The 57671-nt window shown below is 72.5% G+C and carries 49 protein-coding genes (1 of these 49 running past the window's edge); 23 read left to right on the forward strand and 26 right to left on the reverse strand.

The annotated features are described in order from the left end of the window. Positions 1-251: 251 nt before the first annotated feature. From ACPT94_RS37540 to ACPT94_RS37550, 3 genes are all read right to left on the reverse strand, one after another. Positions 252-1175: a MurR/RpiR family transcriptional regulator gene (locus ACPT94_RS37540; protein ID WP_360342700.1), complete on the reverse strand. Its 924-nt coding sequence runs from the start codon at positions 1173-1175 to the stop codon at positions 252-254. A 342-nt stretch (positions 1176-1517) separates the two neighbouring features. Further along, the gene (locus ACPT94_RS37545) at positions 1518-3434 is read right to left on the reverse strand and encodes a phosphatase PAP2 family protein (RefSeq protein WP_425247404.1); all 1917 of its coding nucleotides are present in this window, start codon (positions 3432-3434) and stop codon (positions 1518-1520) included. Between the two features lie 825 nt (positions 3435-4259). Then, the gene (locus ACPT94_RS37550; RefSeq protein WP_360342706.1) at positions 4260-5168 is read right to left on the reverse strand and encodes a BadF/BadG/BcrA/BcrD ATPase family protein; all 909 of its coding nucleotides are present in this window, start codon (positions 5166-5168) and stop codon (positions 4260-4262) included. Positions 5169-5587: 419 nt separating this feature from the next. Here ACPT94_RS37550 and ACPT94_RS37555 point away from each other — a divergent pair, with 419 nt between their 5' ends. The 6 genes from ACPT94_RS37555 (at position 5588) to ACPT94_RS37580 (ending at position 13891) form a co-directional block, all read left to right on the forward strand. Continuing rightward, positions 5588-6733, forward strand: a complete 1146-nt coding sequence (locus tag ACPT94_RS37555; RefSeq protein ID WP_425247403.1) for an ROK family transcriptional regulator — start codon at positions 5588-5590, stop codon at positions 6731-6733. Between the two features lie 276 nt (positions 6734-7009). Further along, complete coding sequence (locus ACPT94_RS37560) at positions 7010-8332, forward strand: extracellular solute-binding protein (protein WP_360342712.1); 1323 nt, start codon at positions 7010-7012, stop codon at positions 8330-8332. A gap of 124 nt (positions 8333-8456) precedes the next feature. After that, positions 8457-9368: a carbohydrate ABC transporter permease gene (locus ACPT94_RS37565; protein WP_360342715.1), complete on the forward strand. Its 912-nt coding sequence runs from the start codon at positions 8457-8459 to the stop codon at positions 9366-9368. Continuing rightward, on the forward strand, positions 9365-10267 hold the full coding sequence (locus ACPT94_RS37570) for a carbohydrate ABC transporter permease (RefSeq protein ID WP_360342717.1): 903 nt from the start codon (positions 9365-9367) through the stop codon (positions 10265-10267). Before ACPT94_RS37565 ends, ACPT94_RS37570 begins: the two co-directional genes overlap by 4 nt. A gap of 2 nt (positions 10268-10269) precedes the next feature. Next, positions 10270-11988, forward strand: coding sequence for a hypothetical protein (locus ACPT94_RS37575; protein WP_360342720.1), 1719 nt, complete (start codon positions 10270-10272; stop codon positions 11986-11988). A 76-nt stretch (positions 11989-12064) separates the two neighbouring features. Further along, positions 12065-13891 carry a hypothetical protein gene (locus tag ACPT94_RS37580; RefSeq protein WP_360342792.1) on the forward strand — a complete coding sequence of 609 codons (1827 nt, stop codon included), beginning with the start codon at positions 12065-12067 and terminating at the stop codon, positions 13889-13891. A 12-nt stretch (positions 13892-13903) separates the two neighbouring features. Here the strand turns inward: ACPT94_RS37580 and ACPT94_RS37585 are convergent, their stop codons facing one another. From ACPT94_RS37585 to ACPT94_RS37595, 3 genes are read right to left on the reverse strand one after another with little or no spacing between them, the layout of a single operon-like run. Further along, the gene (locus ACPT94_RS37585; protein WP_360342723.1) at positions 13904-14539 is read right to left on the reverse strand and encodes a DUF6461 domain-containing protein; all 636 of its coding nucleotides are present in this window, start codon (positions 14537-14539) and stop codon (positions 13904-13906) included. Positions 14540-14591: 52 nt separating this feature from the next. Beyond that, positions 14592-15188, reverse strand: a complete 597-nt coding sequence (locus ACPT94_RS37590) for a hypothetical protein (RefSeq protein ID WP_425247875.1) — start codon at positions 15186-15188, stop codon at positions 14592-14594. Beyond that, positions 15124-15834 (reverse strand): nucleoside/nucleotide kinase family protein, encoded by a 711-nt coding sequence (locus ACPT94_RS37595; protein WP_425247876.1) that lies wholly within the window; start codon positions 15832-15834, stop codon positions 15124-15126. Before ACPT94_RS37595 ends, ACPT94_RS37590 begins: the two co-directional genes overlap by 65 nt. A gap of 88 nt (positions 15835-15922) precedes the next feature. On the opposite strand from ACPT94_RS37595, the gene ACPT94_RS37600 reads away from it, so the two are divergent. The 7 genes from ACPT94_RS37600 to ACPT94_RS37630 all read left to right on the forward strand — a co-directional run bounded on the left by ACPT94_RS37600 (position 15923) and on the right by ACPT94_RS37630 (position 23837). Beyond that, a complete protein-coding gene (locus tag ACPT94_RS37600; RefSeq protein ID WP_360342732.1) occupies positions 15923-16318 on the forward strand; it encodes a nuclear transport factor 2 family protein in 396 nt (131 codons plus the stop codon). Between the two features lie 110 nt (positions 16319-16428). Beyond that, on the forward strand, positions 16429-17172 hold the full coding sequence (locus ACPT94_RS37605) for a beta-phosphoglucomutase family hydrolase (RefSeq protein ID WP_360342735.1): 744 nt from the start codon (positions 16429-16431) through the stop codon (positions 17170-17172). After that, the gene (locus tag ACPT94_RS37610) at positions 17169-19511 is read left to right on the forward strand and encodes a glycoside hydrolase family 65 protein (protein ID WP_425247877.1); all 2343 of its coding nucleotides are present in this window, start codon (positions 17169-17171) and stop codon (positions 19509-19511) included. The genes ACPT94_RS37605 and ACPT94_RS37610 overlap by 4 nt, the downstream gene beginning before the upstream one ends. A 139-nt stretch (positions 19512-19650) precedes the next feature. Next, entirely contained in the window at positions 19651-21147 is a 1497-nt protein-coding gene (locus ACPT94_RS37615; RefSeq protein ID WP_360342741.1) for a hypothetical protein, read from the forward strand. Then, positions 21144-22085 (forward strand): lysylphosphatidylglycerol synthase domain-containing protein, encoded by a 942-nt coding sequence (locus tag ACPT94_RS37620; protein WP_360342744.1) that lies wholly within the window; start codon positions 21144-21146, stop codon positions 22083-22085. The genes ACPT94_RS37615 and ACPT94_RS37620 overlap by 4 nt, the downstream gene beginning before the upstream one ends. Before the next feature lie 74 nt (positions 22086-22159). Continuing rightward, entirely contained in the window at positions 22160-23014 is an 855-nt protein-coding gene (gene prcB / locus ACPT94_RS37625; protein WP_360342747.1) for a proteasome subunit beta, read from the forward strand. Positions 23015-23132: 118 nt separating this feature from the next. Beyond that, positions 23133-23837, forward strand: a complete 705-nt coding sequence (locus ACPT94_RS37630; RefSeq protein WP_425247878.1) for a Clp protease N-terminal domain-containing protein — start codon at positions 23133-23135, stop codon at positions 23835-23837. Positions 23838-23849: 12 nt separating this feature from the next. Here ACPT94_RS37630 and ACPT94_RS37635 read toward each other — a convergent pair whose 3' ends face one another. Together ACPT94_RS37635 and ACPT94_RS37640 are read right to left on the reverse strand one after the other, a co-directional pair. Beyond that, a complete protein-coding gene (locus ACPT94_RS37635; protein WP_360342753.1) occupies positions 23850-24809 on the reverse strand; it encodes a hypothetical protein in 960 nt (319 codons plus the stop codon). Between the two features lie 12 nt (positions 24810-24821). Further along, positions 24822-26291, reverse strand: a complete 1470-nt coding sequence (locus ACPT94_RS37640; protein ID WP_360342756.1) for an APC family permease — start codon at positions 26289-26291, stop codon at positions 24822-24824. 339 nt (positions 26292-26630) lie between these two features. On the opposite strand from ACPT94_RS37640, the gene ACPT94_RS37645 reads away from it, so the two are divergent. Further along, positions 26631-27104 (forward strand): DUF5709 domain-containing protein, encoded by a 474-nt coding sequence (locus ACPT94_RS37645; RefSeq protein ID WP_360342759.1) that lies wholly within the window; start codon positions 26631-26633, stop codon positions 27102-27104. A gap of 83 nt (positions 27105-27187) precedes the next feature. Here the strand turns inward: ACPT94_RS37645 and sthA are convergent, their stop codons facing one another. Further along, positions 27188-28591 (reverse strand): Si-specific NAD(P)(+) transhydrogenase, encoded by a 1404-nt coding sequence (gene sthA, locus ACPT94_RS37650; RefSeq protein WP_360342762.1) that lies wholly within the window; start codon positions 28589-28591, stop codon positions 27188-27190. Positions 28592-28657: 66 nt separating this feature from the next. Then, on the reverse strand, positions 28658-28864 hold the full coding sequence (locus ACPT94_RS37655) for a hypothetical protein (protein ID WP_360342765.1): 207 nt from the start codon (positions 28862-28864) through the stop codon (positions 28658-28660). Between the two features lie 562 nt (positions 28865-29426). On the opposite strand from ACPT94_RS37655, the gene ACPT94_RS37660 reads away from it, so the two are divergent. The 3 genes from ACPT94_RS37660 to ACPT94_RS37670 all read left to right on the forward strand — a co-directional run bounded on the left by ACPT94_RS37660 (position 29427) and on the right by ACPT94_RS37670 (position 31071). After that, complete coding sequence (locus tag ACPT94_RS37660; RefSeq protein ID WP_425247879.1) at positions 29427-30314, forward strand: GNAT family N-acetyltransferase; 888 nt, start codon at positions 29427-29429, stop codon at positions 30312-30314. Between the two features lie 56 nt (positions 30315-30370). Beyond that, positions 30371-30700, forward strand: a complete 330-nt coding sequence (locus tag ACPT94_RS37665) for a hypothetical protein (protein ID WP_425247880.1) — start codon at positions 30371-30373, stop codon at positions 30698-30700. An 80-nt stretch (positions 30701-30780) separates the two neighbouring features. After that, positions 30781-31071 (forward strand): GlsB/YeaQ/YmgE family stress response membrane protein, encoded by a 291-nt coding sequence (locus ACPT94_RS37670; RefSeq protein WP_425247883.1) that lies wholly within the window; start codon positions 30781-30783, stop codon positions 31069-31071. A 21-nt stretch (positions 31072-31092) separates the two neighbouring features. Here ACPT94_RS37670 and ACPT94_RS37675 read toward each other — a convergent pair whose 3' ends face one another. The 4 genes from ACPT94_RS37675 to ACPT94_RS37690 form a co-directional block, all read right to left on the reverse strand. Continuing rightward, entirely contained in the window at positions 31093-31977 is an 885-nt protein-coding gene (locus ACPT94_RS37675) for a Gfo/Idh/MocA family protein (protein ID WP_360342774.1), read from the reverse strand. 107 nt (positions 31978-32084) lie between these two features. Then, positions 32085-32288: a hypothetical protein gene (locus tag ACPT94_RS37680; RefSeq protein ID WP_360351301.1), complete on the reverse strand. Its 204-nt coding sequence runs from the start codon at positions 32286-32288 to the stop codon at positions 32085-32087. A gap of 69 nt (positions 32289-32357) precedes the next feature. Further along, complete coding sequence (locus ACPT94_RS37685) at positions 32358-33713, reverse strand: type III PLP-dependent enzyme domain-containing protein (protein ID WP_425247233.1); 1356 nt, start codon at positions 33711-33713, stop codon at positions 32358-32360. Positions 33714-33833: 120 nt separating this feature from the next. Continuing rightward, entirely contained in the window at positions 33834-35471 is a 1638-nt protein-coding gene (locus ACPT94_RS37690) for a PucR family transcriptional regulator (protein WP_425247881.1), read from the reverse strand. A 554-nt stretch (positions 35472-36025) separates the two neighbouring features. On the opposite strand from ACPT94_RS37690, the gene ACPT94_RS37695 reads away from it, so the two are divergent. After that, positions 36026-37795 carry an ABC transporter ATP-binding protein gene (locus ACPT94_RS37695; RefSeq protein WP_425247236.1) on the forward strand — a complete coding sequence of 590 codons (1770 nt, stop codon included), beginning with the start codon at positions 36026-36028 and terminating at the stop codon, positions 37793-37795. 120 nt (positions 37796-37915) lie between these two features. Further along, positions 37916-38206, forward strand: coding sequence for a DUF5133 domain-containing protein (locus ACPT94_RS37700; RefSeq protein ID WP_360351290.1), 291 nt, complete (start codon positions 37916-37918; stop codon positions 38204-38206). 19 nt (positions 38207-38225) lie between these two features. Here ACPT94_RS37700 and tgmB read toward each other — a convergent pair whose 3' ends face one another. The 6 genes from tgmB to ACPT94_RS37730 form a co-directional block, all read right to left on the reverse strand. Further along, positions 38226-39212: an ATP-grasp ribosomal peptide maturase gene (gene tgmB / locus ACPT94_RS37705; RefSeq protein ID WP_360351288.1), complete on the reverse strand. Its 987-nt coding sequence runs from the start codon at positions 39210-39212 to the stop codon at positions 38226-38228. A 16-nt stretch (positions 39213-39228) separates the two neighbouring features. Beyond that, entirely contained in the window at positions 39229-39420 is a 192-nt protein-coding gene (tgmA, locus tag ACPT94_RS37710) for a putative ATP-grasp-modified RiPP (protein WP_189936157.1), read from the reverse strand. A gap of 223 nt (positions 39421-39643) precedes the next feature. After that, on the reverse strand, positions 39644-39940 hold the full coding sequence (locus tag ACPT94_RS37715; RefSeq protein ID WP_360351285.1) for a DUF1232 domain-containing protein: 297 nt from the start codon (positions 39938-39940) through the stop codon (positions 39644-39646). Between the two features lie 247 nt (positions 39941-40187). Then, complete coding sequence (locus ACPT94_RS37720; protein ID WP_360351282.1) at positions 40188-42290, reverse strand: xanthine dehydrogenase family protein molybdopterin-binding subunit; 2103 nt, start codon at positions 42288-42290, stop codon at positions 40188-40190. Next, positions 42287-43282, reverse strand: a complete 996-nt coding sequence (locus ACPT94_RS37725; protein WP_360351279.1) for an FAD binding domain-containing protein — start codon at positions 43280-43282, stop codon at positions 42287-42289. Before ACPT94_RS37725 ends, ACPT94_RS37720 begins: the two co-directional genes overlap by 4 nt. After that, positions 43279-43839, reverse strand: a complete 561-nt coding sequence (locus ACPT94_RS37730; protein ID WP_360351277.1) for a (2Fe-2S)-binding protein — start codon at positions 43837-43839, stop codon at positions 43279-43281. Before ACPT94_RS37730 ends, ACPT94_RS37725 begins: the two co-directional genes overlap by 4 nt. Before the next feature lie 217 nt (positions 43840-44056). Between ACPT94_RS37730 and ACPT94_RS37735 the strand changes: the two genes are divergently transcribed. Continuing rightward, positions 44057-44743, forward strand: coding sequence for a maleylpyruvate isomerase N-terminal domain-containing protein (locus ACPT94_RS37735; protein ID WP_360351274.1), 687 nt, complete (start codon positions 44057-44059; stop codon positions 44741-44743). Positions 44744-44823: 80 nt separating this feature from the next. On the opposite strand, the gene ACPT94_RS37740 is transcribed toward ACPT94_RS37735, so the two are convergent. Then, entirely contained in the window at positions 44824-46008 is a 1185-nt protein-coding gene (locus tag ACPT94_RS37740) for a hypothetical protein (protein WP_360351272.1), read from the reverse strand. A 637-nt stretch (positions 46009-46645) separates the two neighbouring features. Next, positions 46646-46894 carry a DUF3072 domain-containing protein gene (locus ACPT94_RS37745; RefSeq protein WP_425247237.1) on the reverse strand — a complete coding sequence of 83 codons (249 nt, stop codon included), beginning with the start codon at positions 46892-46894 and terminating at the stop codon, positions 46646-46648. 293 nt (positions 46895-47187) lie between these two features. Here ACPT94_RS37745 and ACPT94_RS37750 point away from each other — a divergent pair, with 293 nt between their 5' ends. Continuing rightward, positions 47188-49305 (forward strand): SpoIIE family protein phosphatase, encoded by a 2118-nt coding sequence (locus ACPT94_RS37750; RefSeq protein ID WP_425247238.1) that lies wholly within the window; start codon positions 47188-47190, stop codon positions 49303-49305. A gap of 119 nt (positions 49306-49424) precedes the next feature. Continuing rightward, on the forward strand, positions 49425-50282 hold the full coding sequence (locus ACPT94_RS37755; protein WP_425247239.1) for an MBL fold metallo-hydrolase: 858 nt from the start codon (positions 49425-49427) through the stop codon (positions 50280-50282). Between the two features lie 88 nt (positions 50283-50370). Here the strand turns inward: ACPT94_RS37755 and ACPT94_RS37760 are convergent, their stop codons facing one another. From ACPT94_RS37760 to ACPT94_RS37775, 4 genes are read right to left on the reverse strand one after another with little or no spacing between them, the layout of a single operon-like run. Next, positions 50371-52410: a beta-galactosidase gene (locus ACPT94_RS37760; RefSeq protein ID WP_360351261.1), complete on the reverse strand. Its 2040-nt coding sequence runs from the start codon at positions 52408-52410 to the stop codon at positions 50371-50373. A gap of 56 nt (positions 52411-52466) precedes the next feature. Continuing rightward, positions 52467-53351: a carbohydrate ABC transporter permease gene (locus tag ACPT94_RS37765; RefSeq protein ID WP_360351259.1), complete on the reverse strand. Its 885-nt coding sequence runs from the start codon at positions 53349-53351 to the stop codon at positions 52467-52469. Then, on the reverse strand, positions 53348-54325 hold the full coding sequence (locus tag ACPT94_RS37770; RefSeq protein ID WP_425247240.1) for a carbohydrate ABC transporter permease: 978 nt from the start codon (positions 54323-54325) through the stop codon (positions 53348-53350). The genes ACPT94_RS37765 and ACPT94_RS37770 overlap by 4 nt, the downstream gene beginning before the upstream one ends. 20 nt (positions 54326-54345) lie before the next feature. Continuing rightward, positions 54346-55659 (reverse strand): ABC transporter substrate-binding protein, encoded by a 1314-nt coding sequence (locus ACPT94_RS37775; protein WP_425247286.1) that lies wholly within the window; start codon positions 55657-55659, stop codon positions 54346-54348. Positions 55660-56483: 824 nt separating this feature from the next. Here ACPT94_RS37775 and ACPT94_RS37780 point away from each other — a divergent pair. Continuing rightward, positions 56484-57671, forward strand: the 5' portion of a protein-coding gene (locus ACPT94_RS37780) for a hypothetical protein (RefSeq protein WP_360336880.1). Its footprint extends 1110 nt past the window's final position; only the first 1188 of its 2298 coding nucleotides appear in the window; its start codon is at positions 56484-56486; the stop codon falls past the right edge of the window.

Raw genomic sequence — 57671 nt, forward strand, 5'->3', positions numbered from 1 at the left:
CCGGGGCCGCCACGGGCCCTCGCGCCGGCGAGGCCCCGGACACCCTGGGCGCCGACGTGGGTAGGGAACGGCGGCTTCGGGTGCCCGTACTCGAGCCCTTGGTGGGCGGGTGCGGCCGTGAGCAGTATTTATATATGCCGACGCCTTTGCAAGACGTATGAAAACATTCATGCGTGAAATGCCGAGAATAGTCCGTCTGTGCGTTTTTGTGACGGGGGGTGCGGGGAGCGGTGCCGGGCTCGGCTCGGGAGCTACTCCCGCAGAAAGAACTGATGCTGCTCTGCTATCTGTTCGTACTCCTCCAGGCGGGCCTGGGTGCGCTCCGGGCCGGCGTCCGTCATGGCCTGGAGCAGCGCGGCGGCCATCACTCCGGGGGCGGCGTAGGAGTCGAAGACCAGACGGGAGCCGGTGCCGGTGGCGAAGGTGACGTCGGCCTCGTCGGCCATCGGGCCCAGCGCCAGATCCGTCACCAGCGCCACCCGGAGACCGGCACTGCGCGCGACCCGCACCGCGGTGAGCGTCTCCTGCGCGTGCCGGGGCATCGAGAAGGCCAGCACCCATGTCCCGCCCGCCTCCCGGGACTGCAGCAGCGCGTCGTACGCGACGCTGCCGCCTCGCGTCACCAGCCGGACGTCCGGGTGGATGCGGCGCGCGGCGTAGGCGAAGTACTCGGCCAGCGAGGCCGAGATGCGCAGGCCCAGGATGGTCAGCGGGGTCGAGGCCGACAGCTGCCGGCCGATGTCGATGACCTGGTCGGGGTCGGCGAAGTCCCGGCGCAGGTTCTCCAGGTTCTCGATCTCCGCGTCGACCGCCGCCTGGAGCTCGTTGCTCCGGTTCACCTCGGCCGGTGCCGGCCCGCCGGCCAGCGTGCCGAGCGTGATCGACTGGAGCTTCTCCCGCAGCGCCGGGTAACCGCTGAACCCCACCGCGGCCGCGAACCGGGTCACCGAGGGCTGGCTCACGCCGACGCGGTCGGCGAGATCGGTGATCGACAGGAACGCGGCCTCGGTGATGTGCTCGATCAGGTACTGGGCGATCCGCCGCTGCCCCGGCGACAGGTGGGGCCCGTCGAAGAGCGCCCGGAGCCGGGTGGTCGGGGACACCTCCGCCTCCGGAGCGGTCTTGCCCGAGGTGATCGTGGTCGCCTGTGCGCGTGCCTGTTGAGGCGATGGCACCGGTCCTCCTCCTTTGTCTCCCACGAAACTCAACATAGCCCACGGACCGTGCCGGACCCGGTGCCCCGAGAGCGCGTACCTGCGCCTACCGCCGGTACGGGGGTGACGTCAGGAACGGTGTGGGGGCACCGAGGAGGGGGCGTGGGACAGCGAGGGGCACGCGTGCGGCACCGGGGAGCGCGCGTGGGGCACCGAGGAGGGACGGCGCCCATGAGGCCGTGGGCCGGGGAGAAGGTGCTCGTCATCGTCCGCCCCGCGATGACACCGCCGGGGCGGTCGCGGGAGCCGGCGGCGGAACAGGCCTCTGAGCCCGCTCCGCCGTCGGCTCCCGCCCCGAGGGCGTTACCGCTTCAGGAGTCGTACCGACAGACCGTCTGCCGTGTAGACGGGTACGGCCCGCAGCGTGTCGGAGTTCAGCTCGACGCGGTCGAACTGGCCGCGCAGGGCCGGGGCGCCGATCACGCGGACAACGCTCCCGGCGGCCGGGGGCTTCTCGTCGTCGAGGCGCAGCGACAGCACGCTGCCCCTGCCCAGCACGACCCGGCGCGTCACGGTCAGGACCGCCTTGTGCCGGCCCGCGCGCAGCGTCGGCTCCAGCGTGCCGGCCTCCTGCGCGAACACGCCGTGCACCTGCACCGGTTCGTCGATCCGCACGGTCCCGCCCAGGACCCGTACGTCACCGTGGCCCAGCGCGTGGGCCGAGGCCGACACCAGGACGCCGTCCTCCACCGCGGTCCCGCCCGTGTACCGGTTGTGCCCGGTCAGCGTGAGCGTGCCGGTGCCCTTCTTCGTCAGACCGCCCCGCCCGTCGATGTCGTTGCGCCAGGCGTCTGCCGCGTGGAAGCCGCCGGCCGCCGCGTCCAGCGTGACCGTCACGTCGGAGTCGAAGGAGCCGTAGCCGTCCGCCGCCGCGAACAGGTTGAGGCGGCCCCACTGCTCGAAGCCGTCCAGCAGCACGTACCCGGCGGGCAGCGCCGTCGTGCGCAGCACCTCCCGGCGCTGGGCCGCGTCCAGGTACGGCAGCCGGGTCTCCAGCAGCACCTCCGCGCCCTTGGGCACGGTCAGCGGCTGGTTGCGGCCCTCCCGGGTGAGCACGTAGGTGAGACGCGGCTCGACGGCACGGGCGTTGGCGCGCCGGTCGGCGTACGGATCGCCCGCGGCGGGGTGGGCGTACGAGAACAGGGTGTCGGCCGTCGTGCCGGTCTGCCCCGTGAAGTACGCCAGGGCCTGCGCCCGCGCCGCCTTCTTGAGCTCGGCGTTGGCCGGGTCGGCGAGCGTGGCCGCGGCGAGCGCGGTGGCCATGATGCGGCCGCCCATGACGTCGACCGTGGAGTGCATGCCGGAGACGATCCGGGTGTGGCTGAGCTCGAACGCGCGAGTCACCAGCTCCTGGAACCGCTCGGGCACCGCGTAAGCGAACGCCAGGGCCGCCAGGTGGAAGGCGTTGGTGTGCCCGCTGGGGAAGCCGCCGTCGTCGACGGGGGAGGTGCTGCGCTGACGCAGCAACTGCGTGACGACGACCACCTTGGAGTCGTACACCGGATAGCCGAGCGCGTCGGTCCTGCCGGTGTCGACGACCTCGCTGTCCTCGTTCATGCGCCACGGGCGCGGGTACTGGAAGGCGTACTTGCCGGGGTTGCCGGAGGCGAACGGGCCACGCACGGTGTCGACCAGCTTGGCGACCTGGCCGAGGTCAGAGGTGTACGAGCCCGCGCCGATCGCGGAACCGGCCGGGGCGCCGGCGGGCACGGCGTCGCTGATCGTCGTCGGTGGCGTGGTGTCCGGGGCGCTGGTGATCGAGGTGACCGCCTTGGCGCCCGCCTTGTAGAGGTCGGCGAGCGGGCCCAGGGCGGCGATCATCGCGTAGCTCTGATGCTGGCGGTCGTAGACGAAGGCCTCCTTGGCCTGCGCCTCCGTGCGGGCGGAGGTGACGCGGGCGCAGTAGCGCATGTTGGCGCGCAGGACGTCGGGCCTCAGCGGCGTCCCGGTGTTCCAGGCGGAGCCCGTCTTCCAGACCTCGGCCATGCCGCCGAGGATCCGCACCACGGCGTTGGTCTCGGGCGTGAGGTTCGTCAGGACGTTCGTCTTGTAGTCGTCGACGAACGCGGCGGCGGCCGTGGCGGCCTTCGCGTCGGCGGCGCCCAGCCAGGAGACGAGGGTCGGCGCGGCGACCAGTGCGGCGGAACCGCCCAGGGAGGCCTTCAGGAAGCCCCTCCTGTTCACGGCCGAGTGAGTGCGGTGCCCGGCGGGTGACGGCATGGATGTGCCTCTCTTGAGTTCTTCGGCCGTGCGGCCACGGGGGGACGTGCGATGTGGTGCGAGGTGCGACTCTGACGGTTTCTGACGAGCAGTGAGCCGAACGGTGCGTACGAGCGAAGATCTACGGCCGAGTCGTGTCCCATCGGCGAGGACTCGGCGACCGTGACGTGTCTCGAGGGTGAACGGGGGCCCGCGGCCTGTGGGTGATCGCGAACGCTTCCCGAGTGCGCCTGCCGCGGGTGGGACCGTCGGGGTCGTACCGGCGCGGCGAGCCCGTCGTCAGTCGGGCGCAGTGCTGCCTGTCGGTGAGAGTGGAACTCGGCTGTGCAGTCCTGAGCGACGGGCTGCGCAGCACCACCACGACCCACTCGCGTGGTACGGCGGCTGCTGGAGCGTCGGGCCGGCCGGAGGGGCGCCGGTGTGCGAGAAGGCCGTCGCCTTCAGGCGCGTGACGGAGGCCGTGGCCAGAGGCGGGCGACCGGGACCCGCGCCGCGGGGTGACCAGGGGTCCGCGGCCCCCGGAATCCGTCTCGGCGGCGCTCGTGCGAGGGCCACCGCCCCGGCCGACGGCGGAAGGTGCCTGGGCCATGCCTGCGTGCCTCGCGGGGTGTCGGCTGGAGCGTGGCGTCCGTGGCGTGCCCGACGGCTGCCTCACGGGTATGCCGCCCCCGGAATCCGTCTCGGCGGCGCTCGTGCGAGGGCCACCGCCCCGGCCACCGGCAGACGGTGCCTCGGCTGTGTCTTCGTGCCCGGTGGGGTGCCGGCGAGGGCTCGGCGGGCGTAAGGCGTGCCACGGCTGAAGGGGTCCGGGGCCCCCGGAACGCCTCACAGCAGCGTCCTCGCGAGAGCCACCGCGCCCTCCACCGGCGGGACGCGCAGCGGCCGGGGCCGTGCGCCCGGCACGGCGGCGGCGAGCGCGGCGGCGAACGCCTCGTACAGGGCGGGCTGGCCGAGCACCGTGCCGCCCGCCACGACGACGTCGTCCACCGCGGCGCCGCGGGCGGCGAGCCGGGCGACGAGCGCGGCGAGCGCCTCGCCCGCCTCGGCGATCACGGCACGGGCGAGGAGCGAGCCGTCGGCGGCGGCCGCGAAGACGGCAGGGGCGTGCCGGCCCCACTCGGCGGAGACGTCCGAGGCGGCCTCCAGCGCCGCGCCGAGCGCGGGCACCTCCGGCACGCCGAGCGCGGCGAGCAGACCGAGGGCGAGGGCGTCCGGCTCCTCCCCGCGATCGTGCGCGGCCCATACGGCGCGGGCCGCCTCCCGGACGAGCCCGGCGGCGCCGCCCTCGTCGCCGAGGACCGCGCCCCAGCCGCCCACCTGCACCGGTGTGCCGTCGGGCAGCAGACCGACCGCGACCGAGCCGGTGCCGGCGACCAGCCCGGCGCCCTTGTCCAGTCCGGCGGCGGGCACCAGGAGTTCGGCGTCGCCCACGATGTGCGCGGGCACGCCGAGAAGTTCTCGAACGGCGGTACGGATCTCCGCGCACTGCCGTGGTGTCTCACAGGCGTGTGCCCCCACGGCGAGCGCGGCGGGGCGTGCGCCGGGAGGCAGGGCCTCGTGCACGAGTCGGGCCAGCCAGCGCGCGGCGGCGGCCGGGTCGTGCGGCCGCCATCCGCTGCTGGCGCGGACGTGGTCGGCCACGACGTCGCCGCCCGCGAGCGCGCGCAGATGCGTCTTGGTACCACCCACGTCGACACCGACCACGAGGGGGCACGAAGGGGGAGAGTCCTGCACGGATCCTCTTTCGTCGTTGCGCCGGGGCCTGTCCTTCGGATCAGGCCGGCTCCGAGCGCCGCTTGGGTCCCCCTGAGGGGGAGTGCATGCGAGGGCCCGTGACGTCCGGCACGATCCGGAGGGCAGGCCCCCACTGCGACGGCGGGCCAACCGTGACCTGGGGATGTGCGGGTTTTTCCGTGAACTAGGGAAGCCCCGGGACGGGCTTCTGACGAGGCACGGCAGGCGAGTACCGTGAAGTTCGTTAGGAAGTTAACTAACGAAGTACAGTGCGTCAAGAGCCGTCGCGCACTCGACCACCGAGGCCGCCCGTCCGGGCCGCCACGGGACGGGACAGCGCGCCCTCGTCGCATCCCATCGCCGCAGCCCGCCGAACCGATCGGCCGGGTGCGCGGCCCTGTACCCGTGTGGGGGAAACTGTGGAACACGACGTGGCGGAAGCCCCCCGCCTGACCGAGAGCGCGAGCGCGGTCTTCGCCGTGCTGGCCCGGGCGGGCAGTGCCACCCGGCCGCAGCTCGCGAGCCTGGCGGGGCTGTCCAAACCGACCGTGTCCGCCGCCGTGGCGGAACTGGAGAACGCCCGCCTCGCCGCGCACTCCGGCACCGCGTCCAGCGGCACCGGGCGCTCCGCGGCCGTCTACCGTCTCGGGCCGGCCGCCGGTGCCGTGCTCGCCGTCGACCTCGGCCCCGCCCTGACCCGGGTCCGCGGCTGCGCCCTGGACGGCACCCTGCTGGCCGAGGCCACCGCCTCCCGCAGGGACGCCGCCGACGCCGTGCGCGAGGCGCTGGCCGCGCTGCCCGAGGGCGTTCCGCTGCGCACCATCGTGGTCGCCGTCGGTGACGTCACCGCGCGGGACCGGCAGGGCAGCGGGATGCGCCCCGCCACCGCCAAGGCCGGTCCGGTCTTCGATGCCGTGGCCGTCGCGCTGCCCCCGGGCGTGCCCGTCCACCTCGAGAACAACGTCAACTGCGCCGCCCTGGCCGAGCTGCACGAGGGCGCCGCCCGCGGCCGCCACACCTTCGGCTATCTGCGGATCGGCGTCGGCATCGGTCTCGGCATCGTCGTCGGCGGCGAGGTGCTGCGCGGCTCCAACGGGGCCGCCGGAGAGCTGGCCCGGCTGCCCTACCCCTGGGACGAGGGCCGTGAGCCGCGCCGGGAGGCCCTGGAGGAGTACATCGGCGCCCGCTCCCTGCTGCGCCGGGCCAAGGACGCCTGGGAGGCCGCCGACGGCCCGTGTCCGCGCACCACCGAGCGGCTCTTCGCCCTCGCCGGACAGGGCCGGGCCACGGCTCGCGCGGTCGTCGGCCGCCACGCCGCCGACGTGGGCCGTCTCGCCGCCGCCGTGACCGCCGTGCTGGACCCGGGCCTGATCGTGCTGGGAGGCGGCACGGGCGCGGATCCGCAGCTCCTGCCCGGTGTGCGGGCCGAGCTGGCCAGACTGAGCTGGCCCACCGAGGTGGTCAGCAGTACGGTCGGGGATTCCGGCACCGTCGCCGGTGCCGCACGGCTCGCGGTCGCCCGGGGAGTCCAAACCGTGACCGAGGCCGCGCGGCCCAAGGATTGACGGCCTCCGACTCGGTCTGCCAATGTCCGGACAAGCGCTTTCTAAGTCGGCCGGGACGCCGACTTGGGTTGAGCATCCCGCCCGTACGCGAAGTACGGCAGCCGCACGAGGGCGTGCTTGTGCGACGACGGCCCTCATGGCCGGGGATCCCACCCGTCAGGAGCGACGCGGCCGGGCGAGGCCGCGCCCCCGGAAAGCGAAATTTCCTGCAAAATGCACCCGTGCCGCCTCGATCGGCGCCGTGCTCCGTCCCCTACGACGAAAAAGGGATCGAAGATGACCACTGTGGGTGTGCGGCGCTCCCGCCGACTCGGCCGCGGCGGCATACGCCGCCTGGCTCCCCTCGCTGCCGTGGCCACGGCAGGTGCCCTTCTGCTCTCCGCCTGCGGAGGTGGATCCGACTCGGGCGGGACCTCCAAGTCGCTGACGTTCTGGATCTCCACGGTTCCGGGACAGGACGCGGGCTGGAAGAAGATGGTGGCGCAGTACAAGAAGGAAACCGGCGTCGACGTCAAGCTCGTCAACATCCCCTACGACGGCTACACGACGAAGCTGCACAACGCCGCGCAGGCGAACTCCCTGCCCGACGTGGCGGCCGTGCCGGCGCTGGACCCGATCTGGTCGAACAAGCTGATCGACCTGAGCTCCATCGCCAACAACAAGAGCAACAACATCAACGCCAACTTCCTCGCCAAGGACTCGTCCGGGAAGGTGCTGTCCATCCCCTCGGACGTCACCGCGTCCGGCATGTTCATCAACAAGACGCTGTTCGAGAAGGCCGGCGTCTCCTTCCCCACCTCGCCCCAGAAGACCTGGACCTGGACCGACTTCATCAAGGCGGCGAACACGGTCCGGGAGAAGACCAAGGCCAAGTACTCCCTGACGTTCGACCAGTCGCCGTCCCGGCTGCGCGCCATGGTGTACGAGATGGGCGGGAAGTACGTCCACGCGGACTCCTCCGGCAAGTTCTCGGTGGACGCGGCGACCAAGAAGGCCGTGAACACCTTCGTCGGATGGAACGACGACAAGACCATGCCGAAGTCGGTGTGGACCAGCGGCGCCGACCCGTCCGCCATGTTCCAGAGCGGTGACGTGGTCGCCTACTGGTCCGGCGTGTGGCAGGTTCCCGCCTTCGCGGAGAGCATCAAGAAGTTCGAGTGGGCGAGCGTCCCGACTCCCGCCCAGCCGGTGCAGGCCAGCGACGTCAACAGCGGCGGCATGACGGTGGGCTTCAACAACAACGCCGACGCGGCCGCCGCCGCGAAGAAGTTCCTGTCCTGGCTGTACGAGCCGGCCCACTACCAGGCGCTGTGCGAGGCGTCCGGGTTCCTGCCGGTCGAGAGCGGTCTGAACCCGAAGTACCCCTTCACCTCCGAGGCGGCGCAGGCGGCGTTCAAGCTGTACAACGAGTCGATCCCGCTCTACGCCCCGATCTCCGGCTACTTCAACACCGCGCAGACGAACTGGGTGCTGAAGGGCAAGAGCCTCACCGAGGACCCGACCAAGACGGAGCTCGGCAAGGCGATCAACGGCCAGCAGTCGGCCGACAAGGCCCTGGAGAACATCGTGGCCGGCTACAACCAGCAGGTCGGCGGCTGATCGTGGGCCACAGGGCCGGGCGGCCGGGTCTCGATCCCACCGTCCGGCCCTGGCGCCCATGTGAGGCCGGGCTCATGGCGTGAGCCCCCACAGGAACCCATTCCACCAGCACGGAGTCAGGAAGATGACAAAACGCGCCTCGGACGTGTCCGTGAGCCCGCCCAGGAGACGCAGTAAGTACACCCTTGCGCCGCTCGTCCTCATCGCGGCCAACGTCGTGCTCTTCTCGCTGTTCTTCGTCTGGCCGGCGGTGATCGGGCTCGTCTACTCCTTCACGAACTACACGGGTGTGGGGGCGTTCCAGTTCGTCGGACTGGACAACTACAGCAACCTGTTCGGGGACTCCACCTTCTACGACGCGCTGTCCCGGACGCTGCTGTACACCGTGCTCGTCGTGCCGCTGAACTTCGTGCTCTCGCTGCTCGTCGCCAACCTGGTGGTGAGCAAGCAGGCCAAGGGCGCGTCGGTCGCCCGTGTCATCTTCTTCGTCCCGTGGCTCATCTCGCCCATCGTCGTGGGTGTCCTGTGGCGGTGGCTGTTCGGTGAGAACTTCGGACTGATCAACTACGTCATCGAGAAGCTCGGCGGGAACGCGATCGCGTGGCAGTCGAACGCGGACCTGTCGCTGGGCGTGGTGGTCATGGCGGGCGCCTGGTGGGGAACGGCCTTCTCGATGCTGCTGTTCATCGCCGCGATCAAGAACGTGCCGGTGTCCTACTACGAGGCCGCCTCGCTCGACGGGGCGGGCCCCTGGCGCCAGTTCATGAGCATCACCCTGCCGAGCATCGCGCCCACCTCCTTCATCGTGATCCTGCTCAACACGATCAACGCGATGAAGGAATACCCGCTCTTCCTCGCCCTCAACAACGGCGGACCGGGAACGTCGAACAACCTGCTCGTCCAGTACATCTATCAAACCGGCTTCAAAACGGGCCAGATCGGCTACGCGAGCGCCGCGTCGTTCGTGCTCATGCTCATCCTGATGGCCGTCGCGATCATCCAGCTGATCGTCAACCGGCGGATGGAGAACCGATGACAACCACAGACCTTCCCCGCCCGGTCGACGCCGGTCCCGGACGGGCCGTTTCCAAGAAGCGGCCCCGCAGAGCGGGCACCGGTGGGCTCCGAGGGGTGGTGTCCGCGACGACACTGCTGTGGATCCTGGCGGCCCTCTACGGTCTGCCGGTGCTGTGGTTCGTCCTCAGCTCCTTCAAGCCGGCGGGAGACCTGTTCTCCCTTCCGCTGACAGTGCTTCCGCACAACCCCACCCTGTCGGGTTACAAGGCGGCGTGGGACAGCGCCAACTTCTCCCAGTACTTCATCAACACGACCATCGTGTGCGTGATCACGACGATCCTCACGGTGGGAGCCAGCTGCTGCACGGGGTACGCGCTGGCCAAGTACGACAACAAGTGGCTCAAGGTGTTCTTCCTCTGCATCCTGGCCACCACGATGCTGCCGTCCGAGGTCATGCTCGCCCCGGAGTTCCTGGTCGTCCGCGACCTCGGCCTCTACAACTCCTTCGGCGGCATCATCCTCCCGGCCGTGCTCACCGCGACCGGATGCTTCATGTTCCGCCAGTTCTTCCTGACGGTCCCCAACGAGCTCATCGAGGCCGCCCGCATCGACGGCGCTCGCGAACTGTCGATCTTCCTGCGGATCATGGTGCCGATCTCCCGGCCCATCATGCTGACGCTCGCCATCCTGTCGTTCCAGTGGCGGTGGAACGACTACATCTGGCCGCTTCTGATGCTCAACGACCCCGACAAGTTCACCGTGCAGATCGGCATCCAGAGCCTCGTCGGGGCGCAGAACATCAACTGGTCGGTGCTGCTCGGCGGTTCGGTCATCTCCATGATCCCGCTGATCGCCGTCTTCCTGGTGTTCCAGCGGTACGTCATGAACGCCGACATCAACGCCGGACTGAAGGACTGACCTTGCCCACCCCGCTCGACCACGAGTTCGTCCGGTCGGTGGCCCGTGCCGCCGACCGGTCGGCCGTCCCCCTGGCGGACGGCCCGGACGAGGATCTCTCCGGTGTGACCCACCGCGTCCTGGCACGGCGGGTGAGGACTCTGGTCGCCGCCTACCGTTCCCCGGACTCGGCACTGCACGGCAGCGGCCAGGCCGTCGCCGCCGCGACGAACCACCTCCGGGCCCTGCGGGCCGCGCAGACCACCACCGGCCTCTTCGCCGGCGGCGACAACGTGCAGTCACCGCCGGACTCCGCGTTCACCGTCAACGACGTGTGCGACGCGCACGTCCTCGCCGCCGGCGCGGGACCAGAACTGCACGACGTCACGGCCGCGCTCGCCGAGATCGCCGGCGCCGCCTCCGGCAGTCTCCTGACCGGTGGGGTGCACACCCCGAACCACCGCTGGGAGCTGTGCGCGGCGCTGGCCCGGCTGCACCGGTCGTTCCCCGACGACCGGCTGCTCGACCGCGTCGAGGAGTGGCTCTCCGAGGGCGTCGACATCGACGCGGAGGGCCTGTACTCGGAACGCAGCGCCGTCTACGCGTCCCACGTGACCAACCCGTCGCTGCTGCTGCTGGCCGACGTGCTCGACCGCGCCGACCTGCAGGACGCCGTCGAACGCAACCTCGCCACCACCCTGGACCTCATCAGGCCGGACGGCACGGTGGAGACCCTCCACTCGCGACGGCAGGACCAGAGACACCCGTTCCCGCTGGCCCCCTACCTGCCGCACTACCGGCTGCTCGCGATCCGCACCGGCCGGGGCGACTTCAGCCGGGCGGCGCGGCTGGCGGCCGCCGGCGGCATAGACGACCCCGGCCTGCTCGCCGAGACCCTCCTCACCCCGGACCTGTGCCGCGTCCTGCCGGCACCGGCCGCTCAGACACTTCCGCGCGACCGGTACCTCACCACCGCGCGCCTCGCCGCACGCGCCTCGGCCACCGCGCACACGGTGGTCTACGGCGGCTCCGACGTGCCCGAGCACCGGCGCATCCGCTCGGGCCTCGCCTGCAACCCCACCTTCCTGCGTCTGTTCGCCGGCGACGCCGTCCTCGACGCGGTCCGTCTCTCGCGCGGGTTCTTCGACCTGGGCCCGTTCCGCGCCGCCACCATGCGACAGCCCGCCGACCACCGGTACCGGCTCACCGAAACCCTCACGGCCGCCTACTACCAGCCGCTCCCGCCGGGCCGGCGCCGGGACGACGGCGGCTACCGGATGGCGGACGAGGGACGCTTCTCGGCCGCGATGGCCTTCCCGGACCGGCCTCGGGACGAGGTCTCCCACACGACCCGCGTCGAGGTGGACCTGAAGGAGGACGGTGCCGACCTGCGGATCGACATCAGCGGACCACGGGTGCCCTGGGCCCTCGAACTGACCTTCCGGCCGGGCGGCGTGCCGGAGGGCGCCGTAGCGATCGGCGACGGGCGCTGGTGCCTGACGACCGGGCCGATGACCTACCGGGTCGGTGACGACGAGATCCGGATCGAGGCCGACGTCGAGGCAGGCGAACCGCTGGCCGGGCCGGACCGGAGCGACGTACTGCGGTACGACCCGGGTCAGGACTACACCGTGGTGGGCGGCACCGACGCGACGACCGGGAACCGCGTCTACATCGGTGGGTCCGGCCCGCACACACTGACCGTCGCACTGCGCGCCCGCCGGCCCGCACCTGTCCTGTGACTCCGACGACCCGCGCCAACGCCATGGCCATCTCAGGCATGAAGGGCTGACCCCCGTGCACCTCACGTCCCCTCCCGTGCACCTCCCGCACCAGCGCGGCCCGCTGCACGACCTCCCGGACACCCCCGAGGCGTACGACGCCGTCCTCGCCGACGTCACCGAGCAGGCCCTGGCCCGGCTGACGCCCGAGGGCGGTCTCGAACACCCCGACTGCGTCGACGACATCGGCGACACCTCACTCGGCATCACCTCCCTGCTCGCCCTCGCCTGGCAGCGCACCAAGGACCCGCGCCTGCCGGAGGCGGTACGCCGCAGCCTCGCCTTCCACCTGCGTGAGCGGGTCTACCGGGAGGACAACCCCGGCTACCCGAACCTGAAGGTGCGCGACTCGGGCCTGCCGTACGCCCGCTACGTCCTCGAGGCCGGCGCGCACCCCATCGGCGACTGGCCCAGCACGGTGTGGGCGCTGCTGCAGGCGGTGAACGTCCTCGACACCGCGGACGGCCTGGTCGACGACGACCAGCGGGCCGAACTGCTGGAGGTGGCCCGCGGCTACTGGCGCTGGCTGACCGAGGCGACCTTCTTCAACCCGCAGGAGGCGGGCAACCAGGCCATCGGCTGCGTGGTCGGCGGCCTGATGCTGGCCCGTCACCTCACGCCACCGGAGGGTGCCCGGGTCCGCGCGCGGGCGCTGTCGCTCTACACCGACGAGATCCGCGCCCACCGTGTCCGCGACCGCGGCGCCCTGCTGCCCCCCGAGCACGGCGGCGCCTACGACAACAACTACGGCCCGATCTCCCTGTCCTTCCTCGCCCAGGCCCACCGGGTCAGCGGCGAGGAGGTGTTCGCGGAGGACGGCGACGCGCTCGCCCGCTACATCGACGCCCGCCTGACGGGCGGCGGCTTCGACAACGGCGGCCCCCGCTACAGCGAACAGCACTCCGCCTTCGAGTCGGTCCTCGGGCTGCGCTACTTCAGCGCCCGTATCGGCTCCGACCTGGGCCGCTACCGGGGCGACAGCCGCTGGGCCCGGCACGCGGTCAAGGCGGACGGCGGGGTCGACGGCCACTTCGCCTGGATGCTGGTCTGGCAGATCCAGGACGCCACGCGCTGGCACCGCGAGCCCGCCACCCGGCCGGTGCGCCACCAACTGCGCGCCGGCACGGTCTCGGTGGCCTTCGACGACCGGATGACCCCCTCCGTGGTGGAGGCGGGCGGCACCTACTACCTGCCCGCCGCCGTCGGCCGCCAGCACGGCTTCGGGCCGGTCACCGACGGCTTCCTGCTGTGCCGCCCCATGGGCGAGGTCCGCGTCCGCGACGTCCGCGCCGACGGACTCACCGCCAAGCTGGTCACCAAGCCGGTCGTCGGCCGCGACCACGTCCTGCGGTACGTGCGCTCCCTGTACGTCACCGACGGCACCGGCCTGTGGACGACGGTGGCCGTCGAACGCCTCGACGGCACCCCGTATCTGCTGGCCGGCCTGCCGTACGCCGAGGACGACGGCGACCGGGTGCGGCGCACGGCACACGGCGCGGTGGCCTCCGCCGGCGCCCTGCGGCTGACCCACCCCGACGCCGGGGGCGCGGACCACTTCGACGCCCGCGCGGAGATCACCCAGGAGCAGGCCGCCTTCGCCCTCGCCGCCGACCCGCGCGGCTACGGCAACCCCGACGAGGGCTGGAAGCACCTGGTCAGCTCCTCCGCCCTGGAGGCCGGACCGGCCCCGGACGCCCCGGACGACCTGCACGTCTTCGCCGTGCGCTACGGCTCGCGGGAGCCGCTCACGGTGTCCGTCGAGCGGGGCGAGGAGGGGCTGACCGTACGGACGGACGCCTTCACCGCCGTGCTCGGCGGCGACGACGCCCACGGCGAGCCGGAGCTGACGCTGCGCGCGGCCTGAGCGGGCGCACGGTCAGCCGTCGAGGGTCATCCGCGGGGTGCCGCGCACCGCGTAGGCGGGCAGCCGGGCGTCCTGGAGGTACGCGGGGGAGAGGGACAGCCCGAACCGCCGCTCCACGACGCCCAGAGTGCGCCGGTAACCGGTCTTGTAGTCCTCGTCCTCCGGCGGGAGGTACGTCTTCCCGTCGCGGTCGAGGATTCCGGCCGCGACGAGGTCCGGCAGGAGCAGATCGGGTTCCTGCCCCCAGCGCCACATCTCCTCCCGGAGCCCGAACCCGCACAGGAACACACCGTCTCGGGCGTAGTCCACCGAGGCCGGCGGATGCTCCTGCATGGGCACGTACCGCACGACCTCGACGCCGTCCCGGGAGATCTCCGCGAGCAGGTCACCACCGGTGGAGTCGCCGTACTCCAGGGCGAAGGCCCACTCCCCGGACATGCCCACGCGGACGACGCCGTCCCCGTCGGCGGCGGGCCGCCACTGCGTGACTCCGAGCCGCCACACCTCGGCATCGGTGATCGGCTCCGTCGCCCGGTCCGGGGCGCCTCCCATACGTTCGGCGAGTTCCGCCGGGGTGATGCCCCGCGCGAACACGACGCTGGACATCCAGCCCTCGAGGTCGATCAGCCACACGATTCCGTCACTCATGGCGAGGACAGTAACGGGGCCCACCGACAGGGGGGTTGAGGGTGGGCGGTGTTCAGACGGGCAGCCCGAGCAGGCCCCAGCCACGCCGTGCCGTCTCGTCGACGACCACGGCCCATTCGCGCAACAGCACGGTGAAGGCGTCGAAGTCCGCGATCCAGCCGCCGGGGCGCGCCGCGTGCCGGTCGTACTCCTCGCGCAGGCCCTCGAGCAGGGGCTCCGCGCGGGCCCAGTGGGCGGCGATCACGGGTACCACGGAGGGCGGACAGGCGAGCAGCAGGCGCGACTGCCAGGGCGTGGCGTCCGACGGGAAGAGGCCCGACTCCGGCGGGTCGCCCCCTTCCCCGATCAGGTGGAGGAGGAAGCCGTCGAGGGACTCCCGCAGCACGGGATCGGCGAACTCCCGTGCGGTCTCCCAGCCGTCACCCATCCAGAAGTGCGGTTTGTAGGACCCGGTGGTGCCGTGGAACTCGTAGCGGCCGCACCACGGCACCTTCGGCGAGGCGGGGAACACCCAGCCCACCCGGGGTTCCGCGTCCCGGTCGGTGTCCTGCGGACCGGCCGCCTCGTACAGCAGCTCCTGCCGCTCACCCGCCGGCGTCCGCTCCAACTCCGCCCAGTCCAGCGCCAGTACGGTGATGTCCAGCCCCATACGGCCACCCTACGACGTCCCGCACCACCAGGTCCGCGCGCTCCCGCGTGCCCGCCACCAGCTCCGCGTTGCGCTGGTCCGTGCCCAGGACCCAGGCCACCGCTTTCTCGTGACCCTTGCCGAACTCCTCGTGCCGCGCGACGAGCCGGCGGACCCGCTCGTCCTCGTCCGCCTCGCAGAACCACACCTCGTCCAGCGCGGGTCGTACGCGCGCCCACGCGCCCGTGTCCAGGAGCAGGTAGTTGCCCTCGGTCACGACCAGCCGGGCCGTGGGCGGCACCGGGACCGCACCCGCGAGCGGCTGCTCCAGGACCCGTTCGAAGCCGGGCGCGTACACGATGTCGTCGCCGTCCGCCTCCTCGCGCAGCCGGCGCAGCAGGGCCGCGTACCCGGCCGCGTCGAAGGTGTCGGGCGCGCCCTTGCGGTCGCGGCGGCCGAGCCGGTCGAGTTCGACGTCCGCCAGGTGGAAGCCGTCCATCGGGACGTGCGCCACCCACGGCTCCCCGGTGCCGTTCAGCTCCCGGACGAGGTGTTCGGCGAGGGTCGTCTTGCCGGAGCCGGGGCTGCCGGCGATGCCGAGGAGCGCGCGCCGGCCGCCCACGACGAGGGAACGGGCGCGCAGGAGCAGATCGTCGAATGTGAGCACACAGCAGAGTGTCGCAGGCTGGAAGGGGACCCGAGACCGGGAGAGCGGAGAGACGACCGGACCGGGAGAGCCGGGAGAGGAGGCGGACATGTCCGAGGACGAGAGGCGGATCCGCGCCCTGATCACGCGCTGGGCGGACGCCGTGCACCGCGGCGATCTCGACGCCGTGCTCGCCGACCACGCCGAGGACCTCCTCCTGTACTACGTGACGCCGCCCCACGACGGCCTGCGGGGCCTGGGCCCCTACCGGGCGGTCTGGCCGCCGTTCTTCGCGTGGCAGGCGCAGGGCGCGCTGTTCGAGATCGACACCCTCGACGTCACCGCGGGCCCCGAGGTCGCCTACGCGCACGCGTTGTTGCGCGTCGGCACACCGGAGGAGCTGGCCGAGCGGCCCGCGCTCCGGCTGCGGCTGACGTTCGGCCTGCGAAAACAGCGGGGCCGGTGGGTCATCGCGCACGAGCACCACTCGTTCCCGCACGACTGACCGCCCGTTCCGCGCGGCCGACCCCTCGTGCCCCCCTGACCGACCATGTGGTGCGTCGGTGTGGCGCGCGCCACTCGGTGGGCAGCCCGGTGCGGGGGAACGGGACCTGTATGACGACGACGCTCGGTCTTCCGGACACCATCCAGGCCTGCCTCTTCGACCTCGACGGGGTCGTCACCCGGACGGCCGTGGTGCACGCGGCCGCCTGGAAGGAGACGTTCGACGCGTTCCTGCGCGAGCGCGACGGCGAGCACTTCCGGCCGTTCGACACCGCGGACGACTACGACGAGTACGTCGACGGACGCCCGCGCGCCGACGGCGTCCGCACCTTCCTCGCCTCCCGCGACATCCGTCTGCCCGAGGGCCGGCCCGACGACCCACCGGACGCGCAGACCGTCCACGGCCTCGGCAACCGCAAGAACGAGCTGCTGCTGCGGAAGATCCGCACCGACGGCGTCGAGGCCTACGAGGGCACCCTGCGCTATCTGAAGGCCGTCCGCGCGCGGGGCCTGCGCACGGCGATCGTCTCCTCCAGCGCCAACACCCGTGACGTGCTGCGCTCCATCGACGCCGAGGACCTCTTCGAGGTGCGGATCGACGGCGTGGTCGCCGTCGAGCGGGGGCTGCCGGGCAAGCCCCACCCGGACACCTTCCTCGCCGCCGCCCGCGACCTCGGCGTCGAGCCGTCCCGGGCCGCCGTGTTCGAGGACGCGCTGGCCGGGATGGACGCGGGCCGCGCCGGGCACTTCGGGTACGTCGTGGGCGTTGACCGGGTGGGGCAGACCGACGCCCTGTACGCGCACGGCGCGGACGTCGTCGTGAAGGACCTGGCGGAACTGGGGGGAAACGAGTGATCACCGACCGGTCCTACGCCGTCGAGCCCTGGTACGTCCGCGAGACCCGTCTCGACCTCGACGTCCTCGCCCAGAGCGAGTCGGTGTTCGCCCTGTCCAACGGGCACGTCGGCTGGCGCGGCAACCTCGACGAGGGCGAACCCCACGGCCTGCCCGGCTCCTACCTCAACGGCGTCCACGAACTGCACCCCCTGCCCTACGCCGAGGCGGGCTACGGCTATCCGGAGTCCGGCCAGACCGTCATCAACGTCACCAACGGCAAGATCCTCCGGCTGCTCGTCGACGACGAGCCCTTCGATCTGCGCTACGGACGGCTGGAGTCCCATGAACGCGTCCTGGACCTGCGCCGGGGCGTGCTGGAGCGCACCTGCGAGTGGACCTCACCGGCCGGCTCGACGGTCCGGGTCCGCTCGACCCGGCTGGTCTCCCTCACCCAGCGCGCCGTCGCCGCCGTCGCCTACGAGGTCGAGGCCGTCGGCAGCCGCTCCCGGGTGGTCATCCAGTCGGAGCTGGTCGCCAACGAGAGCCTCCCCGAGCCGAACGGCGACCCGCGTGCGGCCCGGGCGCTGAAGTCGCCGCTGGAGCCGGAGGAGGACGTGGCCGTCGGCAACCGCCTGCGGCTGGTGCACCGTACGAAGCGCAGCGGCCTGCGCGTCGCCGTGGCCGCCGACCACACCGTCACCGGCCCCGAGCGGACCACCACCGCCAGCGAGAGCAACACGGACGTGGCCCGGCTGACCGTCACCTCCGTGCTGGAGCCCGGCGAGACGCTGCGCGTGGAGAAACTCGTCGCGCACGGCTGGTCCGGCGCCCGCTCCCGGCCCGCGATGAGCGACCAGGTGGAGGCGGCCCTCGCGGCGGCCGGACACAGCGGCTGGCAGGGCCTCCTCGACGACCAGCGGGCCTACCTCGACGACTTCTGGGCCCGCGCGGACGTGGAGGTCGACGGCGACGAGGAGATCCAGCAGGCCGTCCGCTTCGCCCTCTTCCACGTCCTCCAGGCCGGCGCCCGCGCCGAACAACGCGCCATTCCCGCCAAGGGGCTGACCGGCTCCGGGTACGACGGCCATGCCTTCTGGGACACCGAGACCTTCGTCCTGCCCCTGCTCACCTACACCGCCCCCGAGGCCGTCTCCGAAGCCCTGCGCTGGCGGCGGAACACCCTGGACGCCGCCCGTGAGCGCGCCGCCCAACTCGGCCTGGGCGGCGCCGCGTTCCCCTGGCGCACCATCGAGGGCTCGGAGGGCTCCGCCTACTGGCCGGCCGGCACCGCCGCCTTCCACGTCAACGCCGACATAGCCGACGCCGTCGTCCGCTACGTCGCGGCGACCGGCGACACCGACTTCGAACGGGACACCGGCGTCGAACTGCTCGTGGAGACCGCCCGCCTGTGGCGCTCCCTCGGCCACCACGACGCGCACGGCACCTTCCACATCGACGGCGTCACCGGCCCCGACGAGTACAGCGCCGTCGCCGACGACAACACGTACACCAACCTGATGGCCCGGGCGAACCTCCTCGCCGCCGCCGACGTCGCCGAACGCCATCCGAAGGAGGCCGCCGCGCTCGGCGTCGACGAGGAGGAGAGCGCGGCCTGGCGGGACGCCGCCGCGGCCGTGCACATCCCCTACAACGACGAACTCGGCGTCCACGAACAGCACGCGGGCTTCACCCGCTACCAGCGCTGGGACTTCGCCGGCACCCGCCCCGACCAGTACCCCCTGCTGCTGCACTTCCCCTACTTCGACCTCTACCGCAAGCAGGTCGTCAAGCAGGCGGACCTGGTCCTGGCGATGTACACCTGCGGCGGCTTCTTCGACGAGGAGCAGATCGCCCGCAACTTCGCCTACTACGAGCCGCTGACCGTCCGCGACTCCTCCCTGTCGGCGTGCTGCCAGGCCGTCGTCGCCGCCCAGGCCGGCCATCTGGGCCTGGCCTACGACTACACGGCCGAGGCCGCTCTGATGGACCTGGCGGACCTGGAGCACAACACCCGCGACGGGTTGCACATCGCCTCCCTCGCCGGTACCTGGATGGCGCTGGTGGCAGGGTTCGGCGGGCTGCGCCGCGACGGCGACAGCCTGCGCTTCGCACCCCGTCTGCCGGAGAGGTTCAGCCGCCTCGCGTTCTCCCTCCAACTCCTCGGCCGCCGGCTGCGCGTGGAGGTCGGCCCCGACAAGGCCACCTACACGCTGCTGTCCGGCCCGCCGCTGACGATCAGCCACCACGGCGCCCCGGTGTCCCTCAACGGCGACGGCCCGGCCGTGCGCCCGGTCCCGCCGGCTCCGAGGCGCCCGTCACCCGAGCAGCCCCCGCACCGCCGCCCGGGCGCCCGCTGATCGCCTGACCTGTCGGACACTTGGCCGATCTCCACCCTGCGTTCCCGCTCGAAGCGGGTTACTTTTGCCGTGTTCTCCAGGTTTGCCTGGTTTTCATAATTTTCCAGGCTTTTTCCCGGTTTCGCGGTGAGGGGTGGAGATGGCCCACGGCACGAACGCCCTGCTCGTCGGGGCGCGACGAGGCACGTCGGCGACCGTGCCCGGCCTGTCCTGGCCGAGACGCGGCGAATGGCTCCTCGCCGCCGTGGCCGTCGCCTTCACCGTGGCCCAACTCGTCCTCGTCCGCCCCGGCCTCGGCCTCGGCTGGGACGAGACCGTCTACGTCAGCCAGTCGAGCGCCCAGGCGCCGCCGGCCTTCTTCAGCGCGCCGCGCGCCCGGGGCGTCTCCCTGCTCGTGGCGCCGATCACCTCCTGGTCGACCTCCACCGAACTGCTCCGCGTCTACCTCGCCCTCCTGTCCGGCCTCGGCCTCTACCTGGCGCTGCGCGTCTGGCGCGGCTTCTTCCCGGCCCGTGTCCTGGCCGCCGCCGGCGCCCTCTTCGCCTCCCTGTGGGTGACGCTCTTCTACGGCCCGGCGGCCATGCCCAACTACTGGGTCGCGCTCGGTGCTCTGGCCTGCGTCGGCTGCTGCCTGCGGGCCTGCGCCCGTCACCGGGACCGGGCCGCGCTGTGGGGCGTCGCGGCGGGCGCCGCGCTGATGGCGTGGATGCGGCCCACCGACGCCGTGTGGATCAGCCTGCCGCTGCTGGTACGGGCGGCGGCGGGCCGGTGGACGCGCCCCGCGCTCGTCCTGCTGGCGGGGCTCGCGACGGGCATCGGGCAGTGGGTGATCGAGGCCCACCTCGCGCACGGCGGTCTCGCCCGGCGGCTGTCCGAGGGATCCCGCATCCAGGGCGGACTCGGCTGGAACATCGCCGTCGACGACCAGCTGCGCAGCCTGATCGGACGGACCCTGTGCCGCCCGTGCACCGGATCGCTGCCGCACCCGGCCGTCATGGCCTGGTGGTTCGTCCTCCCGCTGCTCGCCGCCGTCGGCCTGGCGGTCGCGGTCCGCGCCCGGCGCACCGCGCCCACCGCGCTCCTGCTCGCCTGCGCCACGACGGCCGCCGTGCCGTACCTGTTCCTGATCGGCTACGCGGCACCCCGCTTCCTGCTCCCCGCGTACGCCCTGCTCGCGATCCCGGTCGCCGACGCCCTGTTCCATCTGGTCACCTCGCCGCGCGGCCGATGGCGCCCGGCCGCACTCGTGGTGCTCGCGCTGGGACTGGCGGGACACCTGGCGGTGCAGTACGCCGTCCTGGACCGCACGGTGGACCGCACCACCGCCGACCGCCGCGACTGGGCCCGCACCGCCGCGCAACTGCACCGCCTGGGCGTACGCCCGCCCTGTCTGCTCACCGGAGCGAACGCCGTCCCCCTCGCCTTCTACACCGGCTGCTCCTCGGCCAACCCGGGCGGCCACGACGCCAACACCACCGTGGCGGGCATCCTGAGCACCGCCCGCCGCATCCCGACCGCCGCGCTCTCCCGGCCGGGCAGCCCGCCGCCCTCGTACGCCCGCGCCTGGAAGACCCACCCCTCCGCGGGTCTGGACCTGCACATCGCGCCCCCACCCCGCGTGAACGGACCGGGATGACGCCCGAGCAGGTGACCGTCGCGGTGACGCGAAGGGGTGCCTACTGGCAGACCGCCCTCACGCTCGGCGTCCTCGTGGCCGCCGGCCTCCTGGCTCGTCGTCACTGGCCCGTGCTGGAGTCGGGTGCCCTCCGGCTCGCGGTCGCCGACCAGGGCTGGCTGCTCGCCGGCGCGGTCGCGGCGTGCGGGACCTGGCTGTGCGCGGCCCTCGCCCAGCAGGGTGCCGTGTCGCGGCCGCTGCCCGCGGGCCGGCTCGTGGCCGCGCAGTTCGCCGCCTCCGCCGCCAACCACTTCCTGCCCGCCGGGCTCGGCGCGGGCGCCGTCATCCTGCGTTTCCTCATGCGCTGCGGACTGCCGGCGGGGCGCGCGGCGACCGCCGTCGCGGTCAAGGCCACGGCCGGCGGGGTGGCGCGCGCCGCCCTGATCGCCGTACTCGCCGCCGCCTGTCCGGGGATCTTGCGGATCCCGCCCGACTGGGGCGGCGGGGCGGTCGTCGCCGTCGCGGTGATGGGAGTGTGCGGCCTGGTGGCCGGCCGGCTGTGGCCGCGATGCCGACGGGCCCTGACCGGCGCGGTCGCCGACGTCAGGGCCGTCCACGCCCGGCCACGGCGGGCGGCCGCCCTGTGGGGCGGGTCGGCGGCGTGCGCCGGGCTGCACGCGTGCGTGGTGATCGCCGTGAGCCGGGCCGTCGCGCTGCCCCTGCCCCCGGCCCGGGTGGCCCTGCTCTACCTCGCCGCGAGCAGCGCGGCCGCCCTGCTGCCCACACCGGGCGGCCTCGGCTCCCTCGACGCGGCGCTGGCCCTCGCCCTGGCCGCCGCCGGGGCGCCGGCCGCCACGGCCGCCTCCGCCGTGCTCGGCTACCGCCTCCTGACGATGTGGCTGCCGCTGCTGCCGGGCCTGCTGGTGCTGGGGATCCTCGTCCGCCGCAAGGCGCTGTGACCCGAACCCGCGTTTCCCGCCCGTCGGCAACTGGTAGGAGTCCGGTGCCGGACCGGGAGACGAGGGGGAGTGCCATGACGTGGAACGAGAACGGCGGGCGGCTGGCGGAGGAGTTCTTCACCCCGGGCACCTCGTCCTTCACCGAGTTCCTGGCGGTACACCGCCCGGAGCTGCTCAGCACGCGCCGGATCCTCCCCGACGGCGTACGGGCCGCGCCCGAGCAGGTGCCGCACGGCACCACCGTCCTCGCCCTCGCCTACCGAGACGGCGTACTGATCGCCGGCGACCGCAGGGCCACCATGGGCAACCTCATCGCCCAGCGCGACCTGGAGAAGGTGCACCCCGCCGACGACCACACGGCCGTCGCCTTCGCCGGCACCGTCGGACTCGCCCTGGACATGGTGAAGCTCTACCAGGTCGAGCTGGCGCACTTCGAGAAGATCGAGGGCACCCCGATGACCCTCAACGCGAAGGCGCGCCGACTGGCCGGCCTGATCCGCCAGAACCTCGGCCAGGCCATGCAGGGCCTCGCCGTCGTCCCCCTCCTCACCGGATACGACGCCTCCGCCCCCGAGGGCGACCGCGGCCGCATCTTCAGCTTCGACGTCGCCGGCGGCCTGTACGAGAAACGGGACTTCCACGCCGAGGGCTCCGGATCCCCGTACGCCCGGGGCGCGTTGAAGAAGCTGTTCCGCAGGGGCATGGACCGGCGCGAGGCCGCACTCGCCGCCCTCCAGGCGCTGTGGGACGCGGCGGACGACGACTCCGCGACCGGCGGCCCGGACATCAACCGCCGTATCTTCCCCATCGTCTCGGTCATCACCGAGGACGGCTTCGAGCGGCTGCCCGAGGCGGAGACGGAGGAACTGAGCCGCGAGATGACCGAGCAGCGCCGCAGCCGGCCCGACGGACCGAACGCGGCGCCGTGACACGGGACTCCGGGCACGGAAACCTCCCGGGCGGGACGGCGGGGCTCGCCGGGCCGGCCGACGACTGAAGAGGCAAGTACGCCTTGACAATTCCCAACTGTCAAGGCGTACTTGCCTCATGGCCCTACCCGATCTGGACGAACTCATCGCAGAAGTCGACCGCACCTGCGCCACCGCCCACCGGCCCGGCGGGCAGGAACAGCCCGACTGGCTCGCCCTGTTGACCACCGCCGCCGGTCTCGCGGGCCAACTCCAGTCCCTGGCAGACGACTTGGTGGAGGACTACGTCGAGCACTGCCGGATGCACGGCTGCTCGTGGACCGACATCGGCGCGGCGCTCGGCGTCACCCGGCAGGCGGTCCAGCAGCGGTTCCACGCCCCCCACAAGCGCTACGGCCCGGAGACCATGTCCGACGCCCTCCGTGCGGCGATGGCCCACGTGAAGCAGGCCGCCGTCGCCCACCGCAACAACTACATCGGCACCGAGCACCTGCTGTGGGGCCTGACCGTGGAGGAGAACAGCGCGACCCGCCTCCTGGAGTCCGCGGGCGTCTCACCGCGGGACGTCCACCGCGGCGTGGGCGAGCGGCTCACCCTCGGCGCCTCCCAGGCCGCCGAGCGCATCGCGTGGACGCCCTACTCCCGCAAGGCGATCGCCCTGGCGGAAGCCCGCAGCGAGCAGAACGGCTCCGCCGTCATCGACTGCGACGACCTGCTCCTCGGCCTGGCCCAGGTCGGCCGCGGGGTCGCGGCGACCGTCCTGACGGAGGCGGGTTTCGCCCCGGCCGCCGATGTGCCGGCCGCAGCGCCGCCCCAGCCGTGAACATCCTCGTGGTCAGGCCTGCAGGCCCCACTCCTTCCGCCACCGCGTGATCTGCTGCGCCGGGTCCCCGGTGTACGACCACGGCGTCCGTGTGGCCCGCTGCCCCAGCATCCGCAGCAGGGGGCCCGCCATGTCGGCCGCGCCCGCCGAACAGGCCGCGTGCGCCAGGTAGTTGAGGTCGCGCAGCTCTCCGGGAGCGATCTCGGTCTCCGGGCGGTCCATGATCCAGCGTTCCCAGGTGCGGCGGAGGTCGCCGAGGGCGCCGTCGTGGGTCCAGTGCCGGCCCAGGCCCACCGTCGTGGAGTGGCCCTGCGCCGCTTCGAGGCCGTAGCGGTACTCCTCGACCCGCGCGTACTGCACCAGCACCGGCAGCGCGCAGCCCGGCGGGGCCACGCCGGCGGCGTCGCGGGCGAAGTCGTACATCAGGCCGTGCGTGCCGTGCCAGCGGGCCGAGTAGTAGTGCAGCACCTGGAGGTGGCCCTCCATGCTGTACGGGTCCCGCTGGTGCAACTCGTCCCACCAGCGGGCCAGTTCCTGCCGGCGCACGCCCGACGGATACAGCCGCGCCACCGAGATCAGCGAGACCCACGGCGTCGGGTCCTCGGGATACGCGTCGGCCGCCGCCAGGCAGGCCAGCACCGCGGTGTCGATGCGGTGCTGGTCGATCGGCACGCCCCGGCCCGCGGTGATGGCCAGGTTGAACGCGCGGGCGGTCTCCGTGGCGGCCCGCAGCGCCAGCGCGTCGGCGCTGTGCGGCTCGGCCGCCAGCCACGACTCCACCGTCGAACTGCCCGCGCAGCCCTGCGCGAGCAGCCGGACCCGGTGCCCGCGGGCGAGCCAGTCGGGGCCGGTGTCCCGCAGCAGGGCCCGCAGGCCCTGCCAGCGGCCGATGACGATGTCCTGCCGGGCGGAGGAGAGGGGCTCGTCCCCGCAGTCGGGGTCGAAGTCGGGGGCGAAACGGTCTCGCGCCAAGGGAGGTCCCCTCTAGAAGTCGGTGGGGAGACCCTCGTGGGCGGGGGAGTGGACGGGTGCGTGGCCCTCGGGCACGGAGTCGGCCTCGACCGTCCGCGAGGCGTCCAGCCGGGCCGGACGGTAGTAGTCGCTGCCCTGCCGCCAGTACCAGAGCATCGGCACCAGTCCCACCCCGAGCCCGCCGAGGCCGATCGCGATCGCCGTGGAGCTCAGCTCGCCGAGCGACTCGACGAAGATCCAGAACATGAACAGCGCGCCGCACAGCGGCCACAGCCCGCCGAAGAGGAAGTCGGACGGCGACCTCAGCAGCCTCTTGCGGTAGGCGACGACGACGGCGAGACCCGCGAGACCGTAGTAGACGGCGATCTGCAGCCCGATCGCCGAGATCGCGTCGGAGAGGATCTCGCCCACCGAGCCCAGCGCGTTGGACGCGACGAACATCCCCAGCGCCACCGCGCCGACCACGGCGATGGCGACCCACGGCGTGTTCCAGGTGCGGTGCACCCGGCCCAGCGCGGACGGCATCGTCCGGTCGCGGCCCATCGCGAACAGGGAGCGCGTGACCTGGATGAGGGTGGTCTCCAGGGTGGCGACGGTGGACAGCAGCACGGCGACGATCAGCAGCTTGCCGCCCCAGCCCGGCCACACCTCCTCGCCGAGCACCGCCAGCACGTTCGCGCCGTTCTCCTCGATCTGCCGGGAGCTCAGGATGACGTTCACCGCGATGGTGAACACCTCGAAGAGCAGGAAGACGATGCCGACCCCGATCAGGCCCGCGAGGCCGGTCGTACGGCGGCTGTCGCGGGTCTCCTCGCTGAGGTTGCTGGTGACGTCCCAGCCCCAGTAGTAGAACGCGGCGACCAGCGCGCCCGCCGCGAAGCCGGACACCCCGTCGAACTGGCCGAACCCGAGCCAGGACCAGTCGAACACCCGGGCGTGGCCCGTGTGGAGGAAGGCCAGCACCGCGAACAGCGCCAGGATCCCCAGCTCCACGCCCGACATGACGAGCTGCGCCCGCACCGTGAGCCGGGCGCCGCCGAGCACCACGCCGAGCATCAGCAGGAACCAGCCGGCGCCCACGAGGGTCGACAACGCCGTGTTGTCGGCGAGGCCGTCGTCGAACAGGGCGAGCGTCATCGACCCGGCGGGCAGCGACCCCGCCACCATGAAGATCGTCGCCGACATCACCAGCGCCCAGCCGCTGACGAAACCCAGGAAGGGGTGCAGCGTGCGCCCCACCCAGGAGTAGCTGGCGCCCGCGTTGACGTCGATCCGGCTCAGATAGCTGAACGCCAGCGCGATGCCCAGCATCGGTATCGCGCAGTACAGCAGGGCCGCCGGGCCGGCCAGGCCCACCGCGCCGGCGAGGACCGCCGTGGTGGCGGCGATCGAGTACGCGGGGGCGCTGCCCGCGACCGCCATCACCACCGTGTCGAACGTGCCGAGGACATTCGCCTGCAGCCCTCTGCTGTTGTTGCTCATCGTCGCGCTGCTTTCCGTCGTGCACACCGGCGGAACGAGGACGGCCCGACGGCGTAGGAGGGGGGTGGAGGTGGTGCTCCGCCGCGCCGCCGCAGGGATGACCTCGGGGCGTGGACGGGGAAAGCCGCGGTGGATGCCGCCCACCATGCGTTGGGGGACGGTCACACCGAGTGTGCGAGTGATGATAGCCCCAGCGGTTGAGCTTTCAAGATTGACGGGTGGGTAATCTCCGCGGCGGCCCATGCGGCGGGCATGTGCCGAGGTTGGGGCGCGTGTCGTGGGGATACCCGGACGGGCGACCCGACAACGCAGCGAACCCAGCAGCCCAGGGAGGCATCCATGGGTACGGAGCCCGAGACCATGGGCGACGACGCCTACCAGCCCACCGGCACCAACGAGGAGCAGGAGGACGCCGCTCCCCTCGACCTGCAGGACGCGCTCGACGAACGCACCTACGACGACACCCTGGACGAGGGTTACTCCCCGCCGGAGAAGCCGCTGGGCGTCACCAAGTACGGCACCACCGCGGCCGAACAGCACGACGGCGAGACCCTCGACCAGCGCCTCGCCCAGGAGGTGCCGGACGACACCGAGGCCGTCGGCGACGAGATCGGCGACCTTCCCGGCGGCGAGGGCGAGCCGGTCGACCCCGAGGCCGGCGAGGACCGTGCGGGCCGCCTGGTCGCCCCCGACGAGGGCGCGCACCCCGACACCACCAAGGAGGAGATCGCCGAGGACGTCGGCGTCGACGCGGGCGCCGCGGGCGCGGAGGAGGCCGCCGTCCATGTCGTCGACGAGGACGACCTGCCGTGAGAACCGGCCCGGTCGGGACCGGCTCAGGCCACCGAGCCGGTCCCCTTCCGGCCCCCGATCGGGCCCCCGAACCCAGTCCCCGTTCAGTCCCCGATCCGGTCCAACTGCCGTAGCCGGTTGGTGGCGTCGAGGGCGGCGACCTTGTAGGACTCGGCGAGAGTGGGGTAGTTGAAGACCGCGTCGACGAGGTAGTCGACGGTGCCGCCGAGGCCCATCACGGACTGGCCGATGTGGATCAGCTCGGTCGCGCCGCTGCCGAAGCAGTGCACGCCCAGCAGGGTGCGGTCCTCGGGCGAGACGAGCAGCTTCAGCATGCCGTGCGCGTCGCCGATGATCTGGCCGCGGGCCAGCTCCCGGTAGCGGGCGACGCCGACCTCGAACGGCACACGGTCCTCGGTGAGCTGGTCCTCGGTCCGGCCGACGAAGCTGATCTCCGGGATGGTGTAGATGCCGATCGGCTGGAGCCGGTGCATCCGCCCGACGGGCTCGCCACAGGCGTGGTAGGCGGCGGCGCGGCCCTGCTCCATCGCGGTCGCGGCCAGCGCCGGGTAACCGATGACGTCGCCGACCGCGTAGATGTGCGGCACCTGCGTGCGGTAGTGCTCGTCCACCGCGATCCGCCCGCGCGCGTCCGCCGCCAGCCCGGCCCTGTCCAGGTCGAGCTCGTCGGTCAGGCCCTGCCGGCCCGCCGAGTACATCACCACGTCCGCGGGGATCTTCTTGCCGCTCTCCAATACGGTCAGCGCGCCCCGCGGATGGCGCTCGACGGCGGCCACCGTCTCCCCGAAGCGGAAGGTCACCGCCAGGTCCCGCAGGTGGTACTTCAGCGACTCGATGACCTCGACGTCGCACATGTCGAGCATCCCGGCCCGCTTCTCCACCACCGTCACCTTGCTGCCCAGGGCGGCGAACATCGACGCGTACTCCATGCCGATCACCCCGGCGCCCACGATCACCATGGACCGCGGGACCCGCTCGATCGTCAGGACGTTGTCGGAGTCGAGGATGGTACGTCCGTCGAACTCCACGCTGCCGGGCCGCGCGGGCCGGGTGCCGGTGGCGATCACTATGTGTTCGGCGCTCAGCAGCCGCTCCTGGCCGCCGGCCGTGCGCAGGGCGACGGTGTGATCGTCGACGAACCGGCCGGTGCCGGTGAACTGGGCGACGTGGTTGCGGGACAACTGGCTGCGGATGACGTCGACTTCACGCCCGACCACGTGCTGCGTGCGTGCGGTCAGGTCGGCGACGGTGATGTCCTCCTTCAGACGGTAGCTCTGCCCGTAGAGGTCGCGCTGGGTGAGGCCGGTGAGGTAGAGCACCGCCTCGCGCAGGGTTTTGGAGGGGATGGTGCCGGTGTGGAGGGAGACCCCGCCGAGCATGTCGGGGCGGTCGACGACGGCGACGCGGCGGCCGAGCTTGGCCGCGGCGATGGCGGCCTTCTGACCGCCCGGACCGGATCCGAGGACGAGCATGTCGAAGTCGGGCACCCTCCGGAGTCTGACAGCCCGGGGGCTCCCTTCGAAAGGGCGGACCGGCGCCGGCCCGTCACACGGTCAGGGCAGCAGCTTCTCGATCGCGTTCGGGCCCTCCTCGTCGAGCTTGCGCCGAGCCCACGCGAGGTTGCGCGGGGTGAGGTCCCTGCCTGCGGCCAGGACCATGTCCTCGGGCGACACCTCGGTGCCGGTGCGGGTGTGGAGCAGGTTGTCCGGGGTGACGCGGTCGGGGGACGGCCGGGAGGCGTCGGGCTGTGAGGTCGACATGGTCTCTGCTCCTCGGTCCGGAGGGCTGCTTCGGACCCGGTGCTCTCATCGGGTCCACTAACACCATTCAACGCGAGAGCGCAGCCTGCATCCCGAGGCGGACGCTCCCTCGCGGCAGGAGTACCGCCCGGAGCCGGAACATAACCCCTGATGCGTGAGCGGCCCGGGATGCCGGACCCCGCGCAGGGGCGGCCAAGGGGCCGTATCGGTGCCTCCTCAGCCACTACGGCCCACCTGAACCACTTCCGTCCCAGGAGGGCCCTGGACGTCCCGAAGCGGCACCCGGACCGCCCCCGAGACCGGCCGGGCCTCCGGCGCCGGAGAGACCGGCCACATCACTGTCCGCTCGGCGCCGAGTACGGTGCGCCGGGAAAACCGGTGGACGCCCGGGGAGCCGCGCTCCTAGGGTGTGACCGCACGCCCACAGACTCACGGAAGGAGGCGAGCGCCATGCAGTTCACACCCGTCCCGCGCTCCCTCACCGTGACCCCGGCGTGCCGGGTCTGACCGACGTCGGACCGACCGGGAGCGCACCACGCAGTGACGCATCCCGGAGGAATCCGTGACCGATCTGGTCATCCGCGCGCTCGACGAGAGCGACGTCCACCTGTTCGACACCCTGCCCGACCCGCTCCACGCCGCAGAGGCGTTCAAGAACGCCACCTACCGTCCCGACTGGAAGCGGGTCGCCCTGCGCGACGGCCGGGTCGTCGCCCGCGCCGCCTGGTGGGGCGGGCCCGACGACACCGAACCGCTCTCCGCCGAGTGGTTCGACTTCGCCGACGGCGAGGAGGAGGCCGGCGCCGAACTCCTGCGCACCGCGCCCTGGAAGATCGGCCTCCAGGTGGTCCTGCCCGCCGGCTGGCGCGAGGACCCGGTCCAGCGCACTGCCGCCGAGGCCCGCTTCGCCGCCGCCCGCGCCGCCGGCCAACGACTGCTGGTGGAACGCCTCATCTACCGCTGGACCCCGCGGTGCGGCCTGCCCGAACGCCCCGGACGCCTGACCTTCGCCGCCGAACCGGACGACGCGGTGTTCTTCGACGCGTTGCGGGCCATCCACTCCGTCACCCTCGACGCCCACGCCCGCAAGGCCGTCGAGAAGGGCGGCGTCGACCTGGCCGCCCAGGAGGAGCTGGACTTCTTCCGCTGGTGCCCGTCGCCGCGCGAGTGGTGGCAGGTCGCGCGGACGCCGGACGGAGAGCTCGCCGGCATCCACATCCCGGCCCACAACCCCTCCGGCCCGTGCGTCGGCTTCATCGGCGTCCTGCCGGAACACCGCGGCCACGGGTACGCCTACGACCTCCTCGCCGAGTGCACCCACTTCCTCGCCGAGCGCGGCGCGGAGTTCGTCGCCGGCGCCACCGACCGGGGCAACTTCCCGATGGCCGCCCACTTCACGAAGGCCGGGTACCCCGTCGTACGGGAACGAGTGCACTTCGAGATCGGCTGACAGATCGACTGACATGCTGTCCCGCACGGTGATCGACCACGGGTGACGGAGGCGTGATGGGGTTCGACGGCGGAGTCTGGCACGTGCGCTGCGGCGAGGAACCGGTCGGGGAGATCGCGGTCGACGAGGCCGACTTCCCCTGGCTGGCGGGACACTTCACGCCCGGCCCGGCGTACGGCGCCGTCGAACCCCTCTTCGCCCGTGAACTCGCCCTGCTGGAGGCTGACCTGGACACGCACGTGGAGGAGTGGGAGGCCGTGTACGCCGAGATCCGGCGCCTTCTTTCCCTCACCTCTCCCGACGGCCCGGTCGCCGAGTTCCTGCTGCACATCGAGGGAAACCGGGCCTGGTTCCGGTGGAGCGAGGAGCCGTTCGAGGACGAGTAGGGCGCCTTCGGCAGGTTTGCGGATCCCGTGTCCGTGCATTCGGGAGACGTACACCCGTTCCGACGGAGATGGGAGGAACCGTGGGCATCATCGCCTGGATTCTGATAGGCCTGCTCGCCGGTGCCATCGCCAAGTTGCTGCTGCCCGGGAAGGACCCGGGCGGCTTCATCGTCACGATGCTCATCGGCATCGCCGGTGGTCTGCTCGGCGGATGGCTGGGCAAGGTGATCTTCGGCGTGGACTCGATCGACGGCTTCTTCGATCTGTCCACCTGGGTCGCGGCGATCGTCGGCTCGCTCATCCTGCTGGTTCTCTACCGGGCCTTCACCGGCAACCGGCACGGGCACCGGCACTCGCACCGGCACGCCTGACCGGCCACGACCACCGCGTACTCAGCCGGCGCCGCCGCCCAACAGGGCCTCGGCCTCGGCGAGTACCTCGGTGACCCGCAGGCCGAACGCCGCGTCGCACGCGTGCGGCCGGCCGTCACGGGCCGCGGCGCCCAGCGCGTCCGCGGCCCGGCCGAGGGCGGTGGCGGCGTCCGAGGCGCTCTCGGGAAGCCGCGCCACCCCGGCCCCGCCACGGATCTCGACGGCGGCACCCGCCGCCGAGGGCGGGGCCGTCAGACTGAGCGTCAGCGTGCTGGACGCACCGCCGACGTGGTCCAGGACGACGTGCACGGTGTCCCCCGGCCCCCGCCCCGCCGCCGACACCCGGCGGACGTCGCCCAGGACCGGCAGCAGCACGGACAGCGCGTGCGGCCCCACGTCCCACAGGGCGCCCTTCTCCCGGCGCCACGGCGTGGCGAACGGGCTGTCCCCCGTGAACACCGCCCCCAGCCACTGCGCGTGCCCCGTGAACCAGCCTTCCGCGGAGGCCTGTTCGGCTATCCACGCCTCGGGTTCGGGCAGGAAGCGGGTGGTGAAGAAGACGACCGAGGCGACGCCCGCCTCCCGCACGGCCCCGGCCACCGCTCGCGCCCCCGCCACCGTGGCCGCGAGCGGCTTGTCGAGCAGCAGATGACACCCGGCCCCGGCGGCGCGGACGGCGAGGTCCGCCTGCACGTCCGGCGGCAGGGCGACCGCGACCGCGTCCACCTCCGCGAGCAGGGCGTCGACGTCGTCGTACGCCCTGGTGCCGTGCCGGTCGGCCAGTTCCTTCGCGGCGGCGGGGCGGCGGCCCCAGACACCGGCGAGGTCGAGACCCTCGTGCGTGCTGAGGACGGGGGCGTGGACCATCTGCGCCCAGGGGCCGGTGCCGAGCAGACCGATGCGCATGTCGCTGACTCTCCCTGCTGCCGGTGGAGGTGAGGCCGACGTCATGACGGCGCCGTCCGTGTGCGAGCCTCGCACACGGACGGCGCCGCAGGGGAACCCGGGGTCGGTCAGGCCGCCCGGGGCTCCGACCGGCCCTCGTCCGCAGCCGGTTCCCCGCTGTCGGCGGTGCCCCGGACCAGACGCAGATGCCGCCGGTGCGCGGCATGCCGCGGCCCCGCGGGGGCGGGCGCGGACAGCCGGTCCTCGACGCGGTCCATGACCACGAGCAGGACGGACAGGAACGGAAACAGCAGTACGGCGACCCACAGCACGGTGTTCTCCTCGTCAGGCGGACAGGACCCGGGTGCTCCGAATCGCGCTGCTGATGCGTGGAAACGCCGTCAGGGCAGTGAAGGAGCCGTGAAACCGCTCAGCAGGGCGTCCGCCTGTGTCAGTCCGCTCTCCACGGAGATCTCCCGCACCGTCTGCGCCCGGCGGACCGTGGCGAACGTGACCCGGTCGTCCCGCAGCAGATACCCGTACACCCCGGGCCGGGGCAGGCTGTTGTACGCCCAGGGCGCCGAGAAGTAGTAGGCGCCCGTGTCGTGCAGCACGACCAGGTCTCCCTCGGCGAGTTCGGGCAGCCGGCGCTCGTGCGCCACGACGTCCCCGGCGAAGCAGAGGGGCCCGGCGACGTCCTGCCGCAGCGGGGGCGTCCGCTTCGGCGAGCCGTCCGGCCCGTGGGCGGACACGCGCAGCGGCCAGGCGCCCGGCATGAAGACCGTGCGGGTGGCGACCTGCGCGCCGGCGTGGGTGAGGGCGATACGGCGGCCTCCCGCCTCCTTCACGTACTCCACCCGGCCCGCGAGGAAGCCGTTCTTGGCGAGCAGGGAGCGGCCGAACTCGGTGACCAGCCGGTACCGGCCGTCCAGCAGGGCCGGTTCGGCGGCGGTGAGCGCGGCGACGTAGTCGGCGTGGGTGGGGGTGACCGTGTCGTCGGTGAAGTTCACCGGGAGGCCGCCGCCCAGGTCGAGGCTGGTGATCTGCCGGCGGCCGACGCGGGCGTCGATCTCCTCGGCGAGGTGGTGCAGCGCGGCGAGGCCCTCGGCGATCAGGGGCAGCGGGCAGCCCTGCGAGCCGACGTGCGCGTGCAGCCGGGTCAGCCACGGCCGTCGCGCGAACGCCTCGACGACCCGTGCGCGGGCGCCCGGATCGCGCAGAGCCACGCCGAACTTGGAGTGCTCCGTCGCGGTGCTCATCGCGCCGATCGCCCCGCTGCCGACCTGCGGATTGACCCGCAGCCCGACGACGGACGCGCAGCCGGCCGGGCGCAGGGCGTCGACGCGTTCGAGTTCGGCGAGGTTGTCGGCGTTGACGGCGACGCCGAGGGCGAGGGCCTCGCGGAGCTCCTGGCGGGTCTTGGCGGGCGAGTCCAGCACGATCCGCGCCGGCTCGAAACCGGCGTCCAGCGCCAGCCGCAGCTCGCCCGGGCTCGCCACCTCACAGCCCATCCCGGCGTCGGCGAGCAGCCGCAGCACCGGCACCAGCGCGCAGGCCTTGGCCGCGAAGGTGTGCAGCACGTCCGGCACCCGCCCGAACGCCTCGCGCAGGCCGGCGACGCTCTCGCGCACGCCCTGGACGTCGACGAACCCGGCCAGCGGCCGGTCCTCGCCGAGCAGCCCGTCGACGACGGCCTGGCGGACGACGGGCGCGACGCGCGAGGCGTCGCTCTCGTGGTTCTCGATGGGGAACGACACGTCCAGGTCTCCTTCGGTGCGCCGGGAACGGGCGGCCACCTCCAGGTTCGCCTCTGCACGGCGGTACGTCTTCGGCGGCCCGCACAAAGGCGACCACGAGCTTTGTCGTGGCGCACAACGTCAGGGAGCCGTCAGCCGGGCCGCGAGGGTCAGCAGCAGCCGGATGTCGGGGTCGTCCAGGTCCACCCCGTGGCGCTCCCGGACGCGGCCGAGGCGGTAGCGCAGCGTGTTGGGGTGCACGACGAGCCGCCGGGCCGCCGCCGGGACGTCACCCCCGCAGTCGAGGTAGGCGGCCAGGGTCCGCACGAGGTCCCCGCCGTCGGCGAGGTCCGCGCGGATCAGGTCGTGGACCGGCCCGCTCCCGGACTCCCACACCGGCCGCACCGCGTCCAGGATCCGCAGCACCTCCAGCGCGGGACCCGCACCGGCGGCGTCCGCGCACCGCGCGGGCCGCGGCCTCCCGGCCGCCGCGGCCCGCGCCTCCCGCTCCCGCAGCGCCCGGACGACCAGCACGGCCCGCTCGTGCGACTCCGTCGCCCGCTCCGGCGCCACGACCGGACCCACACCCAGCCACACCGCGGCACAGTCCGGCAGCGACGAGACCACCGCGTCCAGCTCCCGTACGACGGCCAGGACGGCGGCCTCGTGGTCCGCGGCCGCGCCGTCACCGGTGAGCAGCAGCGCGAGCCGGTCGCCGTCCCGCAGGACGCCGGTGCCGGGGCGGCGGGCCGCCAGCTCCAGCACGAGGACGTCCAGGGCCCGGTCGTCCGTCCGCCGGCCGGCGTCCCGCTCGGCCACGACGACCGCGCAGGGCGCGTCCGGGGACAGGCCCAGCGACCAGGCGTGCGTGCGACGGTCCCCGAGCCCGTGCAGCAGACCCCGCAGCGCGGCCTCCCGGCGGTGCGCCGTACCGCTCTCGCGCAGCCGCTCCCGCACCAGGAGCGGGGCGGCCAGGCCGGCGGCCGTGCGCAGGGAGCGAGCGGCGTCCGGGGCCAGGGCGGCGCCGTCCGCGGCGGCCCAGATCGAACCGAGGACCTCCTGCCCGCTGCGGACGGCGACGACCAGCCGCTCGGGCGTGTCGCCGTCGGCGGGCCGGTGCAGAACGTCCCTCGAAGTCCACAGCGCGTGCAGAAGACCACTGCGGCGCAGCTCCGCGACCCGCCAGTCGGGCACCCGGCCGCCGAGGATGACGGCCCGGCGCAGCGGGTCGGCGTCCGGGCCGGTCGCGGAGTGGGCCAGGACACGCCACTGCGTGTCCTCGATGGTGATCGACCCCTTCACGTACGCGGCGACACGGGCGGCCAGGGCGGCGAGGGACGGGATCGCCTCGGGGCCGCGCAACGCGTCGGCGGCGTCCGCGTCACCCGCGGACACGTAAGCCAGGGCCGACCTGAGCAGGGCCGCCGCCTCCGCCCAGTCGGTGCCCTCGGCGCGGACCAGCAGGGCGACGCCCGTCTCCCGGGCCGCCGCCACCGGCTCCGCACCGGCCGCGTCCGCCTCGCCCAGCACCACGGCGCACGCGCCGCGCCGGGCGGCATCCCGCACGGTGCCGGCGTCCGCCGCGGCCCCCACGGCCAGCACCAGGGTGTCCTCGGGACCGGGTGTCAGATCGTCCAGGCCGACGGCGATCCGCCGTACGACGGCGTCCTCCGTGGCGGGCGCGCACAGCAGCCGCAGCGCGTTGCCGTCCTCGAAGGCCAGCAGGGACCGCAGAGTCGCGGCCGGGGCGTCGGCCGGGGGCGGGGGCTGCTCGTTCACCGGCCTGCCCTCCCGCTGTCGGCGCGCCACGCCGGCCGCGTGGTCGGCACGAGGATAGGGTCCGGCCGCGCCGCACCCCGAGCCGGGATTCAGCGCCCGCACTGCTGAATGCGTCCCCTTAATTCCATTGGACCTCCGCCGACGGCCGGGCCAGGCTGGAACGCGTCCACCCGTCCGCCAGGGGCTCCACCCCTTCGACTCCGCCAGGGGCTCCACCCCTGCCCCCCCCACGCGGGGCCGCCGCCCCGCACCCCGCCTCGGCCCTGAACGGGCCTCGTCCGCGAACTCCCCCGGAGGGGGTGCCCCAGACGGGCTGAACTGCCCTGACCGGTGCTCATCGTGTGCCGGCGTACGGGCGGAAACGCCCTGGGCGGCGCTCATCGAGCGGGCCGGACGGGCCGGTTGCCCCTGACCGGTGCCCGTCGGGAACCGGCAGACGGGCTGGGCCGGCCTGACCGGCGTCGCGAGGCTCACCCCCGGGTGGGTGGGGTTCGGGATCCCGCACAAGGCTCCGCACCAGCCTCTTCGACCGGCATTCAGGAGGACCACCGCCGATGGCGTCGTCGCTCGACAGACCGCTCGACCATCGCTACCGGGGAGAGCACCCGGTCCGTACGCTCGCCTACCTCTTCCGCGCCGACCGGTACCGGCTGGCCGGCGCGGTCGTCGTCTTCACCGTCAAGCACAGCCCCATCTGGCTGCTGCCGCTGATCACCGCGTCCATCATCGACACCGTCGTCCAGCACCAGCCGATCGGCCGCCTCTGGACGAGCACCGGCGTCATCCTGTTCATCCTGCTCGTCAACTACCCCCTGCACGTGCTCTACGTCCGTCTCCTGTACGGCAGTGTGCGCCGCATGGGCACCGCCCTGCGCTCCGCGCTGTGCACGCGCATGCAGCAACTGTCCATCGGCTACCACTCACGGGTCAGCGCCGGCGTGCTGCAGGCCAAGGTGGTGCGGGACGTCGAGGCCGTGGAGCAGATGGTGCAGCAGACCGCCGAGAACGGGCTCGGCGCGCTCACCGTCCTCACCGGCGGCCTGGTCATCATCGCCGTGCGCACCCCGGAGTTCGTACCCGTCTTCCTCGTCGTGGTGCCCGCCGCCGCGTTCGTCGTGGCCCGCCTCAGGGCCCGGTTGCGCGCCCACAACGAGCACTTCCGCCACGAGGTCGAGGCCCTCTCCTCACGCGTGACGGAGATGACCCGCCTGATCCCGGTCACCCGGGCCCACGGCCTGGAGGGCAAGGCGCTGCGCCGTATGGACCGCACCCTGCACCGGCTGCTGACCTCCGGGATGCGCCTCGACCTCGTCAACGGCCGCTTCGGATCGATCGCCTGGGTCGTCCTCAACGTCGTCGGCGTGCTCGTCCTGGCCGCTGCGGCGCTCGTCTCGTACTACGGCGTCTGGGGCGTCACCCCGGGCGACGTCGTCATGCTCAGCGCCTTCCTGACGACCCTCACCAACTCCACCACCACGCTCATCGGCCTCGCCCCGGTCATCACCAAGGGCCTGGAGTCGGTCCGCTCGGTCGGTGAGGTGCTCCAGGCGCCCGAGCTGGAGGACAACGAGGGCAAGGCCGAACTCGCCGCGGTGCGCGGAGCGGTGACTTTCCAACAGGTCGGATTCGCGTACGACAGCGGTCGGCCGGCGGTGCGCGACTTCACGCTGTCCGTCGCCCCGGGCGAGACCATCGCGCTCGTGGGAGCCTCCGGCGCGGGCAAGTCCACCGCCCTCAACCTCGTCATCGGCTTCATCCGGCCGACCTCGGGCCGCCTGCTGCTCGACGGCACCGACATGAACACCCTCGACCTGCGCACCTACCGGCGCTTCGTGTCGGTCGTCCCGCAGGAGTCGATTCTCTTCGACGGCACCGTCCGCGAGAACGTCGCCTACGGCATGGAGGACGAGGCCGACGAGGAGGCGGTCCGCGCGGCGCTGCGCGACGCCAACGCGCTGGAGTTCGTGGACCGGTTGCCCCAGGGCCTGGACACGCTGGTGGGTGAGCGCGGGGCCCGGCTGTCGGGCGGGCAGAAGCAGCGGCTGGCCATCGCCCGCGCCCTGATCAGGGACCCCAAGGTGCTGATCCTGGACGAGGCCACCTCCGCGCTCGACACCCGGTCCGAGGCGCTCGTCCAGCAGGCCCTCGCCCGCCTGCTGCGGAATCGCACCACGTTCGTCGTGGCGCACCGCCTGTCCACCGTGCGCGGCGCCGACCGGATCGTCGTGATGGGGGAGGGCCGCATCCTGGAGACCGGCACCCATGAGGAGCTCCTGCGCCGTGGCGGCGCGTACACGGCTCTGCACGGCGGACAGGTCGCCTGACGGATCCCAGGGCCAAGTGGCGAAAACCGTGCCCTGGGAGAGTGACATGAGCCTCAATGGCGCATGAATCGCCCGGGTTCGGGCACACGCTGCGCACCACATCTGGAGAGAGGAGCGCCCGTGATCGTTCCGGACCCGAAGGCCGTCAGGACGCTGCTGACCCGCTACGCGTCACTGAAGATCGCCCAGGCGGAGCAGGAGAGACCTCAGGCGGCACGCGAGCTGGAGGACGTCACGTACACCCTGTGCGTGCTGATGGGCACCTCCGACGTCCGCGAGGCGGTCGCCGCGGCGGACGCCCTGCTCGCCGCCGCCGTGCGGCCGCCGACGGCTCGGGTGCCGAGGCAGGACAAGGACGGGGACAGGGACGGAGAGAGGGACGGGGAGAGCGGACTGTACCTGGCGGTTTGAGAGCCCTCCCCGGCCCGGCTCAGGGAGCCGCCGAACCGCAGCAGTCCGCGTGCCGGGAAGGGTGCTGGGGGCCGGATCCGGCCAGCCACTCCGCGATGGTCCGGGAGATCGGCTGGCCGGTGTCCACCTCGACGAAGCCGAACTGCCCCGACTGGTTGCACTCCAGGAACCACCACGTCCCGTCGGCGTCCTCCGCGAAGTCGAAAGCGCCGTACGCCAGTTCGGCCTCCCGTAGATACGTCCGTACGGCGTCCGCGAGACGCGGCGGAACGTCGACCGGGTGCCACGGCGTGGTGGAGGGTGCGAAACGCACGTCCACCACGTCGGGGTCCGCGTCCGGCGCCGTCGTCTTGCGGGCGGCCAGCAGCCGGTCGCCCACCGCCGTCAGCCGGATGTCCGCCCGCTTGGCGACACGCCGTTGCAGCAGGGTCGGGCCGTAGGCGACGGCGGCGAAGTCGGCGCCGGGCGGGACCCGGGTGGTGGGCACCGCACGCGGCGGGTCCTGCGGATGCGCCCCGGACACCGGCTTGACCACCAGGTCCGGGTAGCGCTCCGCGAAGTCCCGCGCCGCCTGCGGGAACGTCGTGATGAGCGTGGCCGGTACGGGCAGCCCGCTGGACTGGGCCAGTCGCAGCTGCCAGGGCTTGTGCCGGGCCCGCCGGGCCGCGTCCGGATGGTTCATCCAGCGCGCCCCGCTGCCGCGGAGCATCCCGTACAGGGCCTGCGAGGCTTCCTCCGTGAGCCACGCGGACGGTTCGGGTGCCCGGGCCGCCGCCGTACCGGGCCGGCGGACCCAGACGGACCGCAGCGAGTCGAGGCTCACCAGCCGTCCGGCGGACGACAGATGGCCCCGGAAGGCGCCGTGCACGTACTCCGCGGAGAGCGCGACGGTGCCGGTGAGGTCGGCGGGATCGAGCCGCACGACGGGGACGCCGGAGGCGTTCAGGTGGACGACCACCATGTCCGCGGTGACGTCCTCCTGGCTGGTCAGGATGAGCACGGTCATCGGTTGTTGCCCGGGCTCAGTCGTCGAAGTGCGTCTTGGAGCCCGCCGTGGAGGTGGTCGTCCCGAGTTCTCTCAGCAGCGCGTGGTCACGAGCGGCGATCCGGCCGTCGCCGAGCACGTTCAACTGCAGTCCTGGGTCATAGGCGTACGGAGTGGCGAACTCCAACTCCGCTGCCGGGCGTGCGTAGTTGAGCGCAAACGGTTGCATCGTCTCTCCCTCGTCGGTACTGCGTCGATCAAGCGGTGCCGCTGTGCGACGTCACTTGGGCCCGCTGCGTTGGTGCGACTTTCTGTCCGTCACTCGGACCTTCAGTCACTTATACGAATCGAACGGGTGGTTGGTTTCCTTACTCTCCGTGATCAACACGGGTTTGGGGAGCGGCGCAGGGAGCTGAGCAGGGGCGATGTGCCTCGGAAGAGGCGAAAACTCGTTACCGGGCGGTCAGTTGACGGTCGGTTTCGGTGCGTTCGGGCGTGCGGCGCAGGGAGCGCAGGGCGAGGAGCAGGACACCGATGTCGTCGAGATAGACAGGGTCGGGCAGCAGGTCGGTGGGGAGGACGAAGTACGCGACCGCGCCCCAGAACACCCAGCGTGGGCCGGTCGGCAGACCCGCCCGCCGTAGGCCCCGCCGGGCCCGGACCAGCCGTACCAGCACGGCGGCGGCCACGGCGAACAGCGCCGCCGCCACTACCACCGCGACGACGACGAGCGTGGTGGTCGCATCCACGGGCCCTCCCTGTGCGCGGTCCGTCGCGCGGCGTCCAGTGGTTCCCCCGATTGTCGAATTCCCCGTTTTCGAATTCCGAATTCCCCCTTTCCGGCGGAAATATCGCACCGGCCGGGTGGACTTGCCCGCGGACGGCGGGCTGCCTGCTCCGAGGGCCGAGTGCACACGGGGAGTGATCAACGTCACGTCGCGCGCCGCGGGGCGGAGCCGCCGTGCCGACCGCGGCCTTCGGTCCGCGGTCCTCGGTTCAGTGGCCCGCTTCCAGCAGTCCCGTCAGCACCCGGTCCGGGGTGAGGGGCAGTTCGCGAAGGCGGACGCCGGTGGCGTGGTGGACGGCGTTGCCGACGGCGGCCGCCGTGCCCACGATGCCGATCTCGCCGATGCCCTTGCCGCCCAGCGGGTTGAGGTGCGGGTCGTCCTCCTCGACCCAGTGCGCCTCGATGTCCGGCACGTCCGCGTGGGCGGGCACGTGGTAGGACGCCAGGTCGGACTCGGTGAAGTCGCCGAAGGCCGCGTCCATCGTGCTGCCCTCGGTGAGGGCCATGCCCAGGCCCATGGTCATGCCGCCGACGAACTGGGAGCGTGCCGTACGGGCGTTGAGGATGCGCCCCGCCGCGTACACCCCCAGCATCCGCCGCACCCGCACCTCCCCGGTCACCGTGTCCACGGCCACCTCCGCGAAGTGCGCCCCGAACGCGTGCCGCGCGTAGGGGCTGTCGGCGTCGGCCGTGCCGGAGGTGTCAGCGTGGACGACCAGGCCCTGTTCCGGCACCGGTCCGGGGAGGCCGGTCAGACGCTCCGCCAGCCGCGTACAGGCCTCGTGGACCGGCCAGCCCCAGGAGGCCGTGCCCGAGGAGCCGCCGGCCAGCGGCGCCGACGGCAGGTCGCTGCTGCCCACCCGGATGCGGATCCGCTCCAGGGGAGCGCCGAGCGCGTCGGCCGCGATCTGCGCGAGCACCGTACGGGCGCCCGTGCCGATGTCGGTGGCGTTGGTCTCGACCAGGAAGGTCCCGTCGGGCAGGGCGTGCGCCGCGGCGGTCGACGGCCACACCAGCACCGGGTAGGTGGCGGCGGCCACCCCCGTCCCGATCAGCAACGGGCCTTCGGCACGGGAGCGCGGGCGCGGATCGCGCTCCGCCCACCCGAACCGGCGCGCCCCCTCCCGCAGGCACGCGACCAGGCCCCGGCTGCTGAACGGCCTGCCGCTGTCGGGTTCGGTCTCCGGCTCGTTGCGGATGCGCAGTTCGACCGGGTCCATGCCCAGTGCCTCGGCGAGTTCGTCCATGGCCGACTCCAGGCCGTACATGCCCGGCGCCTCCCCGGGCGCCCGCATCCAGGACGGCGTGGGCACGTCGAGCCGCACCACGCGGTGCAGCGTGCGGCTGTGCGGGGCCGCGTACATGACGCGCGCCGGTGTCGCCGCCTGCTCCACGAACTCCTTCACCCGGGAGGTGTGCGTGGTGACCTCGTGGACGAGGGACGTCAGCCGGCCGTCGGCGTCCGCGCCGAGGCGGAGCCGGTGCAGGGTGGGCGCCCGGTGCCCGACGGCCGAGGGCAGGAAACGGCGGGGCAGGGCGACCGTGACCGGACGCCCGGTGTGCCGGGTGGCCATCACCGCGAGGACGACGTCCGGCCGGGGCGTGCCCTTGGACCCGAAGCCGCCGCCCACATGCTCGGCGACCACCGAGATCCGCTCCTCCTCCAGGGCGAACATCCCTGCGAGCACGGCCCGTACGGTCGTGGTGCCCTGACTGGAGGTGTGCACCGTCAGCCGGTCCCCGTCCCAGTGCGCGGTACTGGCGTGCGGCTCCATGGGGTGGTTGTGCAGGGGCGGCACCCGGTAGCCGACGTCGACCCGGACCGCGGCGTCCGCGAAAGCGGCCTCCGGTTCACCGCGCTCCCGGACGGCCGGATACCCGCCGTTGGCCTCCTCGGGGACGTACGCCTGCGGATGCGTCGCGGACAGCGTCACGTCATGGGGTTCCTCGGCGTACGAGACGTGCAGGGCGGCGGCGCCGGCCCGGGCCGCCTCCGGACTGTCGGCCACCACCAGCGCGACGAACCAGCCACGGTGCGGAACCCCGGGGCCCTGGAGAACGGCGAGGGTGGGGTCGTCCGGCTCGGCGAGCCGCGGCGCGTTCTCGTGGGTGAGGACGGTGACGACACCGGGCAGCCGCAGCGCGTCCGAGACGTCCACGCCCGTCACCCGGCCGCGCGCCACCGTCGCCGGCACCGGACGGGCGAACAGCCCCCCGGAGGAGGGGAATTCGGCGGCGTAACGGGCGGTGCCGGTGACCTTGTCCCGGCCTTCCCGGCGCTCGGCGGGAGCGCCCACGACAGGGGCCGTCATGATTCCTCCCCGGACCGCGCGAGTCGTGTCAGGACGTCGAGAGCGAGGTTGCGGGCGAGGGGCACCTTGTAGGCGTTGTCGCGCAGCGGCCGGGCCGAAGACAGTTCGAGGTCGACGGCCCGTTCGAACGCCGCCGCCGTCGGCGCCGCGCCCACGAGCGCCTCCTCGGCCCGCCGGGCCCGCCACGGCCGGTGCGCCAGCGCCCCGAACGCGATCCCCGCGTGCCGGACGACACCGTCCGCCACCTCCAGCACCACGGCGACGGAGGCCAGCGCGAAGGCGTACGAGGCCCGGTCGCGGGCCTTGCGGTACGCCGACGGCAGCCCGGCCGTCGAGGTCGGCAGCAGTACGCCGGTGACCAACTCGCCCGGTTCGACGACGGTGTCCTGCTCCGGCTGCTCCCCGGGCAGCCGGTGGAAGTCGGCGGCGTGCACCCGGCGCACCCCGGCGAGGCCGTACAGCTCGATCTGCGCGTCCAGCGCGGCGAGGGCCACGGCCATGTCGGACGGGTGGGTCGCGATGCACCGCTCCGAGTACCCGAGGACCGCATGGTCGCGGTGGACGCCGTCCCGCGCGCCGCAGCCGCTGCCCGGCTCGCGCTTGTTGCAGGGTTTGGAGACGTCCTGGAAAGAGGGGCAGCGGGTGCGCTGGAGCAGGTTCCCGCCGGTGGTGGCGGCGTTGCGCAACTGGCCGGAGGCGCCCGCGAGCAGCGCCTGCGACAGGGCGGGGTAGCGGTCGCGGACCTGCGGATGCGCCGCGAGATCGCTGTTGCGCACCAGGGCGCCGACCCGCAGCGAACCGTCCGGCAGTTCCGTCACCTGGTCCAGCGGCAGCCGGGTGACGTCGATGAGGGCGGCCGGCTGCTCGACGCCGAGCTTCATCAGGTCGACGAGGTTGGTGCCGCCGCCCAGATAGCGGGCGCCGGGGTGGGAGGCATAGGCGTCGGCCGCCTCGGCGAGGCTGCCGGCCCGTACGTAGGCGAAGGACCTCACCGGCTCACGTCCTCGACCGCGTCGACGATACGGGGGTACGCGCCGCACCGGCACAGGTTCCCGCTGAGCCGCTCCCGGATCTCCTCCCGGCTCAGCGGAACGGGACCGGAGGGCGCCCGGGCGTCGGTGACGCGCGAGGGATGACCCGCCTCCGCCTCGGCGATCGCCCCGACCGCCGAGCAGATCTGGCCCGGAGTGCAGTACCCGCACTGGAAGGCGTCGTGCTCCAGGAAGGCCCGCTGCAGCGGGTGCGGTTCCTCGCCGTCGCTCGACAGGCCCTCGACGGTCGTGACGTCGCAGCCGTCCAGGGCCACCGCCAGCAGCAGACAGCTGTTGACGCGCCGCCCGTCGACCAGGACCGTGCACGCGCCGCACTGTCCGTGGTCGCAGCCCTTCTTGGCGCCGGTGAGGTCGAGATCCTCCCGCAGGACGTCCAGGAGGACCCGCCGGTGGTCGACGGTGAGGGTCTGCGGCTTGCCGTTGACGCGCAGGGTGATGCCGGAGCGGTGGGGAGGCGGTGCGGCGGTGCCGCCCGCGGGGCCGAGCTCGCTGCCCATGTCGTGGACCCTTCCGGGAAGATCCGTGGTGCCGTGGGGACCGCGTATCCAGCCCGCGCCGCACGACACGTCCCGGGACGGGGAAAACCGAGGCGGCGACGGTCGGTGACGGTCCGTGGCGCCGTGTCACCGCGTCCTTCCGGCGGGGCCGGCCGCACGCCGACGCGGCGGCGAAAACGCCGAGGCTCCGGCGCGCCCGTCTTCCTAGGCTGCCGTCATGACTGATGCCCAAGTGCCCGAAGCGCACCAGGTCCTGGTGCTCCGCGAGACCTACGGGACGCTCGCCGCGGTCGTGAAGTCCCTGGGCGAGGAGGAGTCCTGGCTGCCCACCGCCTGCACCGGATGGGCGGTGCGCGACCTGCTGTTCCACCACCTCACGGACGCCCAGCGCGCCCTGGTGGCCCTGCACACGCCCGCCTCGGCTCCGCCCGACCGCGACGCCGTCACCTACTGGCAGGACTGGGCGCCCGACCGCGTCGGCGCGGCGAACGGCCGGCGCTGGGCCCGGGTGAACGCGAGCATGTTCCTCGACTTCGATCAGCTGCGCGGCCTGTACCTGGAGACCACGGCGGCGGCCGTCACGGCGGCGGCCGCGGCCGACCTGGAACGCCCGGTCGCCACCCAGGGCCACGTCCTCACGGCGGGCGACCTGATCACGACCCTCTCCGTCGAGGCCGTCGTCCACCACCTCGACCTCGTCCGGGACCTGCCCGACGCACCCCGCCCCTCGCCCGCCGGTCTCACCGCCGTACGGGAGACGCTGGACGGTCTGCTCGGCCGGCCGGTGCCCGTGGACTGGAGCGACGAGCACTACGCGCGCGCGGCCACCGGGCGGGCGCCGCTCACCCCGGAGGAACGGCACGCGCTCGGGGCGGACGCCGATCGGCTGCCGCTGTTCTGCTGACGCGGAAACCGGTTCCGCCGACGTGGTTCCGCCGACGTACGGACCGCTGCAGCCGCGCGGACGGCAACGTCCGGCTCCGGCTACCGTTCGGTCGCCCCAGGGCCCTCCTCGGAGGCGTCCCGCTCCGGTGAGGCGTCCGCCGCCGGGGCCGGCGTCGACGGCGTGGGCGCCGGGCGCAGGTTCTTCGCCGTCTCCCTGAGCCGTTCCAGGGTCCGGCCCAGCTGCTGGAAGGGGGAGCCGCCCGTCCTGGCCTGCGGCTGCGGGCGCTCGCCGCCGTTCTCGGCCGCCTCCCGGTAGGCCGCCAGCGCCTCGTGGGCCTGCTCGGCGGCCTCCCGGTAGAGGTCCCGGGACTGGGTCATCGCCTCCAGCGCCTCGGCGTACATCGCCACCAGTTGGCGTTCGCGGGCGAGTTCCTCCTCCAGGGTGAGCAGCTGCCACTGCTCCCGCAGCGCGGTCAGCGCGGCCTCGCCGCCCTCCGGGAGCGGCTTGGGCAGGGCGGCGAACCGCGTCACCGCGTCCAGCACCTCGGTGGGGTGCGTGCCGTCCAGGAACACACTGCGCACCGAGAAGTCGCCCGCGTCGTACGCCTCCGGGGCGGGCGCGCCCGGCAGCACCAGGGCGCCGCCGCGCGGCACCTCCACGTCGAAGTCCCGCAGCGCCCAGTTCACGGTGCGCAACTGGTGCGGTGCCGCGCGGTGCTCCACCACCCGGTGGTGCAGCCCAGGCGCCAGGAGCGGGACCAGCGACCGGCGGCCCCGCTCGTCCGGCGTCATCGCCTCGTGCACCACGACGTGCACGGTCCAGGTGTCCCGCAGGGCGTTGCGCAGGGTGCGGCGCAGCTCCTTGTCGTCCGCCGGGAGCGGGTTGACGTCGAGGTACCGCTGCCCGGTCACCGTCTCGTGGCCCCACGGGGCGTCCGCCTCCCACGGCCAGAACATCGCGGCGGGCGACGGCCAGCGCAGATCCCACGGCCGCTCCGCCTCCGCGACCAGCGTCCACTCCTGCCCGCGCCCCGACCACTCCGCGAGCGTCAGCCGGGCACGCACGGTCACGTCGTCGGGCACGAGCCACCGTGCCTCGAAGGTGAGTTCCCCCTCGGCGGTGTCGGCATCGGGAACCTCCAGGAAGTCCTGGATCGTCGCGTCGCCCTTGAGGGACGAGAGGTTCTTGCGCAGCACGTCCGGCGCGGTGGGCCCGGTGTGGCGGCCACGAGCCAGCCACACGGTCGAGGGAGTCGTGGGCGGGACGGTCGGGGAGGTGAGCATGAGTCCATTCGTGAGAGCGGGGGACGACGGGTGTCTGCCAGTATCGTCGTCACGGCGAGTGGGTGATCAAGCGGGGTCGGCGCATACCGGGTCGCGGTGCGCCTTCCCCATCGCGGCCCGCGTCACGCGCGCGGATCGGGGCGCCCGGGGGCACGACCAGCGCAGACCGCCGCACCCGGGGGAGCGGGCCGATGAAGCCGGCCCTCGAAGGACGTGCCGCACGGTGACAACTCCGTCATCGCCGGTCCCACCCGTACGGAGGGCGGCGAGGAGTCCGTGAGGAGTCCGTCCGGAGACTCGCCGGCACCGAGCCGCCCCGGGAGGAGGCCCGGCGCGTCTTCACGCGCGAGGTGTGATCGACGCGCGCGGGGTGTGCCCCGTTCACCAAGGTCACCCCCACGCACCCATGGCCCCGTCCGCGCACGGCCCCGAGAATCGACCGGGCGGACAGGGCCCGCCCACCATCCGCGTCGGGGCGGGCCCTGTTCCCGTGCTCGGAGGGGTTACCGGGGCCGGATGTGAAGCCGCGTGGTGGCCGGCGGCCGCCGTGGCAAACGGCGGACGGCCGAAGGCCTGATGGGCTCCCCCCTCCATGTCCGACGACTTCAGGTCGCGCCGCACCGCAATACCACCGCGGTCACCCGTCGCCGTCGCCGCCGTCGCCGTCGGCCGGCCCGGCGTCCGGTGATCCCGTCCCGCCCGTGCGGGGCGAAGCCCGCTGCAAGCGGTCGATCAACCGCGAGGCCTCTGCCTTCGTGAGGTCCTGCGGGACCTCCTCGCCCGCCTCACGGGCCAGGGTGCGCAGGTAACTCAGCTGCGGACCGGTGGCCGGTTCGTCCCCGGTCGCCCAGTCCTCCACGTCCTTGGCCGGATTCGCTTCACTCATGCCGTCCGACTACCCCCGACTCCACGGCCGTCCCCACCGCCGTCCCCACGCGGCGACTCCCGGGTCCGTGGGCGCCCCGGCTCGAGCACCGTCGGCCACCCGCTGTTGGCGGCGGAGAACACCGTCCGCCTCCCGCCACTTCCCCGGCGGCGTGCCGACCGCTCCCCGCAGGCGTAACGTCCCCCTATGGGTGAGCTCGGGCACGTCCGGCGTGGGTATGCCGTGCCCCGAGGGGAGCAGATGGCCGCCCACGGCCGCCCGGGCGCGCGCAGTCGCGATGCTGGAGGTGCCTCGTGACCGGCACGGGTGATCCGGCCACGGATGCCGATGAACTGGATGCCGCGTTGGCCGAGACGGTGCGCCGGACCGGCGCGTCCGTCGGTGCTCTGTACGTGCTCGCACCGGACGAGCAGCTGTTGTGTCTGGAACTGCTGTGCGGGGTGCCGGCCGAGTTCGGCGCACCCTGGGAGAGGGTGCCGCTCGCCGCTCCGGCACCGGTGGCCGACGCCGTCCGTGAGGACCGCCTGGTGTGGGTGGCCAGCCAGGAGGAGATGGCCCGCTCCTATCCGCGCACCGCGATGGTGCTTCCCTACCCGCTGGCGTTGGTCGCCGCGCCGGTCACCGGCGTCCGGCGGTGGGGGGCGCTGCTGCTGATGTGGCCGGCCACCCGTCCGCCGTACATGACCGGACGGGAGCGGGGACACATCGCGTCCAGTTGCCGGCGTCTGGCCAGGGTGCTGGAGGAAGCCGTCGAGCACGGTTGGTTCCCGGCCTGCGGCGACCGGCCCCGCGTCGTCTCCACCGGAGGGGACCGCCGGTTCGCGAGCCCGGCGATGGCCGCCGCCGACTTCGCCGAGCGCCTGCCGGGCGGAAGCTGTGCCCTGGACCTGGAGGGACGCTTCGTCTACGTCAGCTCCGGCGCCTGCGACCTGCTGGGCCGAGAGGCCGGTCAGCTGCTGGGCACACTGCCGTGGCAGTCCCTGCGCTGGCTCGACGACCCCGTCTACGAGGACCGCTACCGCGCCGCGGTGATCAGCCGCGAGCCCGTTTCCTTCACCGTCTGCCGTCCACCGGACCGGTGGCTGGACCTTCATCTCTACCCGGACGCCAGCGGCATCAGTGTCCGTATCGTCCCCAGCGGCGCCGCTTCCCCGCCCTCACCCGCGCCCCGCCGGTCCACGAGCGCCGCCACACCGGCCAGCGCGGGACAGCTGTACCAGCTCACGCACCTGGCCGCCGCGCTGACCGAGGTCGTGGGCGTCCAGGACGTCATCGACCTGGTCGCCGACCAGATCATGCCCGCCTTCGGCGCCCAGGGCCTCGTCCTGTCCACCGCCGACGCCGGCCGGCTCAGGATCACGGGCTATCGCGGCTACACCTCGCACACCGTCGCCCGTCTCGACGGCCTGCCCCTCGACACCGCCTTCACCCCGGCCGGGCGGGCCCTCAGCAGCGGCATTCCCGCCTTCTTCTCCGACCCGGAGGAGATGCGGCGCGTCTACCCCGAGGCCCCCCAGGTCAGTGGGAAGCAGGCCTGGGCCTTCCTGCCGTTGATCATCTCCGGCCGGCCCGTCGGCATCTGCGTCCTGTCCTACGACAGCCCCCACGAGTTCCCCGCCGAGGAACGCGCCGTCATGACGTCGCTCGCCGGGCTCGTCGCCCAGGCCCTCGACCGCGCCCGCCTGTACGACACCAAACAGGAGCTCGCCCAGGGCCTCCAGCAGGCGCTGCTGCCCCGCACCCTTCCGGCCGTGACCGGCCTGCGGGTCGCCGCCCGCTACCTGCCCGCCACCCGGGGCATGGACATCGGCGGAGACTTCTACGACCTGATCCGGCTCGGCGGCACCGCGGCCGCTGCCGTCATCGGCGACGTCCAGGGCCACAACGTCGCCGCCGCCGCCCTGATGGGTCAGGTGCGCACCGGTGTCCACGCCCACGCGACCCTCGGGACAGCCCCCGACCAGGTCCTCTCCAGAACCAACCGGCTCCTCACCGACCTCGGCCCCGACCTGTTCACCAGTTGCCTCTACGCCCACCTCGACTTCGCCCGCCGACGCGCGACCCTGGCCAACGCCGGCCACCCGCCACCGCTCCTGCGCCTGCCCGACGGCGACACCCGGCCCGTCGTCGTCCCGCCCGGACCGCTCCTCGGCATCGACCCCGACGCCGTCTATCCCCTGACCGAGATCCCGCTCACCCCGGGGCTGATGCTCGCCTTCTACACCGACGGCCTCATAGAGACGCCGGGCGTGGACCTCGACGACTCCATCACCCACCTCGCCGGCCATCTCGCCGACGCCGACGACCGGGATCTGGACCTGCTGATCGACCACTTGCTGAGGAACGCCCGCTCCGTGCAGCGCACCGACGACATCGCCCTCCTGGTGCTGCACCACGGAGCGGGCCGTTGACACCAGGGAGACTCGGCGATGCGGGACACCCGTTCCGCTGTGGAAAGGGGGAGGCGGGGCGGCCGCGGCCCGGAGTGTTCCGGCCGGTCACGGGTACTCCGCCTGCGGAGGTGAGCATCATGCCTCGGAGCACGGACAACCTCGCCGACGACGCGATCGATGTCCATTTCATCGGTAACGCGACCGTTCTGCTGTCCTACGGCCCGCTCACCCTGCTCACGGATCCGAACTTCCTGCACCGTGGGCAGTACGCCTACCTCGGGTACGGGCTGCTCAGCCGGCGTCTGACGGAGCCGGCCGTCGACGTGGACGAGCTTCCCCGCCTCGACGGGATCGTGCTGTCCCATCTGCACGGGGACCACTGGGACCGCCGGGCGCGCCGGCGCCTGGACCACACGGTGCCGGTCCTGACCACACCGCACGCGGCCCGCCGGCTCAGGGTCGTCCACGGCTTCCGCCGCACCGCGGGGCTGCGCACCTGGCAGGCGTTCACTCTCCGGCACGGCGGGGCGCGGGTCAGGGTCACGGCCCTGCCGGGCCGACACGCCGGCCATGCGGTGCTGCGCGCGCTGCTGCCGCCGGTGATGGGAAGCATGCTGGAGTTCGGTCCCGCCGGGGGACCGGTCCGGGTGCGGCTGTACATCTCGGGCGACACGCTGGTGTACGACGGTCTCGACGAGATCACCAGGCACTTCCCCGCCGCCGATCTGGCCGTGCTCCACCTGGGCGGCACCCGGCTTCCGGGCGGCTTCGTGGTCACCATGGACGGCGCGCAGGGAGCGGAACTGGCCCGGCGTCTGGGTCCCAGGCTGTTGCTGCCCGTGCACTACGGCGACTACACGGTGATGCGGTCGCCGCTGACCGCGTTCCTCGCCGAGGCCGACAGGATGGGGCTCGGCGACCGGATCGTCCACTGCGGTCACGGTCAGCGGGCCCGTCTGACCGCCGCACCCGGGGCGGTCCCGACGGTCTCCTGAGCAGGCCGGCCCGCTGGAACCGAGCGTGTGATGCCGCCCACCGGACGGCCTGGTCAGCGGCATCACAGTCGTTCCTTCTCGCTGTCGGTCAGCGCTCCTCGCGCACGACCGCGACACCCCCTGCGGGAACGGTGACCGAACCGTTGACGGGCTTGCCGGTGAGGAGTTCGACGCCTTCGGCGGGGACCTGGGCACCGTCCCCGCCGTGGTCGATCAGGAACAGGTAGTCGGCGTCGGCGCCACTGCGGCGGACGGCTTCGATGCCGTGCAGCGGGGTGGCGAGGACCGGCTGGACGCCGGCATCGTCGCAGACGCGGGCCAGCAGCGCGGCGAGAGTCGCGGGGTCGGGGCGAGTCGCCAGATACCAGGCGGTCCCGTCACCGGCGGTGTGCCGGGTGACGGCCGGTACGCCTGTCAGCGGTCCGTCCGCGTAGGAGGCGACCTGCTCGGCTCCCGCCAGCCGGACGCGCTCGGACCACAGGGTGGCGGTGGCACCCGCGGGGACCGCCCCGGTGAGGTGGAGCGTCTCGCCGGGCAGCAGCGGGAAGAGTTCGTCGGTGCGCACGCCGAGGACGTCCCGGAAGGCGCCCGGGTAGCCGCCGAGCCGGACGTGGCAGTTCTCGTCGACGGCGCCGCTGTGGAAACCCACCGCCAACGTGCCGCCGCGCTCGGCGAAGCTCGTCAGGTTGGCCGCGCCCGTGTCGTCGACCAGATAGAGACTGGGGACGAGGACCAGGCGGTACGACGACAGGTCGGCGTCGGGGCGTACGAAGTCCACGGCCACGCCGGCCTGCCACAGGGGCCGGTACCAGTCCCGGACGAGGTCCTGGAAGCGCAGCTCGCCGCTGGGCTGGCAGGGAAGTTCCAGGGCCCAGCGGGCGTTCCAGTCCCACACCACCGCGACCTGGGCGGTCGGAGTGCTTCCCCGCACTTCGGCCAGGGCCTGGAGATCCGTGCCCAGTTGGACCACGTCACGCCAGATCTGACTGTCGGTGCCGGCGTGCGGCAGCATCGCCGAGTGCCACTGTTCGGCGCCCGCCTTGGCCGCCCGCCACTGGAAGAAGGCGATGCCGTCGGCGCCGTGGGCGACGTGGGCGAGGGCGTTGCGGCGCATCTCGCCCGGCGCCTTGGCCCGGTTGACGGGTTGCCAGTTCACCGCGCCGGTCGAGTGCTCCATCAGCAACCAGGGGCCGCCGGCCATGGAGCGCACCAGGTCGCCGCTGAGCGCGACGTCGACTTCGGATTCCGGGTCGGTGGACCGCAGGTAGTGGTCGTTGGAGACGATGTCCAACTCGGGCGCCCAGCGCCAGTAGTCCAGCGCGTCGATGCTGAAGTTCACCATGAAGTTGGTGGTGGCGGGGATGGACGGGGCCTTTGCCCGCAGCGCGTCCCGTTCCGCCGTGTACAGCGACAACAGCTCGTCGGAACAGAAGCGGCGCCAGTCCAGTCGCTGAGCCGGATTGGGGTCGGCGCCGGTGGCACGCGGCGGCAGGATCTCGTCCCAGTCGTAGTACCACTGGCTCCAGAAGGTGGTACCCCAGGCGTGGTTGAGGGCCTTCAGGTCGTCGTCGTACCGATGGCGCAGCCAGGTGCGGAAGGCGGCGGCGCTGGTGCCGCAGTAGCAGGCCGCGTTGTGGCAGCCGTACTCGTTGTGGATGTGCCACATGGCGACCGCCGGGTGGTCGGCGTAGCGCTCGGCCAGGGCGCGGGTGATGCGCAGGGCGGCGGTGCGATAGGCCGGGCTCGACGGGCAGAACGTCTGGCGGCTGCCGTACGAGAGCGTGCGGCCGTCGCGGTCGACGGGCAGCGCCTCCGGGTGGGCCCGGAAGAACCAGGCGGGCGGCGCGGCGGTCGGGGTGGCCAGGTCGGCGGCGATGCCGTTCTCGTGCAGCAGGTCCAGCAACCGGTCCATGCGGGAGAAGTCGTACTCGCCCTCGGCGGGCTCCAGCAGCGCCCACGAGAAGATGCCGACGCTGACCATGGTCACCCCGGCCTCGCGCATCAGGCGCATGTCCTCGGCCCACACCTCCTCGGGCCACTGCTCGGGGTTGTAGTCACCGCCGTAGGCGATACCGGGCACGCGGAGCGCGGGCGTGGCCGGGGCGACGGGGGGTTTCGGATGTGTCACTGGGGTCACTTTCGATACGTACTGCGACACGTACAAGGGGCGTACGGGACCTTTGTTCAGCCCTTGTTGGCGCCGAGGGTGAGGCCGCTGACGAACTGGCGCTGGAGCGCGAAGTACACGATCAGCGTCGGGATCGCGGTGAGGAGGGCGCCTGCTGCGACCAGGTTGGGGTCGGTGAAGTACTGGCCGGAGAGGTTGTTCAGCGCCGACGTGATCGGCATGTTCTCGCCGGTGGAGATCAGTACGATCGCCCAGAAGAAGTCGTTGTAGATCCAGATGGACAGCAGGGTGGCCAGGGCCGCCATCGCCGGCTTGCACAGGGGCAGCACGATCTGCCAGTACAGGCGCCACACGGAGGCGCCGTCGACGAGGGCGGCCTCGGTCAGCTCGTGCGGCAGGGAGCGCATGTAGTTGCTCAGCACGAAGGCGCAGAACCCGGACTGGAAGGCCACGTGGATCAACACCAGGCCGAGCGCGGAGTCGTACAGCTTGCCGCTCATCGTGATGCCGGGCAGGTCGATCAGCAGGTACATGCGGTACAGCGGGGTGATGATGACCTGCTGCGGGAGCAGGTTGCCCGCGGTGAAGACCAGCAGCAGGAAGAGGTTGATCCGGAAGTCGAAGCGGCTGACGTAGAACGCCACGCACGACGACAGGAACAGGGTGACGAGCACCGCCGGGACCGCGATGAGCAGCGTGTTCCCGAAGTAGTGCAGCATGTCCGACTGCTCGAACGCGTTCGTGAAGTTGTCGAAGCTCAGCTTGTCGGGCCAGGAGACGTAGCCCTTGGTGCTGGTCTCGGAGTACGGGCGCAGGGCCGCGAACAGGGCCCACAGCAGCGGGGCGAGCCAGGCCAGGGCCGTCACGACGAGGAACGTGTGCAGCAGGATCCGGGCGGGGCGCACGGGCGTGCGCTCCTTCAAGTGCAGGGTGGTGCTCATGCGCTCCGCTCCTTCCGGAAGGTCGAGATCAGGTACGGGATGATCACGGCGAGGGAGATCACCAGCAGGACCACGGCGATCGCGGAGCCGTATCCGATGCGGCTGGACTCGCCGATGATGTTGTTGGTGACCAGGATCGAGAGCAGTTCGGTGCCCTGGGCGCCCTTGTTGAAGACGAAGACCAGGTCGAAGGCGCGCAGCGCCTCGATGATGGTGACGACCAGGACGACGGTGTTGGTCGGGCGCAGGGTCGGGAAGATGACGTTCTTGAACGTCTGCCACTCGTTGGCGCCGTCGAGGGAGGAGGCCTCGCGCAGCGACGGGTCGACGCCCTTGAGGCCGGCCAGGTAGAGGATCATCATGTAGCCGGTGTGGCGCCAGCAGGCGGCGACCAGGACGGCCCACAGGTTCAGGTGCGGGTCGCCGATCCAGTCGATGTAGTGGCCGGGCTTGTTGGCCCCGATGATGCTGTTGATCAGACCGGTGTCGGGGTTGTAGACCAGCTGCCAGACGAATCCGGTGACCGCCAGCGACACCACGACCGGGAGGAAGAAGGCCGTCTGGTAGACGCGGCTGAACCGGATGTTCTTGTCCAGCTGCACGGCCAGGAACAGGCCGAGGGGCGTCGGGATCAGGATCAGCACGACGAACCAGATCACGTTGTGCTGGACCGCGGGCCAGAACTGCGGGTTGTTGGTGAACAACTCCTTGAAGTTGTCCAGCCCGACCCACTTGATCGAGTCGAAGCCGATGCCGTCCCAGGTGGTGAAGGCCAGGGCGATGGAGGCGAGGGCCGTGACCCAGACCAGGGTCACGTGCAGGACCGTGGGCACGCCGGCCATCAGGCCGAGCGTGAACCGGTCTCGGCGGGTCAGCAGGCGCCGGTGGCCCTGCGGAACCCGCTTCTTCGAGGACGCGCCCCGGGGCGGCTCGACGGCCGCCTCCGGGGACTTCGTGGTGATTTCGGTGCTCATGTTGTTGATCGGGCCGCCGCTCAGGAAGAGGCGAAGATCGTCTTCTTCTGACGCTCGATCGAGGTGAGGAGGCTGTCGATCCCCTTGGGGTCGCGGACGAACTTCTGCAGCGCGGGCTGCATCACCGTCGAGGTGAAGTCCGGCCGGCTGTCGCGGTCCATGAACTGCGTGAGGCTCTTGGCCCCGCTGATCATTTCGTACGCCTTCTTCTGCAGGGCCGTGTACGACGAGGTGTCGGCCTTGCTGGAGGCGGCCACGACGCTGGAGTCGGCCTTGAGGTAGATCGACTCGGCCTCGGGGGTGCCCAGGAACTCCAGGAGCTTGGTGACGCCCTCCTTGTTCTTCGGGGCCTTGGAGACCATGAAGCCGTCGGTGGGCGCCTCGACGGTGTCCTGGCCGAACTGCGGGTTGATCTCCGGGAAGGCGAAGAAGTCCAGGTCGTCCAGGTCGGCCTTGTTGGTGAACTGCTGCGCCACGAAGGAGCCGAGGAGATACATGCCGGCCTTCTTCGACACCAGCGTCTGCGCGGCGTCCTGCCAGGTACGGCCCAGGGAGCCCTCCTGGTGGTAGGGCAGCAGCTCGGCCCAGTGGTCGAAGGCGGCCTTGACCTTGGCGTCGGTCCAGGAGGCCTTGCCCGCCATCAGCTCGACATGGAAGTCGTAGCCGTTCAGACGGAAGTTGATCTGGTCGAAGGTGCCCATCGCCGGCCAGGCGTCCTTGTCACCGAAGGCGATCGGCGTCAGGCCGTCCTTCTTCATCTGCTTGCACAGCGCGACGAGCTGGTCCCAGGTGGTGGGGACGGTGTAGCCGTGCTGCTGGAAGACGCTCTTGCGGTAGAACAGCGCCCACGGGTACGTGTACAGCGGCACGAAGTAGTACTTGCCGTCCGCGCCCTTGCTGAGCTTCTTCATCGCGTCGGGGAAATTGTCCCCGACCTTCGCCCACACGTCGTCGATCGGCGTGGCCAGGCCCTTGGCCGCGAAGAACTGCATCCGGTAGCCCGCGAACCAGTTGAACACGTCGTCCGGGGTGCCCTGCAGGTAGGAGTTGATCTGCTCCTGGAACGTGTTGTGGTCCTTGGTGTTCACGTCGACCGTGATCCCGGACTGCTTCTGGAACGCCGCGTAGATCTCGGCGAACGCCTTCTTCGGCACCGCGTCGGAGGCGTTGGAGCCGACGGTGACGGTCTTGGAGTCGGCGGCCGATCCGCTGCCGCCGCAGGCGCTCAGCAGCGGGACGCCGGCGCCGAGGACGGCGGCGCCGCCTATGCCGCGCAGCAGGGTGCGGCGGCTGGGGGTGAGGCGGGAGAGACCGGAGGGGGAGAGGTCGTGCATGAACGGCTCCAGGTGACAGGGTCCGGCCATGGTTCTGGCTGAAAACTGATCTCAATCGACCAGAAATCAACTTGACCGAACATGTTGGCGCAATAACAGCCGCACGTCCTGTCATGCGTCAAGAGCCGACGGCCCGATTTGTCGAAACGTAATCGACACGCCCTCGCGCGCCCCGCCGGCGGCCTTCGCCGCTGAGACGGATGTGACTCGTGGGGCGATCACCGAGGCGGGGCGCACACCTCGCGGAGGCCTGTGGGCCCGGACGACCCGAACTGCGCATTGCATCCGCACAGTTCTCGACGTCACCTTCCGCTGCATGCAATGGCTCGCGGACTACGTTTGACGGCCAAACCTAACCCCTCAACCTTCACGAATGCGACGAGTTAATGGGAGCCCTCCGCCACGAAGACCCGGAGGTGACGTCATTCACACCGACGCGGTCGCCTCAGCTCCCCGGACGCCGCCCCGGCGTGTCCGCCGACGCAGAGAGCGAAGGCCGTGGAGACAGGGCTGTCGGTTCGGGTGACGTCGACTCCGCCCCCTGATGGGTCGGAGGCCCGCCCGCGGGGCCGGAGGCCCGCGCCCGACGGGCCGGAGGCCCCGCCCGGGGGTTCGGAGGGCCCGCCCGGGGGTTCGGAGGGCCCGCCCGGGGTTCGGTGGGCCCGCCCGGCGGTTCGCCGGCCCCCGCTTCCACGCGCCCCCGCGAAATTTCACGAACCCGGGACGGCCAACGACTCCGCCCACTACGTTGCCTGCCATATCGGGAGCGGTCTCCCGAACCGGTCCGGAGGGGTGCGGAACCGGCACTGCATGCTGGGGGGAACATGTCAGACATTTCCAGAGCTATCGACGCCCTGCTCGAAGCACGCCTGCGTCAGCTGCCGGCGGTGGAACGTGAGAGCGCGCGGTGGAAGACCCTCGGCGAACGGCTGGACGAGCTGGACACCGCCCTCACCGACCTCCGCGTCCACACCACCCTCGATCCGGAACTCGCCGCCTCCCTGACGATCCCTCAGCTTCCGGAGATGCGGGCCGGTGTCGCCGAGGCCGCCGACTCCTTCCGGACGATCGCCTCCCGGTTCACCCGGACCACCGTCAACCTGGGGGTGAGCGGGGCCGCCCGCATGGGCAAGAGCACCCTGCTCCAGTCGATCTCCGGCCTGGACGACCAGCAGATCCCGACCGGTGACGGCATTCCGGTCACCGCCGTGCGGAGCCGGATCTTCCATGCGCCCGCGGTGCGCCGGGCCGAGCTGGAGATGCACAGCCCGGAGAGCTTCCTCGCCGAGGTGATCGCCCCGCTGCACACCGCCCTCGCACTGACCGCGCCGCCGCGTTCCCTGACGGAGTTCGCCGCCTGGAGCTACCCGAAGTCGGCGGAGGAGACCCGTCGCCGCATGCTGTTCGCCCGGCTGCGCGACCTGCAGAGCGCGCTGCCCTCGTACGAGCACCTGCTGACCGGCGGTGTGAAGTCCGTACCGCTGGAGGAGATCCGCCCCTACGTCGCCTACCCGACCAGCGAGGAGGTGGAGGCCGCCGGCCCCGGTGGGGTGCCGCGCCGCTACGCCGCGGTGCGCGAGGCCCGGATCGAGTGCCCCTTCCCGCACGAGCACGTGGCCCGGATCGGCATCGTCGACCTGCCGGGGCTGGGCGAGGTCACCGCCGACGCCGAGCAGCGGCACGTGGACGGACTGCGCAACGAGGTCGACGCGGTGCTGGTGGTCAAGCGCTCCTCCGACACCTCCTCGTTCATCGACGAGACCGACACCGCCGGCATGGCGCTGCTGGACCGGGTGCGCGGGTATGTGCGCAGCACCGGGGAGTTCACCTACGTGGTGCACAACGTCGACCCCGGCAAACCGCACCTTGCCGAGGCGCTCCGGGGGCAGCTGCTGCACGGCCTCAACGACGGGGAAACCGATCGTTTCTTCACTGTCCTCGAGGCCGACGTACGCGATCCCGAGCAGGTCGGCCGTGCGGTCCTGACCCCGCTGCTGACGAGGCTGGCCGAC

Source organism: Streptomyces aurantiaciflavus, assembly GCF_049808595.1.
Taxonomy (GTDB): Bacteria; Actinomycetota; Actinomycetes; order Streptomycetales; family Streptomycetaceae; genus Streptomyces.

Bases quoted from the DNA above. Each gene is read 5' to 3' on its own strand.
- ACPT94_RS37765 (WP_360351259.1), bottom strand. From the start codon at position 53,351: ATGAGCACCACCCTGCACTTGAAGGAGCGCACGCCCGTGCGCCCCGCC.
- ACPT94_RS37740 (WP_360351272.1), bottom strand. From the start codon at position 46,008: ATGCTCACCTCCCCGACCGTCCCGCCCACGACTCCCTCGACCGTGTGG.
- ACPT94_RS37720 (WP_360351282.1), bottom strand. From the start codon at position 42,290: ATGACGGCCCCTGTCGTGGGCGCTCCCGCCGAGCGCCGGGAAGGCCGG.
- tgmA (WP_189936157.1), bottom strand. From the start codon at position 39,420: ATGCAACCGTTTGCGCTCAACTACGCACGCCCGGCAGCGGAGTTGGAG.
- tgmB (WP_360351288.1), bottom strand. From the start codon at position 39,212: ATGACCGTGCTCATCCTGACCAGCCAGGAGGACGTCACCGCGGACATG.
- ACPT94_RS37675 (WP_360342774.1), bottom strand. From the start codon at position 31,977: ATGCGCATCGGTCTGCTCGGCACCGGCCCCTGGGCGCAGATGGTCCAC.
- ACPT94_RS37770 (WP_425247240.1), bottom strand. From the start codon at position 54,325: ATGAGCACCGAAATCACCACGAAGTCCCCGGAGGCGGCCGTCGAGCCG.
- ACPT94_RS37565 (WP_360342715.1), top strand. From the start codon at position 8,457: ATGACAAAACGCGCCTCGGACGTGTCCGTGAGCCCGCCCAGGAGACGC.
- ACPT94_RS37745 (WP_425247237.1), bottom strand. From the start codon at position 46,894: ATGAGTGAAGCGAATCCGGCCAAGGACGTGGAGGACTGGGCGACCGGG.
- ACPT94_RS37640 (WP_360342756.1), bottom strand. From the start codon at position 26,291: ATGAGCAACAACAGCAGAGGGCTGCAGGCGAATGTCCTCGGCACGTTC.
- ACPT94_RS37645 (WP_360342759.1), top strand. From the start codon at position 26,631: ATGGGTACGGAGCCCGAGACCATGGGCGACGACGCCTACCAGCCCACC.
- ACPT94_RS37735 (WP_360351274.1), top strand. From the start codon at position 44,057: ATGACTGATGCCCAAGTGCCCGAAGCGCACCAGGTCCTGGTGCTCCGC.
- prcB (WP_360342747.1), top strand. From the start codon at position 22,160: ATGACGTGGAACGAGAACGGCGGGCGGCTGGCGGAGGAGTTCTTCACC.
- ACPT94_RS37585 (WP_360342723.1), bottom strand. From the start codon at position 14,539: ATGAGTGACGGAATCGTGTGGCTGATCGACCTCGAGGGCTGGATGTCC.
- ACPT94_RS37695 (WP_425247236.1), top strand. From the start codon at position 36,026: ATGGCGTCGTCGCTCGACAGACCGCTCGACCATCGCTACCGGGGAGAG.
- ACPT94_RS37545 (WP_425247404.1), bottom strand. From the start codon at position 3,434: ATGCCGTCACCCGCCGGGCACCGCACTCACTCGGCCGTGAACAGGAGG.
- ACPT94_RS37600 (WP_360342732.1), top strand. From the start codon at position 15,923: ATGTCCGAGGACGAGAGGCGGATCCGCGCCCTGATCACGCGCTGGGCG.
- ACPT94_RS37730 (WP_360351277.1), bottom strand. From the start codon at position 43,839: ATGGGCAGCGAGCTCGGCCCCGCGGGCGGCACCGCCGCACCGCCTCCC.
- ACPT94_RS37560 (WP_360342712.1), top strand. From the start codon at position 7,010: ATGACCACTGTGGGTGTGCGGCGCTCCCGCCGACTCGGCCGCGGCGGC.
- ACPT94_RS37665 (WP_425247880.1), top strand. From the start codon at position 30,371: ATGGGGTTCGACGGCGGAGTCTGGCACGTGCGCTGCGGCGAGGAACCG.
- ACPT94_RS37630 (WP_425247878.1), top strand. From the start codon at position 23,133: ATGGCCCTACCCGATCTGGACGAACTCATCGCAGAAGTCGACCGCACC.
- ACPT94_RS37590 (WP_425247875.1), bottom strand. From the start codon at position 15,188: ATGGGGCTGGACATCACCGTACTGGCGCTGGACTGGGCGGAGTTGGAG.
- ACPT94_RS37570 (WP_360342717.1), top strand. From the start codon at position 9,365: ATGACAACCACAGACCTTCCCCGCCCGGTCGACGCCGGTCCCGGACGG.
- ACPT94_RS37605 (WP_360342735.1), top strand. From the start codon at position 16,429: ATGACGACGACGCTCGGTCTTCCGGACACCATCCAGGCCTGCCTCTTC.
- ACPT94_RS37620 (WP_360342744.1), top strand. From the start codon at position 21,144: ATGACGCCCGAGCAGGTGACCGTCGCGGTGACGCGAAGGGGTGCCTAC.
- ACPT94_RS37615 (WP_360342741.1), top strand. From the start codon at position 19,651: ATGGCCCACGGCACGAACGCCCTGCTCGTCGGGGCGCGACGAGGCACG.
- ACPT94_RS37755 (WP_425247239.1), top strand. From the start codon at position 49,425: ATGCCTCGGAGCACGGACAACCTCGCCGACGACGCGATCGATGTCCAT.
- ACPT94_RS37775 (WP_425247286.1), bottom strand. From the start codon at position 55,659: ATGCACGACCTCTCCCCCTCCGGTCTCTCCCGCCTCACCCCCAGCCGC.
- ACPT94_RS37655 (WP_360342765.1), bottom strand. From the start codon at position 28,864: ATGTCGACCTCACAGCCCGACGCCTCCCGGCCGTCCCCCGACCGCGTC.